We start from the raw sequence: 56350 nt of genomic DNA on the forward strand, positions 1-56350 counted from the left end.
GTGGGCATCGCGGGCGACGACGTGGTGGCACAGCGGGTCGAGCTCGTCCCATTCCAGCGACAGCGGCACGCCCTGTTCCTGCACGAAGACAGTCTCGCGGACGCGGCGCAGGTCGGGCAGGCCGGCCTCGTAGGCGACGCCTTCGACGGTGAAGGCGGGCGCGCTCATTCCTCTTCCCCGTCCCCGGTGTCGAGGCGGTAGTGCCCCGCCTGCAGCAGCTCGAACACGATGTCGCGGCCGGTGTCCGACAACGTCGCGTACATCGCGCCATCGAGCGTCGGGGCATTGGCGATGCGCTTGGCGTCCCGCACCGGCAACGCGTGTTCCTGGCCGTTGACGTACAGCCGCGCGCCGCGACCGGCCTTGCGCCAGGCCATGCGCGAGTACGGATGACGCCACAGGCTCGCGCCTTGCTGCAGGTCCCATTCGATCTCGATCCGCGAGCGCGGGACCTCGCCCGGCGCGATCGCCGCCGGCATGACCTGGCCGGCGCTGCGGTAGACGGTGATGAAACGGCCGAACCAGTCGCCGAGACGCTCCGGGTCGTTCATGCGCAGCAGGTTGAGTGCTTCGACCACGCGTTCCATCGAGGCGGCGTCGATCTCGGCGGGATCGCTTGGCGGTTGCAGCTCGGGATCGTGGTAGCGCAGCGAGTCGTCGGCCTCGGCGGCGAGGGTGTCGACGAAGTCGCCCAGCAATTCGGCGGCCGCGGGCGCGCGCATGCCGACCGAGTAGGTCAGGCAGGCGTCCTCGGCGACGCCGTGGTGCGGTACGCCGGGCGGCAGGTAGAGCATGTCGCCGGGGCCGAGGACCCAGTCGTGGCTGGGGGTGAAGCGCTGCAGCAGCCGGAGGTCGACGTCGTTGCGGAACTCCAGTGGCGGGTCTTTCGAATCGTCGATCTGCCAGCGACGATGGCCCTGCGCCTGCAACAGGAACACGTCGTACTGGTCGACGTGCGCGCCGACCGAGCCGCCCGGCGCGGCGAACGACACCATGATGTCGTCGATCCGCCAGCGCGGCAGGAAGTCGAAGGCGTCGACCAGCGCGGCGACGTCGGCGTCCCACTTGTCCACGTCCTGCACCAGCAGGGTCCAGTCGTGGTCGGGCATGCCGGGGAACATGTCCTCCGGAAACGGCCCGTGTCGCAGCAGCCATTTGTCGTGCTCACGCTCATGGGCGACGATCCGCGACAGCGCGGTGTCCTCGCAGGCGAGGCCGGCGAGGTCTTCGGGCGTGATCGGCGGCATGAAATCCGGCGTGTCGAAAGCGGGGAACGCGTTGCGGATCAGCAGCGGACGCTTCTGCCAGTAATCGCGCAGGAACTCGGCCGGCGGCATGCCCAGCGGCGGCAGGGCGGCGGCATCGATCTCGATCGGCAGCGCCGGCGCGCCGGCCTTGAGCGGCGACTTCCTGGATGGCTTGCGCGGAGGGGAACTCATGACATTCCTCGATGGTTCGTCGCGAAGCGGGTGGCGCCGCGCGGTTGGCGTGGACGCGCGAGGTGTTGCGGGAATCAGATATCGCGGGCGAGCTTTTCGGCGTGGCCGATGTAGCTGCCCGGGGTCATCTCCAGCAGCCGCTGGCGGGCCTCGGCCGGCAGGTCCAGGCCGTTGATGAACTCGCGCATCGAGGCCTCGTTGATGCCGTGGCCGCGGGTCAGCGCCTTCAGCTGCTCGTAGGGATTGGGCAGGCCGTGGCGACGCATCACCGTCTGCACGGCCTCGGCCAGCACTTCCCAACTGGCATCGAGGTCGGCGGCGAGGCGCTCCGGATTGGCGCTCAGCTTGCCAAGGCCGCGCAGCAGCGCGTCGTAACCGATCAGCGCATGGCCGAACGCGGTGCCGAGTGCGCGCAGCACGGTCGAATCGGTCAGGTCGCGCTGCCAGCGGCTGATCGGCAGCTTGGCGGCGAAGTGCTCGAACAGCGCGTTGGCGATGCCGAAGTTGCCCTCGGCGTTCTCGAAGTCGATCGGGTTGACCTTGTGCGGCATGGTCGAGCTGCCGACCTCGCCGGCCTTGACCGACTGCTTGAAGTAACCCAGCGAGATGTAGCCCCAGACATCGCGGCACAGGTCGATAGCCACGGTGTCGATGCGGCGCTGGGCGTCGCAGATCTCGGCGATGCCGTCGTGCGGTTCGATCTGGGTGGTGTAGGGCTGCCAGTTGAGGCCGAGCGAATGCACGAAGCGCTGCGAGAACGCCGGCCAGTCCACGTCCGGGTAGGCGGCGACGTGGGCGTTGTAGTTGCCTACCGCGCCATTGATCTTGCCCGGCATCGGCGCCGCGGCAAGGGTCTCGCCCTGGCGCCGCAGGCGGGCGACGACGTTGGCCAGTTCCTTGCCGACGGTGGTCGGCGACGCGGTCTGGCCGTGGGTGCGCGACAGCATCGGCAGCGCCGCGTGTTCGTGCGCCATCGCCCGCAGCTTCTCGATCAACTGGTCGAGCTTGGGCAGCAGCACGGTCTGTCGCGCCTCGTTGAGCATCAGCGCGTAGCTGAGGTTGTTGATGTCCTCGGAAGTGCAGGCGAAGTGGACGAACTCCAGCGCCGGCCCGAGTTCGCCGTCGTCCTTCAGCCGCTCCTTGATCAGGTACTCGACCGCCTTGACGTCGTGGTTGGTGGTGCGTTCGATTTCCTTGACCCGCGCCGCGTCCTCGACCGACAGCTCGTCGGCGAGCTTGCGCAGGCGTGCGGTGGCGGCCTCGGAGAACGGCTTGAGTTCCTCGATGCCCGGCTCGTTGGCCAGCGCCAGCAACCACTCGACCTCGACCTTGACCCGCGCCTTGATCAGGCCGAACTCGGAAAAGATCGGTCGCAGCGGGTCGACCTTGCCGGCGTAGCGGCCATCGAGCGGGGACAGGGCGAGCAGCTGGGATTCGACGTTGGCGGGCATGGCGGCGCGGTGTTGGGGGCAGTCGCGCATTCTAGCGCGAGGCACGCTCCCGACGAGTGTGGGGGTCTGGTCCGACTGGACTCCCAGCGGTTGTAGGAGCGGCTTTAGCCGCGATCTGGAGTCGGCGCGGGTGGACGATTTCCGATCGCGGCTGAAGCCGCTCCTACAGAAGGCGTCAATGTCGGGCGTATGCTCGGTTCGCACATAGATGGAGGACGCCATGGCCAGCCACGACCACCGCACCGAGCACGACAGCATGGGCGAATTGCAGGTGCCCGCCGCCGCGCTGTGGGGCGCGCAGACCCAGCGCGCGGTTCAGAACTTCCCGATCTCGGGCCGGCCGATGCCGCGTGAGTTCATTCGTGCGCTGGGGCTGGTCAAGGCGGCCGCCGCCGAGGTCAATGGAGGTTTCGGACTGCTGCCGAAGAACCGCGCCGCAGCGATCCGCAGTTCGGCATTGGCCGTGGCCGCCGGCGAGCACGACGCCCAGTTCCCGGTCGACGTGTTCCAGACCGGCTCGGGCACCTCCAGCAACATGAATGCCAACGAGGTCATCGCTACGCTGGCTTCGCGCACCATGCGCGGCAAGGCCGGTGTCCATCCCAACGACGACGTCAACCTCGGCCAGAGTTCCAACGACGTGATCCCGACCGCGTTGCGGGTGTCGGCGCAGCTGGCGACGGTCGAATCGCTGCTGCCGGCGCTCAAGCATTTGCGCCAGACGATCGATCGCCGCGGACGCGCGCTCGGCAAGGTCACCAAGACCGGCCGCACCCATTTGATGGACGCGATGCCGCTGACCTTCGCCCAGGAGTTCGGCGCCTGGTCGGCGCAACTGGCCTCGGCGCAGGCTCGGATCGAGGACAGCCTCAAGCGGCTGCGGCGGCTGCCGATCGGCGGCACCGCGATCGGCACCGGGATCAACGCCGACCCGCGCTTCGGCGCGGCGATGGCACGGACGTTGTCGAAACTGTCGGGCACGAAATTCGAGTCGGCCGACAACAAGTTCGAGGGGCTGGCGTCGCAGGACGATGCCGTCGAGTTGTCCGGCCAACTCAACACGCTGGCGGTGGCGCTGATGAAGATCGCCAACGACCTGCGCTGGATGAACTCGGGACCGCTGGCTGGCTTGGGCGAGGTCGAATTGCCGGCGCTGCAGCCGGGCAGCTCGATCATGCCGGGCAAGGTCAATCCGGTGATTCCCGAGGCGACCTGCATGATCTGCGCGCAGGTGATCGGCCACCACGCCGCGATCACCGTTGCCGGCCAGAGCGGCAACTTCCAGCTCAACGTGATGCTGCCGCTGATCGCGGCCAACCTGCTCGACTCGATCGGCCTGCTGGCCAACACGATGCGGCTGTTGGCCGACGACACCATCGCCGGATTGCAGGTGCGCAGGGACAACATCGCCGCGGCGCTGCAACGCAATCCGATCCTCGTGACCGCGCTGAACCCGGTGATCGGCTACGAGAAAGCCGCGGCCATTGCAAAACAGGCCTACCGCGAGGGCAGGCCCGTGCTGGACGTGGCAGTGGAGGCGACCCGGATGGCCGAGAAGGAACTGCGCCGCTTGCTCGATCCCGCCGCGCTCACGCGGGGCGGGATCGCCGGATAGCGCAACGCGGCGGGCCTGAAAGCGATCAGACCGCAGCTCGACAACCGGTAACCACCACTACCGCCTTCGCGTAGGCGGTGGTTCGTGAACGGCGGACATCAATTGAGAGCAATTCCATGACGTCAAACCACACTTCAAGCATCGTGCAGCCGCAGGCTCTCGTCGAAGCCGGCGTGATCATCCGCGACGAGACAGCAAAGGAAGGCGATGCCATCGGTCTGCTAACCCAGGCGGCATTCATGCGAGACGTATTCGAGCCATACCGAGCAGTTCATCGTCGCGGCATCTCCGCCGTGCAGGTCAGTTGACGGTTTCGCTGGTCGCGGCCAGCGGTCCCGAGCTGATCGGACATGTCGGGGGTCCCCCGTCCTGACCCGCATGATCTTCGTGAACCTCCCCGTTGCCGACCTCGCAGCCCCGATGGCCTTCTACGAGGCGCTGGGCTTCGACAACAATCCGCAGTTCACCGATGACACCGCCGCGTGCATGGTCTGGAGCGAGGCGATCAACGTGATGCTGCTCACCCACGACAAGTGGCGCACGTTCACCACGCGCCCGATCCCGACTTCGACGGCCAGCGAGGTGTTGCTCGCACTCTCGCTGGACAATCGCGAGGCGGTCGATGCGATGAATGCGGCGGCAGCCGCGCACGGTGGCACCGGCGACATCAATCCGAAGCAGGACCTGGGCTTCATGTACAGCCGCGCTTTGACCGATCCCGATGGTCATGTCTGGGAAGCGGTGTGGATGGACCCTTCGGCCATGCCCGAAGGGTAGGGCGCCGCAATCGGCGCCCGTGGCGTGGCTATTGTCCGTTCCCGATGCCGTCGAACAGCGCATTGATCGAGCCGTAGTCCTGCGCCTTGCCCGATGACGGATTGGCGGTGTCGCCGCCTTGCAGAAAGCTGCTGGCAATCCCGGCGACGTGACCCATTGCCGAGATCGAAATCGCGGCGCCGGCGCTCAGTCGGCGCACGCCGAGCGATTCCAGTTCCGCGGCGCTTGGGAGGCCGGGCAAGCTCATCACGTTGAGAGGCAGTCCCGCGCTGGCAACCACTTCGCCGATCTGGTCGACATCGGCCAGGCCCGGCACGAACAGGCCATCGGTCCCGGCGTCGCGATAGCGCTTCGCACGGGCGAGGGTTTCCGCGACACGCTGGTCCTCGCCGACGAGCCCGCGCAGGTAGACATCAGTGCGGGCGTTGACGAACAGGTCGACCCCGCGCTCCGACGCCATGCGCTTGATCCGCTCGATCTTCGCAGCGAGCAGGTCGGGGCTGTCGGCGCCATCCTCGATATTGATGCCGACCGCGCCGGAGTCGATCACGCGGGCGACGTTGTCGGCAACGGTTGCCGCGTCGCTGGCATAGCCGTCTTCGAAATCGACGCTGAGCGGGACGCGGATAACGCGGGCGATGCTGGCGGCGGTATCGATCAGGCGCAGCACCGGCAGCTGGCTGCCGTCCGCGTAGCCGTTCGCCCAGGCCACGCCGGCGCTGGTGGTGGCGATGGCCCTGGCACCGAGGCTTTCGATCAGCCGGGCGCTGCCGGCATCCCAGGCATTGGCGAGCCGTAGCAAGCCGTCCTGGTGGAGGCGGCGGAAGGTGGCGGCGGGGGCGGCTTGGGACATGGGGTGCTCCGGGGCAGGTGGGGATTCCGGAAGGATTTCATGCGCGGCGGGGCGCGGCTCGCCGTTTTCGGACATGTACGCTCGGACATCTACGTCGAAACGGTCCGCCGCTTACCAGATCAGGTCGTCGGGGACTTCGAACTGCTTGTAGAAGTCGTCGTCGTCATCGTTGCTGCCGGACGCCGTCTCGCGGGCGTGGTCGAGCACGATCATGCTCGCGTCGCGGGCGTAGACCTTGTCGGCGGCGGGGCGGGGGATCAGCTCATGGCCGTGGTCGTGGCGGACGATCACCAGCGCGCCCTTGGCCAGTTGCGTGCGTTGCGCGTCGTCGACCAGCAGGCGCTTGATCTTTCCGTCGTCGTTGAAGGCGTAGGCGATCTCGCCGTCGCGCTTGAGCTTGGCGCCCTCGACGATCTGCCGCACCTGTGCGCGGGTCTCGTTGACCCGGGCCTGGGCGTTGCGTTCGGCGGCGAGGGCGCGGTCGCGTTCGGCGCGCTCGGTCTGCAACTGGCGGGCGTCGACCTTCGGTGATTCGGCGGTCGGCGGCGCCTTGCTGTGGCGCTGCCTGGTCTGTTCGCGGACGATCTGCGCAGCCTTGCTCTTCTTGACCAGGCCGGCCTTCAACAACTGGTCTTGTAGCGGGTTGCGCATGGTCAATCGCTGCTGGTCGCTGCGGCGCCCGAACCTCCGGCGTCGGCATCCCACTGCCGCAATGCGGCTTCGATCGCGTCGATGCCGCGGGCGGCGGCGTTGGGATCGAGCTGGGCGAGCGTGTCGCGTTCGCTGTGGATCACGTGCATGACCTTGGGCGTGGCCTCGGGCTTGTTGCCGGCGTAGGCGGCGAGGATCGCGCCGATCTCGTCCTGGCCGACCAGCGAGTACGACACCGCCGGCCAACCGGCCTTGAGGAACGCACGGTGGTCGGTCGGTGGGTATTGCTCGCCAGCGGACAGGTGCAGGCCGGCATCGTTGGCGGAGGTCTGGCTGGCGGCCGCCAGCGGGTGGGCGGGGTCAGGGGTCATCATCCACACGGTGTCGCCCCAGCCGAATACGTCGAAATTGACGTACTGCGCAGGTGCCGGGCCGCCCTTGGCGACGAAGGCGTGGGCGCCGAGCAGGCCGCGCTCCTCCAGGTCCCAGAAGGCGACGCTGACGCGGTGGTTGTCGAGCGGCTCCCGATTGAACCGCTCCGCGAGTTCCAGCACCACGGCGCTGCCGGACGCGTTGTCGGTGGCGCCCTTGCCTTCGCTGACGCGATCGGAATGGGCGCCGAGCAGCAGCAGCGGCGAGTCGGGATTGCCGCTGACATCGGCGATCAGGTTCTCGCCCGGTCCGTGCTCGCTCTCGAACGGCATCGCCTGCCACGCCAAGCCGAGCGACTCCAGTTGCCGCTCGATGACCTGGCGGCGGCCAGCGTTGTCAGCAGCGGTGGCGATCGCGTCGACGTCGGCCAGCCAGGCCTTGGCGGCATCGCTGGCCGGGGCCGGGGCGACGGTTTCGACTGGTGCGTCGCTACCCGACGTCGCCGTGCTGTCCTTGGGCGATTGCGCGCAGGCGGCAAGCAGCCCGAGCGAAACGGCGAGGGCGAGGCAGTGGCTGGGGCGCATGGAAGGTATCCATCGAGGCAATTGCCAAGTGTGCCCCAGCCACCTGGCGCTGTGGAGTGCCGCCTTGCACCCTCCGGGGTGCCCGCTTACCCTCGCGATAGGAGTGTTGGCAAGGGGAATGGAATGACCATCAGAGTTTTCATCGTCGAGGACCACGCGCTGGTCCGTACCGGCATGCGCATGATCCTGTCGGGTGAAACCGACATCGAGGTGGTTGGCGACGCCGAAACCGGCGAACTGGCCCTGCCGCTGATCCGCGCGCTCAAGCCGGCCGTGGTGCTGTGCGACCTGCACCTGCCCGGGATCAGCGGGTTGGAGGTGACCGAGCGGCTGGTCCGCGGTGACTGCGGTACGCGGGTGGTGATAGTGTCGGCGCTGGAGGACGGGCCATTGCCGCGGCGATTGCTTGAGGCGGGTGCCTGCGGCTACGTCGGCAAGGGCGGCGACGCGACGGAACTGCTGCGCGCGGTGCGCGACGTCGCCCGCGGGCGGCGCTACCTGGCCAACAGCATCGCCCAGCACCTGGCGCTGTCCGGGATCGATGGTGACGCTTCGCCATTCGACGGGTTGTCGCCGCGCGAGATGGAGGTGGCGTTGCTGCTGGCGCAAGGTTTACGGCAGGAGCAGATCGCGCGACGGCTGAGCCTGAGCGCGAAGACGGTCAACACGCACAAGTCGCGGATGTTTGAGAAGCTGGAGATCACCGACAGCATCGCGCTGGCGCGGTTGCTGGGACAGTACGGCTTGATCGAGCCGGCGCTGGCGATCTGACAAAAAAACGGGCCGCAAGATGCGGCCCGTTCTTCATGCTCGACCGGGATCGAGCGGGGTGACTTGACGGTCAGGCGTCGTGGCGCTGCCTGGTGTCGGTGTCGCCCTCGTCGGCGTGCTGACCGGTGACCGCGGCATCGGCCGGCGACGAGGTCGATTCGGCGTCGAACAGGCCGGCCGTACGCGGCTCGGCGGCCGGGTGCTTGCCGTTGCCATGGCTCTCGTTGGCGACCGGGGCCTGACTAGCATGCTCTATGTCGTCGCTGCGGTCGGACTTCACCGGCTCGATTTCCTCGGGTTCGCCCTTCGCCGGTTCGATCGCTTCGGGCGCGTTCGACGGCTCGACCACGATGGCGTCCTCGACCGGTTCCGGCTCGGGCACCACGGTGTCCTCGACCACTTCGGCGTCGACGATGGCCGGTTCGACGATGCTGGCCCCGACTTCGCGCGGCGATGTCGCCTGGACGGCCGCTTCGGCCGGGGTAGGCGCGGTGTTCGCCGTATCGACTGGTGTCGCGGGCGTCTCGGGTTCGGCGTCGACGGGCGCGGCCGGGGCCGGGGCCGATGCAGTCGCCACGGTCGCGGCCGGGATGGCCGCCGCCGCGGCGATGGCCGGCGTCATTTCTTTCACGGTCGCAGCGGACTTGGTTGCGTCGGCTTCCGGGGCAGTCGCCTCCGTGCGGTTCGGCTTTGCCGGCTTGGCGGCCGGAGCGCCCTCGTCATCGAAGTCGAACTCCGGCTGCGACCGGCTGGCGACCGGCTGGGCCTCGGCATCGTGGTCGCCTTCATCCAGCAGGGCGGTTTCCGGCGACGCGCCTTCGGCGGCCGCATGTTCGCCACCACCGCCACGACGACGACGACGACCACCACGACGGCCACGACGACGACGGCTGGCGCCTTCGCCGGCTTCGTCCTCGTTGTCGGCGGTCGCGGCCTTGTCGGCGGACTGCTGCGCGTCTTCGGCGACGGCAGCGGCCGCGGTTGCGACCTTCTCCCTGGCCGGGGCGTCAGGAGCGGACGCGGCAGCCGCTACCGCCGCGGCGCCGGCGGTGTCAACGACGGGGCTCTCGGCCTCGCGCGCGGGCCGCTCGCCGCGCGGCGTCCGCGGCGGCTTCGGTGCGCGGGTGGCCTGCTCGGTGTGGCCGGTGTCGGAAGTTTCGATGCGCTCCTCGACCTGCGGCTTGGGCTGCTTCTGCCGGCCCTGATTGCCGCCGCGACCTTTGCCCGACGCCGATGCGTCCTGGGCCTGGGGGGCAGCACCGTTGCCGCGGCGTTGCTCGTCACGGCGCGGCTCGTCACGACGCTGGCTGTCACGTGCCTGCTTGCCGCCACGGCGCTGGCCGCGATCGCCACGCTCGCCACCGCGCTCGCCACGGTCATTGCGATCACGCTCGCCGCGGCCGCGGCCGTCCTGCGAACGCGGGCCCGATGCGGGCTTGGCGGTCGTCGCCGACTCGCTGCCGCGGAAGAACCGCATGATCCGCTCGACCACGCCGATCGAATGGGTCGGCGCGACCACGGTCGGCGTCGGCGCCAGTGCGGCCGGGGCAGCGGCGGCGGCTTCGCGCGGCTCGCGCAACGGCGCCGGCTGGGCCGGCTTGACGTTGGTGACGATCGGCGCCGCCGGGATGTTCAGGTGGGCCTTGGTCAGCGCGTGGGTCGGCAGCTTGCGCGGGGTACCGCGGTGGTAGCTCGGCTTGCTGGTTTCCTCGCCCATCTCGTTGTCGCGGATGCGGGTGACCTCGTAATGCGGGGTCAGCAGCTGCTCGTCGGCGACGATCACGATCGGCGAGTCGTGGCGCTGTTCGATCTCGGCCAGCGCGCGGCGCTTCTCGTTGAGCAGGTAGTTGGCGATCTCGGTCGGCGCCTGTACCAGCACCTGCCCGGTGTTTTCCTTCATCGCGTGCTCTTCGGCCACGCGCAGGATCGACAGCGACAGCGACTCGACGCTGCGCATGCGGCCGTGGCCCTCGCAACGCGGGCAGACCAGCTGGCTGGACTCGCCCAGGCTCGGACGCAGGCGCTGGCGGCTCATTTCGAGCAGGCCGAAGCGCGAGATGCGGCCGACCTGCACGCGCGCGCGGTCCTGCTTGAGCGCGTGCTGCAGGCGGTTTTCGACATCGCGCTGGTGGCGGTTGGACGACATGTCGATGAAGTCGATCACCACCAGGCCTCCGAGGTCGCGCAGGCGCATCTGGCGGGCCACTTCCTCGGCGGCCTCCAGGTTGGTGTTGAACGCGGTTTCCTCGATGTCGCTGCCCTTGGTGGCACGCGCCGAGTTGACGTCGACCGCGGTCAGCGCCTCGGTCTGGTCGATCACCAGCGCGCCGCCGGACGGCAGCCGCACTTCACGCTCGTAGGCGTTCTCGATCTGCGACTCGATCTGGAAGCGGTTGAACAGCGGCACGTCGTCGGTGTAGTGCTTGAGCTTGCGCAGGTTGTGCGGCATCACCTGCTCGACGAAGTCGCGCGCCTCGGCGTACATCTCGTCGGTGTCGACCAGGATCTCGCCAATGTCCGGGCGCATGTAGTCGCGCAGGGCGCGGATGATCAGCCGCGACTCCTGGTAGATCAGGAACGGCGCGGGCTTGGTCAGCGCGGCCTCGGCGACCGCCTTCCATACCTGAAGCAGGTAATCGAGGTCCCACTGCAGCTCTTCGGCATCGCGGCCGACGCCGGCGGTGCGGATGATCACGCCCATGTCGTCGGGGATGGCCAGCGCGTCCATCGCCTTCTTCAGCTCGGCGCGGTCCTCGCCCTCGATCCGGCGCGAGACGCCGCCGGCGGTCGGGGAGTTCGGCATCAGCACCATGTAGCGGCCGGCCAGCGAGATGAACGTGGTCAGGGCGGCGCCCTTGTTGCCACGCTCTTCCTTGTCGACCTGGACCACGACTTCCTGGCCTTCGCGCAGCAGTTCCTTGAGGCCGGCCTTGTTGTGGTCGACCCCGGCGGCGAAGTAATCGCGGGAGATTTCCTTCATCGGCAGGAAGCCGTGACGGTTGCCGCCGTACTCGACGAAGGCGGCTTCGAGCGAGGGCTCGAGGCGGGTGATCTTGCCCTTGTAGATGTTGGACTTGGTCTGTTCTTTCGAGGGTTGCTCGATGTCGATGTCGTACAGGGTCTGGCCATCGACGGTCGCCACGCGCAGTTCTTCTGCCTGCGTCGCGTTGATCAGCATGCGTTTCATTGTTGCGTTCCTCGCGCGCTCGAACCGCGCGGAACGCCTGGCGTCTCGCTTCTGGACAACCGGGTCCCGCCTTCGCGACGGCTGCAGGGTGGCTCCGGGGAGCGGGTTCCTGCGCACGCTGGCGTGACCTGACAATTTTCCAGCGCTACAACACCACGGCGGGCCGCGGGAGCGCTTGCTTGTTGCATTCCTAAACTTTCGGGGCCGGCGACCGCGTTCAGCAAGGATCTGCCTTGGCGTCGCTCGGGGCGTGTTCATCACAGGCGGTTTGACCCGCCGGACGAGGGTCGGTTCCGCCGGACCGTCGCTGCTAACATGGCTGTCCCGAGGACAGTGGTCAGGCGCGGGCCGGAATCGCAGGTCGGGCTTTTGGCCCTGCGTCCCGGCGCTGCAGCGTGTTGGCGCGGCGACGGGAACAACTCCCTGCGAAATCAAAACCTTATCTCGCGTCGCGAGTGTATCAGATAACCCTTTGCGGATGACCCATTCAGCCCCCAATCCCGTCGGTGACAACCGCACCGGCGCCCGTGTCGTGCGGGTGCCGGACGACCGCGCCGGCCAGCGGCTCGACAATTTCCTCCTGGGGCAATTGAAAGGTGTTCCCAAGTCGCTGATTTACAAACTGATTCGCTCCGGACAGGTGCGGATCAACGGCGGTCGGGCCAAGGCCGAGCGAAAGCTGGAGGGCGGCGAGGAGGTTCGTATACCGCCGGTTCGTCTCGCCGAAGCGGGAGACAAGCCGACGCCGCCGACGGGGTTCATGAATGCGCTGGACGCGGCGATCGTCTACGAGGACGCCCGGCTGCTGGCGCTGAACAAGCCCTCGGGCGTGGCCAGCCACGGCGGCAGTGGGATCAGTTTCGGCGCGATCGAGACCTTGCGGTCGCTACGCCCGAACCAGTCGCTGGAACTGGTCCACCGGCTTGACCGCGACACCTCGGGGCTGTTGATCGTCGCCAAGAAGCGCTCGGCGCTGACCGAGATGCAGATGCTGATGCGCGAGGGCAGCAGTGGTGGCACCGGCTTCCGCAAGCGCTACCTCGCTTTGCTGGGTGGGCGGATGCCGGACGGGGCGATGAGCGTGGACGCACCGCTGCATGTCGGCCTGCGCCAAGGTGGCGAGCGCCACGTGCAGGTGGTCCGCACCGGCAGCACGGCGGGCAAGGCGTCGCTGAGCCATTTCCAGCTACTGGAGCGACGTGGCGGGCAGTCGTATTGCGAGGTGCGGATCGAGTCAGGGCGTACCCATCAGATCCGGGTGCATGCGCAGCATATCGGCCATGCGGTGGCCGGCGACGACAAGTACGGCGATCCGGCGGTCAACAAGCGGTTGCGCGAGCAGGTGGGGCTGAAGCGGTTGTTCCTGCATGCCTCGACGCTGGAGTTCGCGCTCGACGGTGGCAAGACCCCGTACCTGCTGAATGCGCCGCTGGCGCCGGAACTGCTCGACGTGCTGGACCGGCTTATGTAGGAGCGACATCAGTCGCGACCTGTACATCACCCCAGCGTTCGGCGGGTCGCGACTTACGTCGCTCCTACACGGTATTCGCCTCGCGAAAGACCGGCCGCTTACCCCTGCTCGTCCAACTGGAAGCACATGTCCGGGCGCATGGTCGGCGGCTCGAAGGTCACCGGCACGCGCAGGTCGGTGGTCACCGGGTTGCCGTTGCGGGTGCCGGGGCGGAATTTCCAGGCCTTGACCGCGTCCATCGCCGACTGGTCGAGCACTGGCTGGCCACTGCTGTTTTCGATCCGGATGTTGACCGGGCTGCCGTCGATGCCGATTTCCATGATCAGGCCGACCGTGCCACCGATGTCGGCGCAGGCCAGTTCCGGCGGATAGACCGGCGGCGGCGTATCGACCGCGGCCGGCTGGGTCGGCGCGATCGCCGGGGTCTGGACTGGCCCTTCGCAACCGGTCAGCAGGGCGAGCGACAGCAGCATGGCGCCGCACGCGGCAGCGCGCGGCCATGTGCGGATCGAAAGGTTCGCGATGGCGGCAGTCGTGCTCGGGTTCATGGCGTCACTCCGTCAGGGCGTCGGCCTTGGCCGCGCAGATGAAATCGTTCTCGCTGAGGCCGCCGACGTCGTGAGTCGAGTAGCGCACCACGCAGCGATCGTAATGCACGCTCAGGTCGGGATGGTGGTCTTCGCGGTTGGCGACGAACGCCAGCGCGTTCACGAAGGCGATGGTGCGGTAATAGTCATCGAACTTGAAGGTCTTGCTCAGCGTATGACCATCCTCGACCAGTTCCCAGCCGGGGATCTCCGGCAGCAGTTCGCGTACGCGGGCCTGGGGAAGCTTGTGTTCGCTGCCACGACGGGCGATGCAGTGGGCGCGGGCGAGGGGGATCAGGTCGGTCATCGGGGTTCCTTGCGGCGGGCGCGACTGAATGGTGTGCGATCGACGGCGGTCGGACGGGGCGGATGCGCACTGGTATAGCGTGCAGACCGTTAGAATAGCGGCATGATCCAGATTTCCGAATCCGCCCAGAGCCATTTCCGCAAACTGATCGAGCGCGAGGCGCTGCCCGGCCTCGGGGTGCGCCTGTCGGCGATGCACCCCGGCACACCGCGCGCGGACGTGCGCCTGGAGTTCAGCGAGCCCGGCGACCTGAAGGGCGACGAATGGGCGATCGACTGCGACGGCTTCACCCTGTGGCTCGACGCGGCCAGCGTCAGCTATCTGGACAGCGCCGAGATCGATTACGAAACCCGGGCTACCGGCGGCCAGCTGCAGATTCGCGCGCCGAAGATCAAGGGCGTGGCGCCGGGCGAGTCCGCCTCGCTGGTCGAACGGGTGAACTACCTGGTCGAGAACGAGATCAACCCGCAGCTGGCCAGCCACGGCGGCCACGTGGCGGTGCAGGAAATCACCGCCGACGGCGTGGTCGTGCTGCGCTTCGGTGGCGGCTGCCACGGTTGCGGGATGGCCGACGTGACCCTCAAGCAGGGCATCGAGAAGACCCTGCTGGAAAAGGTGCCCGGGGTAACCGCCGTGCGCGACGCGACCGACCACGACACCGGCGCGGCCCCGTACATCAGCCGAGACAGCGCGGCCTGATCGCGGTTGCGCGTCGTTGATGATCTCAGCCGACGCCCTGATCCGAGCGGTGCAATTGCGCATGCAGGTTGCGCGGCGTTGGCTGCGGCCGCCAGGAGAGCTCCCGACCGGCTGGCAGCAGTGGTTCGACGCGATGGGCGAGCGCGTCGGCGCGGTGACCGGCGCCAGCGCCGAAGATATCGTCGCGGTGTTGATGCAACGGCCATTGGCGGTGGCGCCGGGCCGGGCGGCCGAGCTCGGTCGCTGGCAGGCGTTCTCCACCTTGTGGCGGCAGGAATGGCATGCACAGGAATCCGCCGACGAGCGTCGTTGGCACTGGCTGGCCGCCAGCCTGACGGGATGCTGGCATCTGTTCCTGGCCGGAATGCTGGCGTGGCTGATGTACCTCGAACTGATCAACGCCGCGCATCCGCCGCCGAAGGGCGAAGAGATGGTGGTGCAGATCGAGTACGTCGGCGACGGCACGCCGGAGGACGTCGGTGGCGGACCCGAGCCGGAAACGACCGAGCCGATGGAGGCGGTCGAGCCCATCGAGCCCATGGAAGCGGCGGAACCGTCGGAAGCGGCATCGCGATCCGAAACGACAATGCCGGCACCGGAGCCGTCTCCGCGGCCGTTTCCGTCGCCGGACGTGCCGGTGCTGCCGCCGACGGTATCGGCGCCAACCTTGCAGTCGCCGCCGCCGGAACTGGTCGAACGCGAGGTGCCGCAGACGACGCCACCCGAGGTCGCGCAACCGTTGACCGTCAGTGAACCGGTGCCGGACCGCAGCGAGACGTTCGTGCTGCCCCCGCCGACGCCGCGGATCGACGCGCCGGCACTGCAGATGCCCGAGTTGAGCGCGCCGAGTCCGGCGCTGGAAATCGTTGAGATACCGCGGCCGCAACCCCGGGTGCCGCGTCCGTCGGTGCAGCCGATCGCGCAACCGCGGATTACGCAGCCGGTCCTGCAGCCGAAACCGGCCGAAGTGATCGTTCGCGACGTGCCGGCCCCCGAAGTGCCAACGCCGCCGCGCGCGGTGGTGCCGGTGCTGGCGCCGACGCGGCCGGACGCGCCGAAACTCGAAGCCGTGGTGCCGCGGGTACGGGTCCGCGAGATTCCCTCGCCACCCCGGCCCGTGGCGACGGCGCCGGCCAAACCTGCACCGACGCCTGCCGCCGAACCTCGCTCGGCACTCGAAGTCGCGCCGACCGAGGTCGAACCGGTCGCGACCGCGGGCCCCGAGGAAACGCCCGCCCCGGGTGCCTGGCCAACCCCGGAGCGCGCCGACGACTGGGGCGCGGCCGCGCGCGAGCGTCCGGGCGCGCAGAAGGGCGAGCCGCCCGGGCTGTACGACAGTGACGGATCCGTGCGCCTGGCGCAGACCCCGGGTTCGGCGTCGCCAGGCTTGCCGCCGGGCACCATCACCGAGGAAATCGACGACCTCGACCGTGCCGGCACCTGGCTGCGGCGTCCGCCCAACGACTACGAGCCGACCGCCTTCGCCGAGTACTGGCGCCCGAACGAGACGTTGCTGGAAGAGTGGGTGCGCAAGAGCGTCACTACCATCCGCATCCCGATCCCGGGTACCACCAAGTACATCGAATGCACCACGGTGATGCTGGTCATGGGCGGGGCGTGCGGCATCGGCGATCCCAACCTCAACGAGCAACCACCGACCGCGCGACCGCCACCGGACATCCCGTTCAAGCCGGAACTGCAGAAAGGCAACGGCAGCGCGCCGCCGCCCGCCGGCTAGGCAAACAAAAAGCCCGCACGAATGCGGGCTTTTTGGTGGGTTCCGCCGGACCTCAATCAGTCATGCGCCCCATGCAGCGTGACCAGCTCGCCTTCGCGGCTGCTGAACCAGACGGACAGGTCGGCGATCTGCTGGTCGGTCAGGGTCTTGGCCTGGCTCGACATCAGCGCGTGTTCGCGGTTGCCGTTGCGGTATTCCTGCAACGCATGGGCGAGGTAGTCGGCGTACTGATTGCCCAGCTTCGGATAGGTCGGGTCGATCGGCGCATTGCCGTTGGCACCGTGGCAGTCGATGCACGACTGGCCGGTGGCCTCGCCCTTGGTATTGGCGAGCTTCTCGCCGGCGGCGATGTTGCCCTCGGGCAGGCCGGCCGACGACGAGGTCGGGGCCGCGTGTTCGGTGGCTTCGGCGTGATCGGCCGGGGCTTCCGAATTGGAGCAGGCCGACAGCGCCAGCGCGGCGGCGAGCAGGGCAGGGGCGATGGCGAAGGTGCGGATCGTCATGGTCGTCTGCTCACTCACTTCAGGCTGGAAAGGAAAGCGGCGATGTCGGCGATGTCCTGCTCCGAGAAACTCTCGGCCTGGGCCTGCATCGTCGGGTGCTGGCGCGTGCCCTGCTGGTAGGCGGTCAGCGCGTTGACCAGGTACTGGGTCGACTGGCCGCCGATCTTCGGTACGTGGTAGTTCGGATAGGCGTTCTTGTAGCCGACGATGCCATGGCAACCCTGGCAGGTGTAGGTCAGCATGCGGCCGCTCTCGACATCGCCGACCACGGCGCTGGAAGCGGCCGGGGCCGCAGCGGGCGCGGCGACGGGCGCCGTGTCCTGCGCTTGGACCCGGGCTGGGAAAGCGAGGGCGAGGGCAGCGGTGGTAAGCGCCAGGGCGGCGATCGTCAGCGGTCGCATCATGTTAGTCCGCAATCTCTTGTTGGCTGGCAAAGGATGTTGCTGGCGGTTCGCGATTCACGATCGCGATGCACAATCCGCGCAGTATAACTTGGGAGCGGTTCGCAACGAAGCCGCGCACCACGCCGGGGGCTGCACCGGCCTCGCAATGCAGCCCCGGCCACCGTCGATCGACGGTCAACCGACCCCGGGTGCCAGCGTTCACCATGACCTTCGGCGCATGGGATCCGGGTGCGTCGGTGATATACCTATATACAACACCGGTATACAGCCGGAACCACCACGCCTGCCACCTGCCCCGGGGTCCATCCGATGCGCCACCAAATCTCCCGCCGCGCCCGCGGCAACGTCCTTTCCGGCGCCTTCGCGCTGTCGTGCCTGCTGGTCGTGTCGGCCTGCGGCGGCGGCTCGCCCGGCGAAGCGGAAGCCAAGGAAAACGGAAAAAAGGAAGTCGCGGCAGTCCCGGTCGAGGTGGCCGCCGCCGTCCATCGTCCGGTCGCCGCCAGCTACACCGGCACCGCCCCGCTGGAGGCGCCGGCCGAATCGCAGGTGGTGGCCAAGACCTCGGGTGTGGCCCTGAGCGTGTTGGTCGAAGAGGGTGACGTGGTGAGCGCCGGGCAGACCCTGGTGCGGCTGGATTCGTCGCGTGCCGAGTTGCAGGCGGCGCAGACCGCGGCGCAGATGAACAAGTTGCAGAACCAGTTCGCCCGCGCCGAGAAGCTGGCCAGCGAGCAATTGATTGCCGCATCGGACCACGACCAGATCCGCTACGACCTGGCCAATGCGCGCGCGGCCAATCGCCTGGCCAACCTCGAACTGTCCTACGCCAACGTCAAGGCGCCGATCAGCGGCGTGGTGGCGTCGGTCACGCCGAAGCCGGGCAACTTCGTGCAGATCAATACCCCGATCGTGCGCATCGTCGATACCTCCGAGCTGGAAGCGGTGCTCAACGTTCCCGAGCGTGAGCTGGCGACGCTGCAGCAGGGCCTGCCGGTCAACCTCAAGGTGGACGCGCTGCCGGGCAAGACCTTCGAAGGCACGGTGGACCGCATCTCGCCGGTGGTCGACGCCGGCAGCGGCACGTTCCGGGTGATTGCCGCGTTCGACAGCGACGGGCTGCTGAAGCCCGGCATGTTCGGCCGCATCAGCATCGACTACGACAAGCGCGCCAACGCCCTGGTGGTGCCGCGTTCGGCGCTGCTCGAAGGCACCGGCGATGCCGCGGTGTTCGCGCTGCGCGATGGCAAGGTCGCGCGTGTGCCGGTCCAGCTCGGCTACCTCGATGGCGAGTGGGCCGAGATCCGCGAGGGCATCAAGCTTGGCGACCGCGTGGTCGTCGCCGGCAAGAGCGCATTGCGCGACGGCAGCGAGGTCACCGTGGTCGGCGAGCCGGACAAGGCACAGGTCGTCGAAGCGAAGGGCGAGACGGCCGCTGCCAAGCAGGCCGCCGGCCAAGCCACCGCTGCCACCAACAACTAAGCCGGGACGCCCCTCGTGAGCGACGCCAAAGACTCCTCCCCGCACGTGCCGGACTCGCACGCGCCGCGCAGCTTCAACCTGGTCGAATTTTCCACCCGCCGCCGGGTCACGGTGGCGATGGTGACGATCACCTTCCTGCTGTTCGGCCTGATCGCGCTGAGCAACCTCAAGGTCAACCTGCTGCCCGACCTGAGCTATCCGACCCTGACCGTGCGTACCGAGTACGCCGGCGCAGCGCCGTCGGAAATCGAGACCCTGATCAGCGAGCCGGTCGAGGAGGCCGTCGGCGTGGTCAAGGGGCTGCGCAAGCTGAAGTCGGTGTCGCGTACCGGCCAGAGCGACGTGGTGCTGGAGTTCGCGTGGGGTACCGACATGGACCAGGCCAGCCTGGAGGTGCGCGACAAGATGGAAGGCGTGCAGTTGCCGCTCGAAGCCGAGCCACCGGTGCTGCTGCGCTTCAATCCATCGACCGCACCGATCCTGCGGATCGCACTGTCGGCCAAGGCCGAAGGCGACGCCGAGCGCCAGCTGACCCTGTTGCGTCGCTACGCCGACGAGGACCTCAAGAAGAAGCTCGAACCGGTCGAGGGCGTTGCCGCGGTCAAGGTCGGCGGCGGCCTGGAAGACGAGATCCAGGTCCTGATCGACCAGCAGAAGCTCGCCCAGCTCAACCTGCCGATCGACACCGTGATCGAGCGCCTCGCGCAGGAGAACGTCAACGTCTCCGGCGGCCGCCTGGAGCAGGGCTCGCAACGTTACCTGGTGCGCACGGTCAACCAGTTCGCCAGCGTCGAGGAAATGCGCGAGATGCTGGTCACCACCAGCAGCGGCGGTGACAGCGCGGCGCAGGACGCGGCGATGCAGATGGCGCGGGTGGCCGCGGCCACCGGTTCGGCCGATGCGATGGCCGCGGCGGCGTCGGTGCAGAGCGCGTCGTCGGGCGATGGCTCGGTGGTCGCCGGTGGCATGCCGGTCCGGCTCAAGGACGTGGCGACCGTCACCCAGGGCCACAAGGAGCGCGAGGCGATCATCCGCCTGGGCGGCCAGGAAGCGGTCGAGCTGGCGATCTACAAGGAGGGTGACGCCAACACCGTCGCCACCGCCAACGCGATCCACGAGCGGCTCGAGCAGATCCGCGAGGAGGTCCCGCCGCAGTTCGAGCTGACCGTCATCGAGGACCAGTCGGTCTTCATCGAGCACGCCATTGCCGACGTCAAGAAGGACGCGGTGATCGGCGGCCTGCTGGCGATCCTGATCATCTTCCTGTTCCTGCGCGATGGGTGGAGCACCTTCGTGGTCGGCCTGTCGTTGCCGGTGTCGATCATCACCACGTTCTTCTTCATGGGCCAGCTCGGCCTGAGCCTCAACGTGATGTCGCTGGGCGGCCTCGCGCTGGCCACCGGTCTCGTCGTCGACGACTCGATCGTGGTGCTCGAATCGATCGCCAAGGCGCGCGAACGCGGCCTCGGGATCCTGCAGGCGGCGATCACCGGCACCCGCGAGGTCAGCATGGCGGTGGTCGCCTCGACCCTGACCACGATCGCGGTGTTCCTGCCGCTGGTCTTCGTCGAGGGCATCGCCGGCGAGCTGTTCCGCGACCAGGCGTTGACCGTGGCGATCGCGATCGGCATCTCGCTGGTGGTGTCGATGACCCTGATCCCGATGCTCAGCGCGCTCAAGGGCCGGCCGCCGATGGCGTTCCCGGAAGAGCCGCCGCATCCGCAGTGGCAGCCGAAGTCGAAGTTGCAGAAACCGTTGGCGCTGGCCGAGCGCGGCGTCAGCGCCGGCACCCGCGGCGGGTTCTTCGGCCTCGCCTGGGTGGTGGTGAAGCTGTGGCGCGGCCTGAGCGCGGTGGTCGGTCCGGTGATGCGCAAGGCCAGCGACCTGGCGATGGCGCCGTACGGTCGCGCCGAGCGTGGCTACCTCAAGTTGCTCCCGGGCGCGCTGCGTCGGCCGTGGCTGGTGCTCGGCTCGGCGGCGACCGCGTTCGTGCTGACCTTGTTGCTGGTGCCGATGCTGGGCGCCGACCTGATCCCGCAATTGGCGCAGGACCGCTTCGAGATGACGGTCAAGCTGCCCCCAGGCACGCCGCTGCACCAGACCGACGCGCTGGTCCGCCGGCTGCAGCAGGAACATGCGGATGCTGCCGGCATCGAGTCGATGTATGGCGTCAGCGGCAGCGGCACGCGGCTGGATGCGAGTCCGGCCGAGAGCGGCGAGAACATCGGCAAGCTGACCGTGGTCATGGCCGACGGCGGTAGCGAGGAGGTCGAGGCAGCCACCACCGAGGCGCTGCGTGACAGCATGCAGTCAAACCCGGAAGCGCAGGTCGACTTCAGCCGGCCGGAGTTGTTCAGCTTCTCGACGCCGCTGGAGATCGAGCTGCGCGGGACCGAACTCGAGGCGATCGAGGCCGCCGGCCAGAAGATGGCGGCGATGCTGCGGGCCAACCCGCACTACGCCGACGTCAGCTCGACGGTGGAACAGGGTTTCCCCGAGATCCAGATCCACTTCGACCAGGAGCGTGCGGCGGCCTTCGGCCTGACCACGCGCGAGGTCGCAGACGCGGTGGTCAAGAAGGTCAAGGGCGAGGTGGCCACGCGCTACAGCTTCCGCGACCGCAAGATCGACGTGCTGGTGCGGGCCCGCCAGGCCGACCGCGCTTCGGTCGACGATATCCGCAACCTCATCATCAACCCCGGCAGCAATCGCGCGGTGCGGCTGTCGTCGGTGGCGGACGTGGTTTCGACCACCGGCCCCAGCGAGATCCACCGCGCCAACCAGGAGCGCGTGGCGATCGTCTCGGCCAACCTGCGTGACATCGACCTGGGCAGCGCGGTGGAGGAGGTGCGGCAGATGGTCGCCGAGAATCCGCTCGCGCCGGAGATCGGCATGCACATCGGTGGCCAGGGCGAGGAGCTTTCGGCCGCGATCACCTCGCTGCTGTTCGCGTTCGGGCTGGCGATCTTCCTGGTCTACCTGGTGATGGCGTCCCAGTTCGAGTCGCTGCTGCACCCGTTCGTGATCCTGTTCACCATCCCGCTGGCGATGGTCGGCGCGGTGCTGGCGTTGCTGCTGACCGGCTCGTCGGTGTCGATCGTGGTGTTCATCGGCCTGATCCTGCTGGTCGGGCTGGTGACCAAGAACGCGATCATCCTGATCGACAAGGTCAACCAGTTGCGCGAGGCCGGCGTGGCCAAGCGCGAGGCGCTGGTCGAGGGTGCGCGTTCGCGCCTGCGGCCGATCATCATGACCACGCTGTGCACGCTATTCGGCTTCCTGCCGCTGGCGTTGGCGTTCGGCGCCGGCGCCGAGGTGCGCTCGCCGATGGCGATCACAGTGATTGGCGGGTTGCTGGTGTCGACCCTGCTGACCCTGGTGGTGATCCCGGTGGTGTACGACCTGCTGGACCGTCGCGCCGACGAGCACTACCGCGAACGCGGCCGGCGCGCGGCGATGCTTGGCCATGGCGCGGGTGAGGGCGACGCGGAGCAGCCGGCATGAGCGTCGCCGAGTTCAGCCTGAAACGGCCGGTCACGACCATCATGCTGTTCGTCTCGATGTTCGTGATCGGGCTGATCGCGGCGGTGCGGCTGCCGCTGGAAGCATTGCCGTCGCTGACGTTCCCCGGCGTGTTCATCGAGTTGCCGTATCCGGGCTCGACCCCGGAGGAAGTCGAGCGCACGATCCTGCGCCCGGCCGAGGAAGCGCTGTCGACGATGAGCGGCCTGGACCGCATCGAGGGTCGGGCCAATTCCAATGGCGCCTCGCTCCAGGTGTTCTACTCGGACTGGGAGACCGACGTGCAGATCGCGGCGTCGGAGGCGCGCGAGCGGCTCGATGCGATTCGCGATGAACTGCCCGACGACCTGCAACGCTATTTCGTCGGCAACTTCTCCACCGATGACCAGGCGATCCTGCAGGTTCGCCTGGCTGGCGACCAGGATCTTACCGGCGCCTATGAAATGCTTGAGCGCGAGTTCCAGCGTCCGCTGGAGCGCGTGGCCGGGGTGGCCAAGGTCGACATCGCCGGCGCGCCGCCGAACGAGGTCGAGATCGCGATCACCCCCGAGCGGTTGACCGCGCACGGACTCAGCCTCAATGAGCTGAGCACGCGGCTGCAGGCCTTGAACTTCTCGTTGTCCGCCGGCGAGATCGAAACCGGCAGCGGGCGCCTGCGGGTACAGCCGGTCGGCGAGCTCACCGACCTGGATGAGCTGCGCAACCTGGTGATCAACGACGCCGGCTTGCGGCTGGGCGACATCGCCGAGATCCGGATGAAGCCGCAGCGAATGGACTATGGCCGCCGCCTAGATGGCCGTGCGGCGATCGGCCTGGACATCTTCAAGGAGCGCAACGCCAACCTGGTCGCGGTGTCCAGCGCCGCGCTGGCCGAGATCGAGCGGATCCGCGCCCAGCCCGAGTTGGCCGGGATCGAGGTCAAGATCATCGAGAATCTCGGCAAGGACGTCACCAGCTCGCTGCTGGAGCTGGCCGAGGCGGGCGGCGTCGGCCTGGTGCTGTCGATCGCGGTGCTGTTCTTCTTCCTGCGCCATTGGCCGTCGACGCTGATGGTGACCCTGGCGATCCCGATCTGTTTCGTGATGACGCTGGGCTTCATGTACTTCGCAGGAGTCACCCTCAACGTGCTGTCGCTGATGGGGCTGCTGCTCGCGGTCGGCATGCTGGTCGACAACGCGGTGGTGGTGGTCGAGAGCATCTACCAGGAACGCGAAAGAATGCCGGGGCAGCCGATGCGCGCCTCGATCGTCGGCACCCGCAACGTCGCCATTGCGTTGTCGGCGGGCACGCTGTGCCACTGCATCGTGTTCGTGCCCAACCTGTTCGGCGAGGCCAATGACATCAGCATCTTCATGTCGCAGATCGCGATCACCATCTCGGTGTCGCTGCTGGCGTCATGGCTGGTCGCGGTCAGCCTGATCCCGATGCTGTCGGCGCGGATGAAGACGCCGCCGGCGGCGCGCGACGAGGGCGGTGCCATCCACCGGCTGCAGGCCCGTTACGCCCGCTTCCTGCGCTGGACCCTCAACCACCGCGGCTGGAGCGTGCTGGGCATCCTGATGATCGTCGCCATCAGCATCGTGCCGATGACCCAGACCAAGTTCGAGATGTTCGGCGGCGGCGAGGAAGCCGGCGAAGCCAACGTGTACTACCAGTGGAACGGCAGCTACACCAAGCAACAGATCTCGGACGAGGTGCTCCGGGTCGAACAATTCCTCGACGCCAACCGCGACCGTTTCAAGATCGAGCAGATCTATTCCTGGTACAGCGAACAGGGCTGGGCCGGGACAGAGGTGACCTTCGACGAGTCGATCGAGGACACCAAGTCGCTGGTCGAACAGATCGGCAAGGAGCTGCCGAAGTCGGCGCGCGCCGAGATCGGCATCGGCGAGCGTGGCGGCGGTGGCGACCAGGGCGGCAACGTGCAGGTGCAACTGGTCGGCGACTCGACCGCGACCCTGGTCGAGCTGGCTGAGTCGATCGTGCCGATCCTCGCCCGCAACGAGGAACTGCGCGACGTGCGGGTGGACAGCGGCGACCAGAACAGCGAGCTGGCGCTGCGGGTCGACCGCGATCGCGCCGCCGCGTTCGGCTTCAGCGCCCAGGACGTCTCGCAGTTCGTGTCGCTGGCCCTGCGTGGCGCGCAGTTGCGTGATTTCCAGCAGGGCGACAACGAGGTGCCGGTGTGGGTGCGGTTCAAGGATGCGGAGGAGTTCGGCATCCAGGACATCGCCGGCTTCACCGTGCGCTCGCCCGACGGCCGCACCGTGCCGCTGATGGCGATGGTCGACGTCAACGTGCAGCCGTCGGCGACCGAGATCCGCCGCACCAACCGCCAGACCACGCTGGCGATCCAGGCCGGGCTGGCCGGCGAGACCACCGTGCCGGAGGCGCGCGAAGTGATGGAGCGTGCGATGGAAAGCGTCGCGTTCCCGGCGGGCTATGGCTACACCTTCGAGGGCAGTGCGTTCGAGCGCGACAACGAAGCGCAACAGCAGATGTTCTTCAACCTGATCATCGCGCTGGTGATGATCTACGTGGTGATGGCGGCGGTGTTCGAGTCGCTGCTGTTCCCGGCTGCGATCATGAGTTGCGTGCTGTTCTCGGTGTTCGGTGTGTTCTGGCTGTTCTGGCTCACCGGCACCACGTTCTCGGTGATGGCCTTCATCGGCATCCTGGTGCTGATGGGCGTGGTGGTGAACAACGGCATCGTGATGATCGAGCACATCAACAATCTCCGGCGGATGGGTAAGTGCCGCACCGATGCGCTGGTCGAGGGCAGCCGCGAACGCTTGCGGCCGATCATGATGACGATGGGCACGGCGATCCTGGCGATGGTGCCGATCGCGTTGAGCGACACCCAGGTGCTGGGCGGGCTGACCTACTTCCCGATGGCCCGTGCGGTGGCCGGCGGGCTGGCGTTCTCGACCGTGGTCAGCCTGCTGTTCCTGCCGACGATCTACGCGATCCTCGACGACATGCGCAACGGCACCGTGCGGATCGTGCGCAAGGCGCGCGGCGGATCCGTCCAGGGGCAAACGCAGCACGCTTGAGCGAACGTCGGACCCTCGTAGGAGCGACGTGAGTCGCGACCTGTACATCGCCTCGAGGGTTCGGCGGGTCGCGACTCACGTCGCTCCTACACGGGGGTGCGGGCTACTCCTCAGAACAACGTATTCAACATCTGCAGCCCACCGGTCCACACCCCGATCGCGGTGCCCAGGCTGGTCAGGAAGAAGTTCAGCAGCACCCGCGCGACCCGGTTTCGCCACCAGCCGCGCACGGTCTGCACGTCGTCGCGCAGGGCCATGAAGTCGGCGTAGGTCGGCTTGCGCAGCCAGGCCTCGGTCAGTGCGCTGAGGGTGCCCGATGCCAGCGCCGGGTGCAGCGGGGTGATCGGCGAGGCGAGGAATGCGACCAGGATGCTCAACGGATGGCCGCCGGCGATCGCGCAACCGATCGCACCCAGCACGCCGGTCGCCAGCACCCACTGCAGCAGCAGGTCGGAACCGACATCGAGCCCGCCCTGCCAGAAGCCCCAGGCAAAGCCGCCGACCACGAAGGTCGCCAGCACGATGGTGAACCACGGGATGCCGCTCTTGGGCGGCAGCGCTTCGAGTTCCGCGCGGACCGCATCCGCCGGTCGAGTTTCCTCGCGCAGGTGTTGGGCGAGACCCTGCAGGTGGCCGGCGCCGACCACCGCCAGCACCTCGCGGGCATCGCCAGCGGTCTCGCGCAGGCGCGCGGCCATGTAGCGGTCGCGTTCGGCGATCACGGTTTCGTAAATTGCCGGACTTTCGCTGGCGAACTCGCTGAAACTCGCTTCCAGCATGTCGCCCTGCTTGAGCTTCTCGATCTCCTCGGCGCCGACATCGTCGGACGCGAGCAGCGAGGCGAGCAGTCCGCCGCCGAGCTTGGCCCGGCCCCAGAAGCCCAGCCGGGCCGAGGCGCGCTTGAAGGTCAGGCCGACCTCGCGATCGATCAGGTGCACCGGCAAGCCACGTCCCCGGCCGTCAAGGACGGCCTGCTTCAACTCTGCGCCGGGTTCGATGCCCAGTTGCTCGGCCAGCCGCCGCTGGTACGCCGACAGCGCGAGGTTGGCGGCGAACATCGCGGTGCGGCCGCTGCGCAGGACCTGGATCAAGTCGAGCTTGGCCAGCGCGTTCGGATCGCTGAGTGCCTGCAGCCGCGCCTCGTCCAGCTCCACCGCAACTGCGTCGTAGTCGCCGCCGGCGATCGCCTCGCGCACCGCTTCGACGCTGGCCCGCGACACGTGGGCGGTGCCCAGCAGCGTGTAGCGGACGCCGTCGCGCTCGACGATTGCGTGCGGCTGGCCCTGCAACACCGCGTCTTCCGACAGCAACTCAGCCACGGCGGACACCCGCGGTGGCGACAATTGGGCGACAGGGAAGGGGGCGGGAAATGGCTGCGGGCATGGGGGATCGATTCGGGGCGCGCGGCGCGTGCGGTGCCGTCTGCGCGGGTGCGGGATGGGCGCGTCGGTGCGCGTGAACAGCGCAGCTTAGGGCTTGGCCGCAGGCCCGGCAAACGCCGCCGGCGCCGGGGTTCAGGCTACGCTGCGGGCCAGGTCCGGCGAAGACACCACCCGCTCGCCCACACTCTGGCCACGCAGGAATCCCAGTGCGGCGGCAATGACGCCCGCGTCGTCCAGGATCCGGTGGTGGCCCAGCCCGCGCGTGCTCAACAGTCGCGCGCGCGGCCAGTGGCAGGCCCAGCGCTCGCCTTCGGACCACGGGACCTCGCGGTCTTCGAGGTCATGCACGACGAGCGCCGGCCGGTCGATGCCGGGTGCGTTGTTCTCGGCCTGCAGGTCGGCGAAGCGCATTGACAGACGCGCCTCGAACATCTCGAACACGCGTTGGCGCAAATGATCGGGCAGGCCGATCTCGCGCGCGAACCGCCGTCCCGCATCGACCGGATCGGCGGCCGGTGCGACCAGCACCGCGCAGTCGGCCTGCAAGCCGCGCGCCAACGCCAGGCCGGCCGCGGCGCCGCCGAGCGAGTGGCCGATGACCGCCGCTGCCGGGCCATGGCGGCGACCGACCTCGAGCAGCCGCGCGGTGAACTCCGGCAGGTTGGTCTGGTTGCCGTCGCTACGGCCGTGGGCGGCCTGGTCGAACGCCACCACGGCATACCCAGCGGCGCGCAAGGAACCAACCCACGGCAGGATGCGCGCGCCGTAGCTGGACCAGCCGTGGGCAAACAGGACGTAGGGCTGGGCGGTTGGGTCACCCCAGACGTATTCGGCGACGGCCGTGCCGGCGCCCTCGCAGCTTGCCAAGCGGGCGTCGTCGATCGGCGCGGCTTGGGCGCGCCGCCGGGATCCGGGGTAGGGCGTGCAGAACATCGACCCAGCACGTTCCACGGTGGTTCGCGGCATCAGCCGACCGCCCAGTTGGAATCGCAGCCGCATCAGTTTCCATGCAATAAAAGTACGAACGATCGTGCTAATTTTGATCGATGGCTTGGACATGGCGGAACCTCGGGCAGGTCTTCAGTGGGGGGAGTAGGTGTCGATCAAGCGGTCATACGCGCGTCGACCACGCGCAACCGTGGACTCGTAGCCGTACAGGCCGGCATCGTGATGGACCAGTAGCGGCAGCGCGTAGATCTCGAACGCGAGCTGTTCGACGTCGGTGTCGGCAAGCAGCTCGCCGTTGTCGACGGCCAGCGACACCGCATGGGCGAGCGCCTGTCGCCATTGCCGGTCCTGTCGCAACAGCAGGTCTCGTTGCGGTCCCGGGCGATCGTCGTATTCGCCGACCGCCGCCAGGAACAGGCAGCCGCCGTCATCGGCGTGGCGCACCCAGTCGAACCACTGCTCGACGATCGCCCGCAAGCGTGCCAGTCCGCGCGGTCGGCTCAGGGCCGGCTGGAAGACGTGGGCGACAAACCGGCGGGCCGCGTCGTCCAGCACCGCCAGTTGCAGGTCTTCGCGCGAGCCGAAATGGGCGAATAGGCCGCTCTTGGACATGCCGACCCCCTGCGCCAGCGCCCCGATCGACAGGCCTTCCAACCCGGCCGAACAGGCGATGGCGTAGGCATGGTCGAGGATCGCTTCGCGGGTGGCGGCACCCTTGGCGGTGGCGGCGGCAGTGGTCATGCCGGAAAAATAGCACGACCGTTCGATCTGGCGCGACCGTTCGTCGTCTTCTGTAGGAGCGGCTTCAGCCGCGATCGGATGCCGGGTCGCTCGTCCGGTTTCCCGATCGCGGCTGAAGCCGCTCCTACAGGGTCTGTCCTAGTCGCGGTATCGCTTCAACAGGTCGCCGTAGGCATCGATCCGGCGGTCGCGCAGGAACGGCCAGATCCGTCGCACGTGTTCACTGCGTTGCAGGTCGACTTCGGCCATCAGGATTTCCGGCTCGCCGCCGGCATCGGCGAGGAACTCGCCCTGCGGCCCGAGCACATGGCTGCTGCCCCAGAAGTCGATGCCCGACGCGTCCAGCGGCGACGGCTCGTGGCCGACCCGGTTGCACGACAGCACCGGCAGGCCGTTGGCGACCGCATGGCCGCGGTGGCTGAGGATCCAGGCATCGCGTTGGCGGCCCTTCTCGGCCTGGTCGTCGTCGGGATCCCAGCCGATCGCGGTCGGGTACAGCAGCAACTCGGCGCCGGCCAGCGCCATCAGCCGTGCGCCCTCCGGATACCACTGGTCCCAGCAGACCAGCACGCCGAGGCGGCCGACCGAGGTGTCGATCGGCTCGAACCCCATGTCGCCCGGGGTGAAGTAGAACTTCTCCTGGAAGCCGGGATCGTCCGGGATGTGCATCTTGCGGTACTTGCCGGCGGTGCTGCCGTCGGCGTCGAACACCACCGCCGTGTTGTGGTACAGCCCGGCCGCGCGGCGCTCGAACAGCGAGCTGACCAGCACCACGCCGTGTTGTTTCGCGAGCTTGCCGAGGCGCTCGGTGCTGGGGCCGGGGATCGGCTCGGCGCGGTCGAACTCGTCCACCGATTCGTGCTGGCAGAAATAGGCGCCGTTGTGCAGCTCCTGCAGCAGCACCAGCTTCGCACCCTGTTTTGCCGCCTCGGCGACGCGCTGCTCGATCACCGTGAGGTTGGCGTCGGCATTGCCTTCGCCGCGGTCGATGACGGCGCGTTCCTGGATCAGGGCGACGGGCAGGGTGCGGGTGGGCTTGGACATCAGACGAGGCCTTCGGGCAATTGCATGGTGATGCAGTGCAGGCTGCCGTTCTGCCAGATCAGCGAACGGCACGGCACGGGAACGATCTCGCGGCCGGGGAAGGCTTTTTCAAGCACGGCGGCGGCCTCGCGGTCGGCCGGGTCGTCGTAGGCCGGCATCAGCACCGCGCCGTTGATGATCAGGAAGTTCGCATAGCTGGCGGCGAGGCGGCGGCCCTGGTCGATCACCGGCTGCGGCCACGGCAGCGGGAACAGCCGGTAGGGCTGGCCCTCGCGGGTGCGCAGGGCGGCCAGTTCGGCGGCCATCGCCTGCAGCTCGGCGTGGTGCGAATCGGTCGGGTCGTCGCAGGCCTGGTAGACGATCGCGTCGGGCGCGGCGAAACGGGCGAGGGTGTCGATATGGGCGTCGGTGTCGTCGCCTTCCAGGTAGCCGTGATCGAGCCAGAGCACGCGGTCCTGGTGCAGCCAGTCGGCCAGTCGGGCGTCGAGCGACGCGCGGCTGGCGTCGGGGTGACGCTCGTTCAGGCACTTCCAGGTGGTCAACAGGGTGCCGGCACCATCGGTTTCGATCGCGCCGCCTTCCAGTGCGAAATCAATGGATTGCCGCGAGCTGTTGGAAAACGTGTCGATGTCGAGCAGACCCTCGACGAGCTGGTCGTCGCGAGTGGCCTCGAACTTGCCGCCCCAGCCGGTGAAGCGGAAGTCGAGCAGCCGGAAGCCGTCGCGGCCGCGCAGGCTGATCGGCCCGGAGTCGCGCAGCCAGGTGTCGTCGTAGGCGATCTCGATGAAACGCACCCGCTCCATGTCGATCCGTGCCGACGACAGCCGCGCCCGCGCGTAGGCCTGGACGTCGTCATCGGCGACGCAGATGAGGATCGGCTGGAAGCGGGTGATCGCCGCGACCAGCGCGATGTAGGTCTCCTCGACCTCGCCAAGCCGCTCGGCCCAGTCGGTATCGGCATGCGGCCACGCGATCAGGACCGCCGACTGGGGTTCCCATTCGGCGGGAAAACGGAGGGACTCACTCATCGGTGGCGGCGGCTCGTATCAGAGGATGGGCGGCTTCGGGCCGATCTCGCTGGCGTCGGCCTTGTTGGCGACGACGTCGATCACCCGGGTGTTCTCGAAGTAGACGGTGAACGCGGGGTAGACCCAGCGGTTGATCGTCGGCCACTGGCTCTTCTGGCCGCCGCGCGGATCCATGCGCTGGGCCGGAGCGCCATAGGCGGCCTCGATCTGCGCCATGCTCTGGCCGCGGGCGGGCAGGGTGGCAGTGTTCTCTTCCTGCACACGCTCGATCAGCAGGGTTTCGGCGGAGGCGGTGCCGGCAAGGGCCAGCGTGGCGAACAGTGGCAGCGCGACGATCAGCGTTTTGGCAGCTTTCATGTAATTCCCCTTTCCCCTTGGCAAGTGCCCGGATTGTAAGCGCCTGCCGCGACTGGCGGCAGCGCATGCGCGTCACGAATCGACGTCGCGGCCGAAAAGCAGGAAAGCCGCCCGGAGGCGGCTTTCTTGGCAATGCGCAGTCACATCCGGTAGGCATGCCTCGGCGCCGGAGCGCCTTGCATACCTACTGTTTCAGCGCTGGCGCGCCTTGAAACGCGGGTTCGACTTGCAGATCACGAAGACCTTGCCACGACGGCGGACGACTTTGCAGTCGCGGTGACGGGTCTTCGCCGACTTCAGGGAGTTCAGGACCTTCATGACAGCCTCGGTAACTAGGGATAAATGAGCAAGCCGCCTATTCTAGCGGCTGTTTGCCAGCCGGATCAAGCGCTTGCGCGCAATTTCGTCCTGCGACGGGTCCCGTCGGCCGGCCGGAGGCGCAAGCAACTGCCTCGGCCCCGCATAATACGGCGATGACAACGACCGACACCACCACCATCCCCGTGCTCACGATCGATGGACCGTCCGGCTCCGGCAAGGGCACCATCAGCCGGCTGGTCGCGCAGCGACTGGGATGGCATTACCTGGATTCGGGCGCGCTGTACCGGGCCGTGGGCGTCGCCGCCGGCTGGGGCGACATCGACCTCTCCGACCCCGCTGCGCTGGTGCGCTGCACCTTCGACACCGAGATCGCGTTCCGCGACGACGGCAAGGAGCTGCGGGTGCTGGTCAACGGCAGCGACGCCACCGACGAGCTGCGTACCGAGACCGCCGGCGCCGCGGCCTCGGCCATCGCCGCGATCCCCGAGGTCCGGTCCGCCCTGAAAGCCCGCCAGCGCGCGTTCCGGCAGCCGCCAGGCCTGGTCACCGATGGCCGTGACATGGGGACGGTGATCTTCCCGGATGCCGCCCACAAGGTGTTCCTCACCGCCAGCGCCGAGGAGCGGGCCGAAAGGCGCTATAAGCAGTTGAATGACAAGGGGGTTTCCGTTACATTGGCTGGTCTGCTACGGGAGATCCTGGCCCGTGACGCCCGCGATGCCAGTCGCGCGGTGGCTCCGTTGCGCCCGGCCGATGACGCCGTCCACATCGACACCACCGGGCTTGGCATCGACGAGGTGGTCGATCGCGTGCTGGCGCTGTTGCCGGCGCGCGAGGCCTGAGTCGCACGTAGCAGAAGAGCCCCGATCGCAATCCTGCGGCGGGAAACCAACCAACACATGGTGCAGTTCCATCGCACCACATAACGGGTGGGTCGACCACGCGCTGCGCTGCAGCCGGTGCGACCCGTGTGTTCAAACGGATAATTTCCAATGACCGAATCATTTGCAGAACTGTTCGAACAGAGCCAGGAATACCTGGCCAAGCTGAAGCCGGGCGCGATCGTCGTCGGTACCGTCGTCGAGGTCCGTGGCGACGTGGTGGTGATCAACGCCGGCCTGAAGTCCGAAGGCATCGTGCCGATCGAACAGTTCCGTAACGACGACGGCGAGATCGACGTCGGCGTGGGCGACCAGGTCAAGGTCGCCCTCGACTCCATCGAGAATGGCTTTGGCGAGACCGTGCTGTCGCGCGAGAAGGCCAAGCGCGCGATGGTGTGGGACGAGCTCGAGGAAGCGCTCGAGAAGAACGAGACCATCACCGGCCGCATCAGCGGCAAGGTCAAGGGTGGTTTCACCGTCGACATCAAGGACGTCCGCGGCTTCCTGCCCGGTTCGCTGGTCGACGTGCGCCCGGTGCGCGACTCGACCTACCTGGAAGGCAAGGAACTCGAGTTCAAGCTGATCAAGCTGGACCGCAAGCGCAACAACATCGTCGTCTCCCGCCGCGCGGTGGTCGAGAGCGAGCATTCGGAAGAGCGCGAGCAACTGCTCGAGAAGCTGGTCGAGGGCGCGGTGCTGAAGGGCGTGGTCAAGAACCTCACCGATTACGGCGCGTTCGTGGACCTCGGCGGCATCGACGGCCTGCTGCACATCACCGACATGGCCTGGAAGCGCGTGCGCCATCCGTCCGAAGTCGTCGAAGTCGGCCAGGAGATGGACGTCCGTGTGCTCAAGTACGACCGCGAGCGCAACCGCGTCAGCCTCGGCCTCAAGCAGCTGGGCGAGGATCCGTGGGACAACATCGCGCGCCGCTACCCGGCCGACACCCGCGTGTTCGGCAAGGTCTCCAACGTCACCGATTACGGCGCGTTCGTCGAGATCGAGCCGGGCGTCGAGGGCCTGGTCCACGTGTCCGAGATGGACTGGACCAACAAGAACGTCAACCCGTCCAAGATCGTGCAGGTCGGTGACGAGGTCCAGGTCATGGTCCTCGACGTCGACGAGGAGCGTCGCCGCATCTCGCTGGGCATGAAGCAGGTCTCGTCCAATCCGTGGGAGACCTTCGCGGTCCTGCACAAGAAGGGCGACAAGGTCGAAGGCCAGATCAAGTCGATCACCGACTTCGGCATCTTCATCGGCCTGGACGGCGGCATCGACGGCCTGGTCCACCTGTCCGACATCAGCTGGAACACCACCGGCGAAGAGCTGGTCCGCAACTTCAAGAAGGGCGACACCCTTGAAGCCGTGGTGCTGGCGGTCGACCCGGAGCGCGAGCGCATCAGCCTCGGCGTGAAGCAGATGGAGCAGGATCCGTTCGGCCAGTACATGGCGTCGAACGCACGCGGATCGGTCGTCACCGGCAAGGTCAAGGAAGTCGACGCCAAGGGCGCGACGATCGAGCTGGCCGACGGCATCGAGGGCTACGTGGCCGCCCGCGACATCTCCAAGGAGCGTGTCGACGACGCCAGCAAGGTGCTTAAGGTTGGCGACGAGATCGAAGCCCGCTTCATCGGCATGGACCGCAAGGGCCGCACGATGCAGCTGTCGATCAAGGGCAAGGACGAGGCGGAGATGCAGGAGGCCGTGGCCGATTACAACCGTTCTTCCGCGGCTTCGGCCGACGCCGCCAGCGGCACCACCAAGCTGGGCGCGTTGCTGCGCGAACAGCTCAACAACAAGTCCGAGTAATTCCCGGATTGGCTGTTTGATGCACGCTGTAATGCGGTAACAAGGGGACGGCCCGGCTTCGGCCAGGCCGTCCTTTTTTCTGCCAGGGGATTTTCGACCTGGCCATATTCGAGCTGTCGTCCTGCCCATGACCAAGTCAGAACTCATCGAGATACTCGCCCAGCGTCAGGCCCACCTGAAGAGCGAGGACGTGGATCTTTCGGTGAAGGCGCTGCTGGAGATGATGGGTGGGTCGCTGGCCAACGGCGAGCGGATCGAGATCCGCGGCTTCGGCAGTTTCTCGCTGCATTACCGGCCACCACGGCTGGGTCGCAACCCCAAGACCGGTGAATCGGTCGCGCTGCCCGGCAAGCACGTTCCGCATTTCAAGCCCGGCAAGGAACTGCGCGAGCGCGTCAGTAACGCGACGCCGCTCGACGAGGCCGACTGAGGCCGGTTGTTGCCACGGGGGTGCCGCCCTGCGCTGCAGGTCGGCTAAGCTATTTGCCGAACAGGGAACCGTCCGGAGACTGACATGCGCTTGATCCGTTTTCTCGTGGCGTTCGCCTGTCTTGCGCTCGGCGCCGTGGTTGGTGCGCTCAATCGCCAACTCATTTCCATCGACCTCGGCGTCGTCCACCTCCCGACCAATCTCGGGGTCGCGCTGATCGTGGCCTTGCTCATCGGCGTACTGATTGGCGGCTTGGCGATCAGCGCCAGCCTGGTGTTGCCGTTGCGTCGCCGCCTCGCGCGCGTCGAACGCCAGCAACGCGTCGCGCCGCTGGACGCAGGGACTGACTGACCGTGGCCTTCATCAGCGAGTGGTTCTGGTTCTTCCTGTTGCTGCCGATCGCGGCGGTCAGCGGCTGGGTGATCGGTCGGCGCGGCGGTGAACGCCACAGCGACAACCAGGTAAGCCGGTTGTCGACCACTTATTTTCGCGGCCTCAACTACCTGCTCAACGAACAGCCCGACAAGGCGATCGAGTTGTTCCTGCACATCGCCGAACTCGACAAGGACACCTTCGAGACCCAGGTCGCGCTCGGCCACCTGTTCCGTCGACGTGGCGAGGTCGACCGCGCGATCCGATTGCACCAGGCGCTGGTGCAGCGCCCGGGCCTGAGCGACCAGCAGAAGGTCCAGGCATTGCTCGCATTGGGCGAGGACTACATGCGCTCGGGCCTGCTCGACCGTGCCGAAACGGTGTTCAGCGACCTGGTCGACCTCGACATGCGCGCGCCGCTGGCGCTGCGCCACCTCATCAACATCTACCAGTCCGAGCGCGACTGGGGCAAGGCGATCGAGAACGCACGGCGCTACGAGGCCGCGACTTCCGAGCCCATGGGCAAGCTGATCGCGCAGTTCGAATGCGAACTGGCCGATCGACACCGCGCCGCGGGCGAAGCCGACGCCGCCCGCGCTGCCGTCGCCCGCGCCTACGAGGCCGACGCCAACTCGGTGCGCGCCGGCATCCTGGAAGGGCGGCTGGAAACCGAGCGCGGCAACGATGCGGGCGCGATCCGTGCGTTCGAGCGGGTGTCCCGCCACGACCCGGACTATCTCCCGGAAGTGTTGCCTGCGCTGCTGGCCAGCTATGAACGGGTCGCCGACACCACGGGTGCCCGTGCATTCCTCGCAGAGATGTGCGAGCACTACCGCGGCATCGCCCCGGTGCTCGCGTTGACCCGCATGGTTGAGGCCGAGGACGGCGTGCCCGCCGCGCGCGCCTACCTCGCGCAGCAACTCAAGGACCGCCCATCGGTTCGCGGCGAAGCGGCGCTGATAGACCTGACCCTGGCCGAAGGCGCCGATCCGGCGGCGACCCTGCACGACCTCAAGCACATCACCGACCAACTGCTTGTGCGCAATCCGAGCTACCGCTGCAACCGTTGCGGTTTCGGTGCGCGCAGCCACCACTGGCAATGCCCGAGCTGCAAGGAATGGGGCTCGGTCAAGCCATTGTTGAACTACGCGGTGGTCTGAGCGGCATGCTGGGCTGGTTGATCCTGCACACGGGAATCGGTGCGGCCGGGACCTGGCTGGCGCGGCGATACGCCTTGCAGCGCAATCTGCTCGACCTTCCCGGCGCGCGCCGCAGCCATGACGTCGCGACGCCTCGCGGAGGCGGCATCGCGATCGTGCTGGCGCTGGTGGTCGCGGCGGTCGCGCTGGCGCTGCGGGCGCCCGGGCAGGCGATATTGATGACGGCCTTCGCCGTCGGAACCCTGCTAGTGGCGACGGTTGGCTGGATCGACGACCACAGACCGCTTTCGCCATGGCTGCGGCTGTCGGTGCACGTGTTGGCAGGAGGGGTATTCGCGGCGGCGATGCAGCATGGATTCGGCAATGTATGGGTATCGCTGTCGGCGTTTGCAGCGACTGTGGTATTGACCAACGTCTGGAACTTCATGGACGGCATCAATGGGATTGCCGCGACCCAGGCATTGCTTGCCGCGGTGGCGGTGGCGGTGGCGCTGGCGGGGGCCGGCGTCTGGATGTTGATTGCGCTGGCGCTGGCCGCGGCCTGCCTGGGCTTCCTTCCATTCAACTTCCCCCAGGCGCGGATATTCATGGGCGATGTGGGCAGTGGCGCAATTGGATTTGCGATCGCCGCGTTGGCCATGGTCGCGGTGGCCCGGCAGGGAAATGGCGCAATATCGTTGATGCTGCCGTTGTCGCCGTTCCTGGTCGATGCCGGTCTGACCCTCTTGCGTCGCCTGGTCCGCGGCGAGCGCTGGTGGACCCCGCACACCCAGCACGCCTACCAGGTGTGGGCCCGACGCAGGGGTCACGCTGTCGTCACGCTGGCCTACGTTGCATGGTCGGCAACGGGTGTGGCCGTCATGATCGTGATGGATGGCCTTCCCGCGATTATCATGTTGCGAATCTGTGTCGCGTGGTATCTGGCTGCGGTCCTGGCATGGTGGTGGGTGCAGCGATTGGAAACCGGTGGCAATGGAACGGAACGAGTGCCGATGAAGAAGAGCAGCGAATGAGTGCCTGGAAGGATTGGTGGTCGAGTGGGTCGCCGCGGCTTGCCGTCGTGCTGCACGACCTCGCGATGGTTTGGGTGGCCTGGCAGGGACTGCATCGTTTGCGCTTCGGGGTGATGTTGCACCCGCCGGCGATGTCGTGGTGGTCGACCGAGGTCGCGGTGGTACTGGTCGCGCAGGGGCTGGTGTTCTGGCAGGTCGGCCTGTACCGGGGGTTGTGGCGATTCGCCAGCGTTCCCGACTTGTGGAACATCTTCAAGGCGAGCGCATTCGGACTGTTCGCGATCGCGCTCGCATTGGGCCTGTACAACCGCTGGGAGATGGTGTCGCGCATCGCGCTGGTGTTGTACCCGCTGGTGCTGATGGGTCTCCTGGGCGCGCCCCGGCTGCTGTATCGCGCCTGGAAGGACAGCCGCATGGATCGTGGCGGGCAGGCGTCCGTACGAATCCTGATCCTCGGTGCCGGCCATGCCGGCGAAGCGCTGGTGCGCGACCTCCGGCGTTTCGGTACCTACCAGCCGGCCGGCTTCCTGGATGACGCCAGTCGACTGCGCGGCTCCAAGGTACAGGGCGTGCCGGTACTCGGCCGAATCGACGAGGTCGCCGAAATCGCGCGCGAGACCGCCGCGAGGCTGCTGGTGATCGCGATGCCGTCGGCCGATGCCGATGCAATGCAACGTGTGGTGGTGGCCTGTGAGCAATCCGGCCTGCCGTTCCGGATGGTGCCGCGACTGCGCGACGTGCTCGAGGGCCGATCGTTGCCGGGCGAACTCAAGGAGGTCGCGATCGAGGACCTCCTTGGCCGCCAGCCGGTGCTGCCGGACTGGAAGGCGATACGCAGCTGGCTGGGGGCGCGCTCGGTACTCGTGACCGGTGCGGGTGGTTCGATCGGTTCCGAGCTGTGCCGCCAATGCGCGCGCCACGGCGCCCGCCGGATCACGCTGGTGGAGCGCGACGAACTGGCGCTGATCAGTGCCGAGACCTCCCTGCGCCGCGACTTCCCCGACCTGGAGTACATCCCGGTACTGGGTGACTGCGGTGATCCGGCGGTGATTGCCTTTGCGTTGCAGACAGCGGAACCCGAAGCCGTGTTCCATGCGGCGGCCTACAAGCATGTGCCGCTGCTGGAAACCCAACTGCGCGAGGCGGTGCGCAACAACGTACTGGCGACCGAAACGCTGGCGCGTGCCTGTCGCGAGACCGGCGTAGGCACTTTCGTGCTGATCTCGACCGACAAGGCCGTGGATCCGGGCAACGTGCTTGGCGCCACCAAGCGCCTGGCCGAGATGACCTGCCAGGCATTGGCCGACCAGTGCGGCACCCGCTTCGTGACCGTGCGGTTCGGCAACGTGCTCGACTCCGCCGGCAGCGTGGTGCCGTTGTTCCGCGAACAGATCCGCAACGGTGGACCGGTCACCGTGACCGATCCGGAAGTGACCCGCTACTTCATGACCATCCCCGAAGCGTGCCAGTTGATCCTGCAGGCATCCGCGATCGGAACCCACGAAGCCATCTATACCCTCGACATGGGCGAGCCCGTGCCGATCCGGGTGCTGGCCGAGCAGATGATCCGCCTCGCCGGCAAGCAGCCCGGTCGCGACATCTCGATCACCTATACCGGTTTGCGTCCTGGCGAAAAGCTCCACGAAACCCTGTTCCACGCCGACGAGCGCTATCGCGCCACCGCGCACCCGAAGATCCTGCTGGCCGAGCCTCGGGCGATTTCGATGCAGGGAATGGAAATCGGCATGCAACAGTTGCGTGAAGCTTCCGATCGTTACGACCGCGATGCCATGGGCCGCGTGCTGCGTGCGCTCGTTCCCGAGTTCCAGCCGATTGGCGACCACGCCGCGTCGCAGCCGCCTGCCACCGTCGTCGCCTTTCCATCCCGCATCGCAAGGAAGACCTGATGGCTGCACGCATCCGCAAGGCCGTGTTTCCCGTTGCCGGCCTGGGTACCCGGTTCCTCCCCGCCACCAAGACCGTTCCCAAGGAGATGCTGCCGATCATCGATCGGCCGCTGATCCAGTACGCGGTGGACGAGGCGATCGAGGCCGGCTGCGACACGTTGGTCTTCGTTACCAACCGCTACAAGCACGCCGTTGCCGACTACTTCGACAAGGCCTATGAGCTCGAGCAGAAGCTCGAGCGGGCCGGCAAGACGGAACAGCTGGAGCTGATCCGCAACGTGCTGCCGCGCGGCGTGCGCGCCGTGTTCGTGACCCAGACTGAGGCATTGGGCCTGGGGCACGCGGTGCTGTGCGCGAAGCCCGTCGTGGGTGATGAGCCGTTCGCGGTGATCCTGCCCGACGACCTAATCTGGAACCGCGGCGCGGGCGCGCTGAAGCAGATGGCCGACGCCGCGGAGGAGAGTGGGGCGAGCATGATCGCGGTGCAGGACGTGCCGCGCGACAAGACCGGCAGTTACGGTATCGTCGCCACCGAAGACTTCGCCGAGCGCCAGGGCCGCATCACCGCGATGGTCGAGAAGCCCCAGCCGGCCGACGCGCCGAGCACGCTGGCGGTGGTCGGCCGCTACGTGCTCAATCCGCGCATCTTCCAGTTGCTCGAAAGCACTCGTCCGGGCGCTGGCGGCGAGATCCAGCTGACCGACGCGATCGCGGCGTTGCTTGCCGAAGAGACGGTGAATGCCTACCGCTTCCGGGGAACCCGTTTTGACTGCGGCACCCATATCGGCCTGATCGAGGCGACCATCCGTTATGCCCTCGACCACGAAAAACTCAGTGATGCCGCGTCCGGACTGATGCAGGACGCGCTTCGGGAAATGGGCGTCACCGAACTGCAGTGAGTTATCCGCCCGGCGCCGGGTGGCAGAGCCTGCGCCGGTGCGTCACCATCAAGGGATGGCTCAGACGCATCGACCGACGGCTTCCTCCTACTATCGATCTACCCTGCAGGGACGCGTTCCTTGCGCGCCGTTGAGCGGGTCGGCCGACGCCAGTGTCTGCATCATCGGCGGCGGCTTCGCCGGCCTCAACACGGCACTGGGCCTCGCCGAACGAGGCGTACCGGACGTGGTTTTGCTGGAGGCCGAGGAGATCGCGCACGGGGCGTCGGGGCGCAATGGCGGGTTCGTCTTCGGCGGTTTCTCCCGTGGCGAGGAGGCCTTGTTGCGCGAACTCGGCCCGCGTCGCGCGAAAGCGCTGTACACCGGCACGCTCGACGCGGTGGAACTGATCCGCCGCCGTATCCGGGAACACGCGATCGATTGCGATGTCACCGAGGCCGGGATGATCTGGGCCAACTGGTTCCGCGACCCCGAGGTCCCGCGTGCGCGGCAACAATTACTTGCCGAACACTACGGCGTCGACTGGGAATGGGTGCCGCAAGCCGCGTTGCGCGAGCTTCTGCACACCGAGCGCTATTCCGATGGGTTGTTCGAGCGCCAGGGCTTCCATTTCCACCCGTTGAAGTACGCGGTCGGCCTGGCCGAACGGGCCTCGGCGTCCGGGGTGGCGGTGCATGAGCACAGCCCGGCGGTGTCACTCCAACGCGTCGGCGCGAAGTGGCGGGTGCGGACGCCCCAAGGCGAACTCGAGGCCGAACAGGTTGTGCTGGCCTGTGGCGGCTATCTCGCCGGCCTGCGAGCGAAGGTCGACGCCGGAGTGATGCCGATTGCCACCTACGTGATGGTCACCGAATCGCTCGGCACGCGCATGGACGAGGTGATGAGTACGCGGGCGGCCGTCTACGACACCCGCTTCGCGTTCGATTACTACCGGCCGTTGCCGGACAACCGGCTGCTGTGGGGCGGGCGGATCTCGGTGCTGGACCGCTCGCCCGATGCGGTCAAACGGCTGTTATATCGCGACCTGCTGAAGGTATTCCCGCAACTCGACGGGATCGGCATCGACCACGCCTGGTCCGGGCTCATGAGCTATGCGCGCCACCAGATGCCGCAGGTTGGCCGGATCGACGACGGCCTATGGCTGGCGCAAGCGTTCGGCGGTCACGGGGTCGCGCCGACCACGTTCGCCGGCGAGGTGGTCGCATCGGCGATCGCGGAAGGGGATACCCGCTGGCAGGAGTTCAGCGACTACGGGCTGGTTTCGGCGTTGAAGCCCGCAGGTTTCATTGGCGCGCAGCTGAGCTACTGGTGGGCGGAAGCGAAGGACGCGTGGAAGGCCGCGACCGAGCGTTGAATCCCGGCGCCCAGCGAATTGTAGGAGCGGCTTCAGCCGCGATCTGAAAACCGGACGAGCGACCAGGCATCCGATCGCGGCTGAAGCCGCTCCTACAAAAAGCCCCGCATCATGGACGGACCGGGCACGCGACGCGCCCGGTCTACATGCGCCTACAGCGCCTCGAACACGCCCGCAGCGCCCATGCCGGTGCCGATGCACATCGTCACCATGCCGTACTTCTGCTGCTGTCGACGCACACCCTGCACGATCGTTGCGGTGCGCCCCGCACCGGTCGCGCCGAGCGGGTGGCCGAGCGCGATCGCGCCACCGAGCGGGTTGATCTTCGCCGGGTCCAACCCACAATCGCGGATCACTGCCAGCGATTGCGCAGCGAAGGCTTCATTGAGTTCGATCCAGTCGAGCTGGTCCTGGGTGATGCCGGCCTGCTTGAGTGCCAGCGGGATCGCCGCGATCGGGCCGATGCCCATCACTTCCGGACGCACGCCGGCGACCGAGAAGCTGACCAGCCGCGCCAGCGGGGTCAGGCCGTAATCCTTGATCGCCTGCTCCGAGGCCAGCAGCATCGCGCCCGCACCATCGCTCATCTGCGAGCTGTTGCCGGCGGTCACGCTGCCACCGAACTGGCCATTACGGAACACCGGCTTGAGCTTCGCCAGGCCCTCGATCGTCGAACCCGGACGCGGGCCTTCGTCGGTGTCGACCAGGGTCTTGCGCAACTGGATGGTATTGCCGGCGAGGTCTGGCACGTGCGATATGACTTCGAGCGGGCTGATCTCGTCCTGGAACGCGCCGGCCTCGATCGCCTTCAGTGCCTTCAGGTGCGACTCCAGCGCGAACGCGTCCTGGTCCTCGCGCGAGATTTTCCACTCCTCGGCGACCTTTTCGGCGGTGATGCCCATGCCATACGCGATCGCGACATGGTCGTCCTTGAACACGCTGGGCGACAGCGCGACCTTGTTGCCCATCATCGGCACCATCGACATCGATTCGGTGCCGCCGGCCAGCATCAGGTCGGCCTGGCCGAGGCGGATCTGGTCGGCCGCCAGCGCGACCGACTGCAGGCCCGACGAGCAGAAGCGGTTGATCGTCTGCGCCGGGATGGTGTGCGGCAGGCCCGCCAGCAGCACGCCGATGCGCGCCACGTTCATGCCTTGCTCGGCCTCGGGCATGGCGCAACCGATGATGGCGTCGCCGATGCGGTTGACGTCGATGCCCGGCGCCTGCGCAAGCACGGCCTTGAGCACGTGGGCCAGCATGTCGTCGGGACGGGTGTTGGCGAACACGCCGCGCGCCTTGCCGACCGGGGTGCGGGTGGCGGCGACGATGTAGGCGTCTTGAACTTGCTTGGTCATGGGTAATGTCCTCGTCGTCGCTTAGTTGCGGAGCGGCTTGCCGGTCTTGAGCATGTGCGCGATGCGCTCCTGGGTCTTGGGCATCTGCGCCAGCTCGACGAAGTGCTGCCGCTCCAGCTTCAGCAGCCAGTCCTCGTCGACCACCGAATGCCGGTCGACCTCGCCGCCGCACAGCACGGTGGCGATCCGGGTCGCGATCTCGTAGTCGTGCTGCGAGATGAAATAGCCCTCCAGCATGTTGACCAGCAGCATCTTGAAGGTGGCGATGCCGACGTCGCCGGCAACCCGGATGCCACGCGCCGGCAGCGGCGGGCGATAACCGGACTCGGCCAGCACGCGGGCTTGGGCCTTGGCCACGTGCAGCAGTTCGAAGGCGTTGAACACCACCACGTCGTCTTGGCGCGCCAGTTGCAGGTTCTTGGCCTCGACCGCCGAGGTGGAGACCTTGGCCATCGCCACGGTCTCGAACACCGTCTTGAGCTCGGCGAAGGCGTCGCCGTTCGCGCCGGCCGCATCGGAGGCGCGTACCGCCAACTCTTTCAGGCCGCCACCGGCCGGCAGCAGGCCGACGCCGGCCTCGACCAGTCCGACATAGCTTTCCAGCCCCAGCACGGTACGCGCCGAATGCATCTGGAACTCGCAACCGCCACCCAGGGCCAGCCCGCGCACCGCGGCGACCACCGGCACCAGCGAGTACTTGATCCGCTGGCTGGTGGCCTGGAAGTTGGCGACCATCGCCTCGAAGCCCTTGACGTCGCCAGCCTGCAGCAGGCCCAGCGCACCGGCCAAGTCGGCACCGGCGGAAAACGGCTCCTTCGGCTGCCAGATCACCAGTCCGGCGAAGTCTTTCTCGGCGCGGGCAACCGCTTCCTGCAGGCCGTCAAGTACCTGGTCGGACACGGTGTGCATCTTGGTCTTGAAGCTGACCACCGCGATGCCGTCGCCCTCGTCGGCCCACATCCGCACGCCGTCGTTCTCGAACACGGTGCGACCCTTCGAGGGCTTCTCGCCGATCAACGCATCCGGGAACCGCTGGCGCGCATACACCGGGTTGTCCGAACGCGGCACCGTGGCATCGCGATTGGGGCTGTAGCTGCCGGCATCGGCATGCACGCCCTCGCGGCCGTCGAACACCCAGTCGGGCAGGGTGGCGTTGCTCATCGCGTCGCCGGACACGATGTCCTCGGCGATCCAGTCGGCGACCTGCTTCCAGCCGGCGGCCTGCCAGCTCTCGAACGGACCGACCGACCAGCCGTAGCCCCAGCGCATCGCGAGGTCGACATCGCGCGCGGTCTCGGCGATGTCCTTGAGGTGGAATGCGCTGTAGTGGAAGGTGTCGCGGAAGCAGGCCCACAGGAACTTCGCCTGCGGGTGCTTGCTGGCGCGCATGGCGGCGAACTTCTTCGCCGGATCCTTCTCCTTCAGCAGCGCGGCGACCTCCGGATCAAGCTCCGGCGCAGACGGCCGGTAGTCCTGCGCCTTCAGGTCGAGGACCAGGATGTCCTTGCCCTTCTTGGTGTAGAAGCCGGCGCCGGTCTTGGCCCCGAGCGCGCTCTTCTCGACCAGCCCGGCCAGCCACTTCGGCGCCTTGAAATACTTGTGCCACGGATCGTCGGGCAGGGTGTCGGCCATGGTCTTGATGACATGGGCCATGGTGTCCAGCCCGACCACGTCGGCGGTGCGGTAGGTCGCAGACTTCGGGCGGCCGATCGCCGGGCCGGTGAGGGCATCGACGGTGTCGAAGCCGAGCTTGAACTGCTCGGTGTGGTGCATCGCCGCCAGCATCGAGAACACGCCGATGCGGTTGCCGATGAAGTTCGGGGTGTCGCGCGCGATCACCACGCCCTTGCCGAGGGTGGTGGTCAGGAAGGTCTCGAGGTTCGCCAGCACCGCCGGGTCGGTGGCCTTGGCCGGGATGAGCTCGGCCAGATGCATGTACCGCGGCGGGTTGAAGAAATGCACGCCGCAGAAACGCGGGCGCAGCGCCTCGGGCAATACGTCGGCGAGCTTGTTGATGCCCAGTCCCGAGGTGTTGCTGGCCAGGACCGCATGGCTGGCGACGTGCGGGGCGACCTTCTTGTAGAGGTCCTGCTTCCATTCCATCTTCTCGGCGATCGCCTCGATGATCAGGTCGCAGCCGTTCAGCAGGTCCAGCCCGGTCTCGTAGTTGGCGGCGACGATCCGCTTGGCCAGTGCCTTGTCGGCAAGCGGGGCGGGGCTGAGCTTGGCCAGTCCGGCAATCGCCTTGTCAACCACGCCATTAGGATTGCCTTCCTTGGCGGGCAGATCGAACAGCACGGTGTCGACGCCGGCGTTGGTCAGGTGGGCGGCGATCTGCGCGCCCATCACGCCGGCGCCGAGAACTGCCGCGCGGCGTACAAGTAGTTTCTCGGACATTTCAGTAACTCCTTGAAAAATCTTAATTATGAGATTGAGACTAGCTATTGAATGCCGCGGCCGCGAACCGGATAAGTTCACGCGCCGCACGTTCCCTATGGGCCTTCTCGGCCGTGCCCGAGGGCCGCTTGATCAGTCCGAAATCGGCCATCGCGTAGGTCAGCGCCCCGGCCAGGAAGTCCAGCCGCCAGTACAACTCCTCCTTGCTCAAGCCCGGCACGCAGGCCGCGATCGCCTTGGCGAAATCACGCAGCACGTGGCCGTAGTGGTCGGACAGGAACTTGCGCAGGCTGTCGTTCTTCTCCGCGTAGGCGCGCGCGACCACGCGGACGAAAGCCGCGCCACCATGGCGGTCCTGGGCGATCGCCAGGGCGGGTTCCACAAACGCGGCCAGGATCGGTTCCAGCTCGCCCGGATGCTTCTCCAGCGCGGCTTTCAGGGCCGACAGACGATGCGCGCTCATCTCGTCCATGCGGCGCCGGAAGACCTCGTTGACGAGGTTCTCCTTGCTGCCGAAGTGGTAGTTGACCGCGGCAATGTTGACGTCGGCGCGGCTGGTAACCTGCCGCAGCGAGGTCCCGCTGAAGCCGAACTGGGCGAACAGTTCCTCGGCGGCGCCGAGGATGCGGTCCTTGGTGGAAAAGTGGGCGGTGGCAGCCATGGTCGTCCGTTGGGGGTAGGGCGCCCGCTGGGGCGGTTAATCAAACGCTTGTTTGATGCTACGACCGGGCGAGGGTTACCGTCAACGCGTGACCGTAAAGAATCGCGAAACAATGCGCCTCGGCACTGCAAAAGCGCATGACGATCCGGTAGTATTACCGCAGCCATATCGGCTAAACCCGCGTCCTGACGCGGGTTTTTCTGTTATCCTCGGGCGCGAACCCACGACAAAAGGGTCGCGCGCCCGCCTACCCGGAGACATCCCATGGCGCTCGAGCGCACCCTGTCCATCATCAAGCCCGATGCCGTCGCCAAGAACGTCATCGGCGAGATCTACACCCGTTTCGAGAAGGCTGGCCTGAAGGTCGTCGCCTCGAAGATGAAGCACCTGTCCAAGGCCGAGGCCGAGGGTTTCTACGCCGTCCACCGTGAGCGCCCGTTCTTCAACGCGCTGGTCGAGTTCATGATCTCCGGCCCGGTGATGATCCAGGCGCTCGAAGGCGACAACGCGGTGTCCAAGCACCGTGACCTGATGGGCGCCACCAACCCGAAGGAAGCCGCCGCCGGCACCATCCGCGCCGACTTCGCCGACAGCATCGACGCCAACGCGGTGCACGGCTCGGACAGCCTGGAGAATGCCGCGAACGAGATCGCGTACTTCTTTCCGGCGACCGACGTCTTCACCCGCTGAACCACACCGAAACACAAGGCCATGACCGGTAACCGCGACAACACCATCGACATCACCCTCGCCAGCGCCCCCGGCGCCGGCGCGACGATGCCGGCGGCGACGGGTCCGGCCGGAGCGGCCGCGGCGGAGTCGAAGAACAATCCGGAACCGGCCCCGGCCGGCGCCAGGACCAACATCTTCGACTTCGACCGCGTCTCGCTCGAGGACTTCTTCGAGAACGTCCTCGGCGAGAAGCGCTACCGCGCGCACCAGGTGATGAAGTGGATCCATCACCGCTACGTCACCGACTTCGATGACATGACCGACCTCGGCAAGGCCCTGCGGGCCAAGCTGCATCAGCATGCCGAGGTCCGCGCGCCGATGGTCATCCACGAGAAGCCCTCCGTCGACGGCACCCACAAGTGGCTGATCGGCATGGACCCGATGAACGCGATCGAGGCGGTCTTCATCCCCGACAAGGGTCGCGGCACCCTGTGCGTGTCCAGCCAGGTCGGTTGCGCGCTCAACTGCCAGTTCTGCTCGACCGCCACCCAGGGTTTCAACCGCAACCTGACCACCGCCGAGATCATCGGCCAGGTCTGGGTCGCCGCGCGCCACCTGGGCAACATCCCGCACCAGCAGCGCAAGCTGACCAACGTGGTGATGATGGGCATGGGCGAGCCGTTGATGAATTTCGACAACGTCGTGCGGGCGATGAGCATCATGCGCGACGACCTCGGCTACGGCCTGGCCAACAAGCGCGTGACCCTGTCGACCGCCGGCATGGTGCCGATGATCGACAAGCTTGGCGAAGTCAGCGACGTCTCGCTGGCTGTTTCGTTGCACGCGCCCAACGACGAGTTGCGCACCGAGCTGGTGCCGCTCAACAAGAAATACCCGATCGAAGAGCTGATGGCCGCCTGCGAGCGCTACGTCAAGCGCAAGCCGCGTTCGTCGATCACCTTCGAATACACCCTGATGAAGGGCGTCAACGACCAGCCGCGGCACGCGCGCGAACTGGCGCGGCTGATGCGCCAGTTCGACAACGCGACCCAGATGAAGGACGCCGGCAAGGTCAACCTGATCCCGTTCAACCCGTTCCCGGGCACCCGTTTCGAGCGGTCGGCCGAGAGCGATATCCGGGCATTCCAGAAGCTGCTGCTGGATGCCCAGGTGCTGACGATGGTGCGGCGCACCCGCGGCGACGATATCGATGCCGCCTGCGGCCAGCTCAAGGGCCAGGTCATGGACCGTACCCGTCGCCAGGCCGAGTTCCGCAAGACACTGGCAGCGCAGGGGGCGGACGATGCGGCCGCTTGACCGGGGAAGGAAGGTTCCGCCGGCATCGGGGCTGGCGTGGTTGGTGGGGTTGATGGTGGTGACCGCATTGGCTGGCTGCAGCCGGCTCAGCTTCATCAAGCCGGACTACACCCGCAACGACTTCCGGCGCACCGCGCCCGAACTCGACATCGCCACCGACCGCCGCGACAAGGATTCGGTTGCCGCACGATTGGCGGTGCAGCAGGGCCAACTGGCGCTCTCGCGTGGCGACCTCGATGCCGCTCGGCGGGCCGCCGAGCTGGCCCTGGACACCAATCCCGATTCCGCCGCCGCCCATACCCTGCGTGGCGTGGTCGCCGCCCGCGAAGGCGAGGTCGACCTCGCCGGCGACCATTACCGTCGGGCGGTCGAACTGGCCCCGCATATCGGCGGCATGCACAACAACTACGCCACCTGGTTGTGCGCGAACGGACGGGCCGATGAGTCGCTGGCCTGGTTCGAGCGTGCCATTGCCGATCGCAACTACCGCACCCCGGCCGTCGCCCTAGGCAACGCCGGCGCATGCGCCGGGCAGGCCGGCCAGGACGAGCGGGCCGGACGTTACCTGCAAGCGGCGCTCGAGTTCGACCCGGAAAATCCGGTGGCGCTGGCGGCCATGGCCGAACACGAGTTCCGCGCGGGCCGGGCCTTCCATGCACGTGCTTTTTCGCAACGACGGCTCGCAGTGGCGCCGCCAAACGCCGCCGTGCTGTTGCTTGCGTCACAGATCGAACAAAAACTCGGCGACAAGGAGGCCGCCGCCGGCTACGTTCAACGACTGCGGGCGGAGTTCCCGGATACATCGGGCTCCGGAACAGGGGATGACGGGAAACGATGATGCAGTCGAATGAAATCGCGCCCGACGGCGTCGATAGCTGCGGCACTCGCCTCAAGCAGGCGAGGGAGCGGGCAGGTCTGTCACAGGAAGAAGTGTCCGCCCGGCTGAAGATGCCGGTCCGGGTGGTTCGCGCGCTTGAATCCGACGACTGGTCGCAAGCCGGCGCCCCGGTGTTCGTGCGTGGACAGTTGCGCAGTTACTCGCGCCTGCTCGGAGTGGAGCTCGACCTGGATTCGGTCCAGCAGGAAGTGGGCAGCATCGCCCCGTCCGAGCTGGTCAGCCACAGCCACACCCCCCGTTACCAGCGGATGTTCGAGCACGCGACCCGTCGCGCGGTCTACATCGCGATTACCGCGGTAATCGCGGTGCCGGTCTGGCTTGCGACCCGGCCACACCTGTCCAACGACGACCTCAACGTGCAGTCGCTCGACGTGCAGACGGTACCGGTTGCGACTGGCAACACCCCACCCCCGGCACGCAAGGCGCCGGAACGCACCCCGCTGATCGCCTCGATGGGCACCATGCGCAGCACCGCGGTGGAAGCACCGGAGTTGGCCATCACCTTCAACGGCGAAAGCTGGGTGCAGGTGTTCGACGCGGATGGCGACAAGCTCGAGCAGGGCCTGCTGGCCAAGGGCGAGCGCCGCAGCTACGACGAAGGCGAAGTCGGGCGCTTGGTGCTCGGCAATGCGTCGGCGGTCGAAGTCCGCCGGGACGGCGAACTGGTCGACCTGGCGCCGTTCAGCCGCGCGAACGTGGCCCGCTTTACGCTATCCTCTGACGGTTCCCTCGCGCCGGTCGTCGACTGACCCGCGCAGCGGGTTCGACACTCTCACCGGCCCGTTTCGCGGGCTTGTCCAAATCACGGGTCCCCGGCCTCAGGTCGGGGCGGGATGGCAGCTACCGCATGGCAATAGACGATCCACTCGACGAACACGAACAAAGCGAACGCGTCCTTGAATGGTTGCGCGCCAACGGCGCCGGCCTGATCGGCGGCATCGTCCTCGGCCTGGCCGCCATCGGCGGCTGGAAGTGGTGGCAGGCCCAACAGCAGCAACAGCAGCTTGCCAAGGCCGACCAGTACCAGGCCGCCGTCGAAGCGATCGAGACGGGCAATGGCGAAGGTGCCGCGAAAGTGCAGGCGTTGGGTGAAGGCGTTTTCGCCAACCTGGCCGCGCTAGAGCTTGCCGCTTCGCAGGCCGAAGCGAACCAGAACACCGCGGCGATCGAGACCCTGCGTGGCATCACGCCCGGCAATCCCGCCATCGCCGACATCGTCAACCAGCGGCTCGCACGACTGTTGATCGACACCGACCAGGCCGACGCCGCGCTGGCGCTGCTTGACAACGCCAGCACCCCGGCGGCGCTGCAGATCCGCGGCGACGCCCAGTACGCGCTCGGCCAGGCCGACGCGGCCCGCGAGTCCTACCAGCAGGCCCTGACCCGGCTCGATGTGGCTTCGCCATTGCGGCGGATGCTCGAACTCAAACTCACGGAAGTCGGCGGCAGCGCCGACCGCACCGAGGCAAAGTCTTGATCAACTCCGCAGCGATTCCCCGCGCCATCGCCAAGTCTGTCGCAACCGATTCCGCCGCAAGCCGGTCCCATTGGGCCCGCATCGGCATGGCCGCATTCTGTGTGGCCACGCTGGCGGGCTGCAGCACGGTCAAGGACTGGTTCCAGGACGACGAAGAGAAGGCCAAGGCGCCGACGGAGTTGACCGAAATCACCCCGGCGGTGACTGTGACCGAGATCTGGACGGCCGATGCCGGCAAGGGCGAGGACCTGCTCGGCGCCCGCCAGGCTCCGGTCGTCGCCGATGGCCGGGTCTACGCCGCGGCCGTCGAGGGTGGCGTGCACGCGTTCGACCTGCAGACCGGCAATTCGGTCTGGACCTATGAGAGCGACCTGCGCCTCAGCGGCGGTCCGGGCGTGGGCGAAGGCCTCGTCGCCATCGGCAGCCTGGAGGGCGATGTGATCGCACTCGACGCCGCCACCGGTGCCGAGAAGTGGACGGCCAAGGTCGACAATGAAGTGATCGCCGCGCCCACGGTCGGCATGGGCATGGTCTTCGTCCGTTCCAACGAGGGCCGGGTCACCGCTTTCGACGCGGCGACCGGCGAGCGCCGTTGGTTCTGGAACCACGACGTGCCGACGTTGTCGGTGCGCGGCAACGATGCGCCGGTGCTTGGCCCGGGCTACCTGTTCGTCGGCAACGACGATGGCACCATCAGCGCGCTCGCCGCGCAGGACGGCCGGCCGTTGTGGGAGCAGGCGGTTGCCCAGCAGGAAGGTCGTACCGAGCTCGACCGCATGGCTGATGTCGACGGTACCCCGGTGCTGGACGGCACCACGTTGTTCGCGACCAGCTTCAAGGGCCAGACCATGGCCATCGATGCGCCCAGCGGGCAGCCGATGTGGCTCAGCGAGAACGGCGGCCCCGGCGAAGTGGCGGTCGCTCCGAGCGTGGTTGTGGTCACCGGCCTCGATGGCGCCGTGTTCGGCCTGGATAAGGCCAGCGGCAGCGCGTTGTGGCAGCAGCCGGGGTTGATCCGCCGCAGCACGACCTCGCCGGCGATCCACGGCGATTACGCCGTGGTCGGCGATTTCGACGGTTACCTGCACTGGCTGGATCTCGCCACCGGCGAGTTCGCCGCCCGTTCGCGCGCCGGCAACGAGGTCCTGCGGGCCGCGCCGGTCGTGGCGGACGGCATCCTGATCGTGCAGGACATCGAAGGCGAACTGAGCGCCTATCGCCTCGGGCAATGACCTCTGCCGGTGACCACGGGCCTGGGCGGGCCGTGTGCCGGGGGACGCATTAGGGAAATGGGGAGCCGGCAGTCGATAATGGGCAATGCGCCCGTTCCGCTGCCGGTTTTGCTTTTCCGGTCCTGCTCCCCGCTCCCCATACTCCGGCTGATCCCATGCTTCCGCTAGTCGCGCTCGTTGGTCGTCCCAACGTAGGTAAATCCACACTGTTCAACGCGCTCACCCGCAGCCGCGACGCCCTGGTCCACGACCAGCCCGGCGTGACCCGCGACCGCCATTACGGCGTGTGCCGGCCGGAAGGGCAGCGGACGTTCGCGGTGGTCGACACCGGCGGCATCGCCGGCGAGAGCGAACACCTGGTCGAAGGCCTGCTCGGCGCGACCGCCCGCCAGGCCCGCGCCGCCGCGGCCGAGGCCGACCTGGTGCTGTTCATCGTCGACGGCCGCGAAGGCGCCTCGGCGCTTGACGACGAGATCCTCGCCTGGCTGCGCAAGACCGCGCGGCCGACCATGCTGGTGATCAACAAGACCGACGGCATCGACACTCAGGCCGCGCTCAACGACTTCGCCCGCTACGGCTTCAGCGAGGTCGTGGCGATCTCCTCGGCGCACCGCCAGGGCATCGACGAACTGATCGACGAGGTCATCGGCCGGCTGCCGGATGAGGGCGCGTCGAACGAGCTCGACGACGATCCGAGCCGCATCCGCATCGCCTTCATCGGCCGCCCCAACGTCGGCAAGTCGACCCTGGTCAACCGGTTGCTCGGCGAGGAGCGGATGATCGCCTCCGAAGTGCCGGGCACCACCCGCGACTCGGTCGCGATCGACATGGAGCGCGATGGCCGGCGCTACCGGCTGATCGACACCGCCGGCCTGCGTCGCAAGTCGCGGGTCGACGAGGCGGTCGAGAAGTTCTCGATCATCAAGACCCTGCAGGCGATCGAGCAGTGCCAGGTCGCGGTGGTGATGCTCGATGCCGGCGAGGGCGTGACCGACCAGGACGCCAGCGTGCTCGGCTACGCGCTCGACGCCGGCCGTGCGCTGGTGGTCGCGGTCAACAAGTGGGACGGCCAGAGCGATTACCAGCGCCAGCAGGCCGAGTCGTTGCTGTCGCGCAAGCTGAGCTTCGTCGAGTGGGCCGAAGCGGTGCGAATCAGCGCCAAGCACGGTTCCGGGCTGGGCGAACTGTTCAAGGCGATCCACCGCGCCCATGCCTCGGCGACCCACGAATTCAGCACCAGCGAGGTCACCAAGGCGATGGAAATCGCCTACGAGACCAACCCGCCGCCGGTGGTCCGCGGCCACGTCGCCAAGCTGCGCTACGCCCACCCGGCGGCCAGCAACCCGCCGACCTTCGTGGTCCACGGCAACCGCCTGCGCACGCTCAGCGAGAGCTACAAACGCTACCTCGAGAACTTCTTCCGCAAGCGCTTCAAGCTGGTCGGCACACCGATCCGCTTCGTCTTCAAGGAAGGGGTGAACCCCTACGAGGGCAAGAAGAACGTCCTCAGCGACAAGCAGATCGCCAAGAAGCGCCGCCTGATCCGGCACGTCAAGCGCGGCAAGTGACGGCGTCGCTCGACCGGGCGCTCGCGGTCGTTCGCGAGGTTGCCGCCAACCATCGTCTGGAATCCGAAACGCTGGCGTTGTCGCGCTGCCATGGACGGGTGATCCTGCAGGACGTGGTCTCCTCCCACGCTGAAGACGCCGCCGGCCCGACCATCCGGCATGGCGTGGTGATGACGCCGGCACGAGTCGCGCTCGCGGCATCGATCGGCGTGCCTTCGTTGTCGGTTGCGCGCCGTCCGACGGTCGCGGTATTCACCACTGGCAACGATCTGGTCGAGCCCGGCATGTCACTCGCCGCCGGACAGGCGTACGACAGCAACCGTGAGTTGCTGATGGGCCTGCTGCGCGCCGAAGGTCTGGAGCCGACCGCCTGGCCGCGTCTGCCGGACGACCGGCGACAGATCGAGATCGCGCTGCGAGATGCGGGGTGCGCGTTCGACCTGGTGGTTATCTGCGGATCGTCGCGGTCAAGCGCCGGCGGGTTTGTCGCCGGGGTGCTGGAGCAGTTCGGCACCGTCCATTTGTGCGACGTCCCGGACGTATTCGGCGCGCCGGTCCAGTTCGCCAGCCTTGATCAGGCCCACGTCCTGGGCTTGCCCGATGATCCGCTTGTGCTGGCGGCGGCTTGGCTGACCCTGGGCCGTGCGTTGGTCGACGGCCTGCAGGGTCGCATCGAACCGCGTCAGGTTTTGCGGGCGCGGCTGGCTCGTCCGGTCGCTTCGGTGCAACTGCAGCGCGCCTTCGTGCCGGGCCGGATCGAAGTGCAAGACGACGGCCTATGGGTCGATCCGCAGGAGTCTGGACTGGCGGACTCAAACGGTTTGATCGTGTTGCGAGAGAATTCGCCGATCCTGCCGGCGGCCGCCATCGTGGACGTGATTTCCCTGTAGGAGCGGCTTTAGCCGCGATCTGGAATCGGCACCAGAAGTAACTCCCGATCGCGGCTGAAGCCGCTCCTACAAAAGCTCCGACGACCCCCCGGGCGTGGCGAAGGCGGATAATCGCGCCATGGACATCGAAACCATCACTCCCGCCGAAGCCCGCCGCCGCCAGCTGACCGGCGCGCTGCTGCTCGACGTACGCGAAATCCACGAACGCGCGCTCGGCATGGCCGAAGGCGCCATCGGCATTGCCCGCGCCGAACTTGAGGCCGACCCACGCTCCACCTTGCCCGACCACGATGCCGAAGTGCTGCTGATCTGCGAGCTGGGCGGGCGCTCCGCAAAAGCTGCGCAGGCCCTGATCGAAGCCGGCTATAAACGCGTGGCGTCGGTCGAGGGTGGCACCCGCCGCTGGCGCGACGACGCGCTGCCGCTGGTCCAGCCGGCCGACATCGACCTCGACTTCCACGAACGCTATTCGCGACACCTGAGCCTGCCCGAGGTCGGCGAGGCCGGGCAGCGCCGATTGCAGGCCGCGCGGGTGGCGATGGTCGGCGCGGGCGGGCTGGGCTCGCCGGCGGCGTACTACCTCGCCGCGGCGGGCGTCGGCACTCTGGTGTTGGCCGATGACGACGTGGTCGATCGCAGCAACCTGCAGCGGCAGATCCTGCACACCGAGGCACGGATCGACCTGCCCAAGGTAGAGTCGGCGCGGATCGCGCTGTCGGCGCTCAACCCCAGGGTGAATATCGAGGGTTTCCAGGAACGGATCACCAGCGACAACGTCGAGCGCCTGATCGGCGATGCCGACGTGGTGCTCGACGGCGCCGACAATTTCGCCGTCCGCTACCTGCTCAACGACGCCTGCGTGAAACTGGGCAAGCCGCTGGTGTACGGCGCCGTGCTGCGGTTCGAGGGCCAGATCAGCGTGTTCGATGCCGGCCGCCACCGCGGCGAGGCGCCGTGCTACCGCTGCCTGTTCCCGGAACCGCCATCCGCGCAGGACGCACCCAACTGCAGCGAAGCCGGCGTGCTCGGCGTCCTGCCCGGAGTGATCGGCATGTTGCAGGCCACCGAGGTGATCAAGCTGATCCTCGGTATCGGCAAGCCGCTGGCGGGGCGTTTGCTGCGTTTCGATGCGCTGGCGATGCGTTTCCGCGAGACTCGGTTCCGTGCCGATCCCGATTGTGTGGTCTGCGCGCCGGGACGCGCGTTCCCGGGCTATATCGACTACGCCGCGTTCTGCTCCGGCGCCTGACCGACGGGCAGGGATGCGATAATGCGCGGCCCGATTCCAGCGCAGGCCTGCACACCCGCATGACGGCATCCTCGTCCGCCTCCACGACCCTCTCGGCCAGCGCGCAGCCGGGCCAGGCCCGCATCCTCGACGGCAAGCGCATCGCCGAGGACCTGCTCGACAACCTCAAGGCCCGGGTCGACGCGCGGACCGCCGCCGGCAAGCCGCGACCGGGGCTGGCGGTGGTGCTGGTGGGGCAGGACCCGGCCTCGGCGGTGTACGTGCGCAACAAGCGCCGCGCGGCCGAGAAGGTCGGCATCCGCGCGATCGATTTCGACCTGCCGGCCGACACCGGCGACGCCGAGTTGCTGGCGCTGATCGACAAGCTCAATGCCGATCCAGAAGTCCACGGCATCCTCGTGCAGTTGCCGCTGCCGGACCGCCGCGACCCGTCGGCGCTGATCCACCGCATTTCCCCGGGCAAGGACGTCGACGGTTTCCATCCGGAGAACGTCGGCCACCTGGCGCTGCGCGAGTTCGGCTTGCGCCCGTGCACCCCGCGTGGCATCACCACCTTGCTGGCCTACACCGATCGCCCGGTGCGCGGTGCCAGCGCGACGATTGTAGGGGTCTCCAACCACGTCGGCCGGCCGATGGCGCTGGAGTTGCTGATTGCCGGTTGCACCACCACCAGTTGCCACAAGTTCACCCCGCCGGACGTGCTCGAAGCCGCCGTGCGCGGCGCCGATATCCTGGTGGTGGCGGTCGGCAGGCCGCAGCTGATCCCCGGCGACTGGGTCAAGCCCGGCGCGGTGGTGATCGACGTCGGCATCAACCGGCTCGACGACGGCCGGCTGGTCGGCGATGTCGGTTTCGAGGCTGCGGCCACCCGGGCCAGCTGGATCACCCCGGTGCCGGGAGGGGTAGGGCCGATGACCGTGGCGACCCTGATGGAAAACACGCTCGAGGCCGCCGAGGCGATGGACCCCGTCACCAGCGCGTGACGCGCCCGAACGCGATACAATGACGCGCTTCATCCTCCCCGGGCCGCCCCATGTTGCGCATCCAGGCTGAAGCGCTGACCTACGACGACGTATCGCTCGTTCCCGCGCATTCCACCGTCCTTCCCAAGGACGTTTCGCTCACCACCCGCGTCACCCGCGACCTCACCATCCGCCTGCCGCTGCTGTCGGCGGCGATGGACACGGTCAGCGAAGCCCGCCTCGCGATCGCGATGGCCCAGCTCGGTGGCATCAGCATCATCCACAAGAACATGAGCGTGGCCCAGCAGGCCGCGCACGTGGCGCAGGTCAAGACCTTCGAGGCCGGGGTGATCAAGTCGCCGTTCACGGTGAGTCCCGACACCAGCATCGCCGACGTGCTCAAGCTGACCCGCACCCGCAACATCTCGGGCGTGCCGGTGGTCGAAGGCGGGCAGCTGGTCGGCATCGTCACCAGCCGTGACATGCGCTTCGAGACCAAGCACGACGATCCGGTCCGTCACATCATGACCAAGAAGGATCGGCTGGTCACGGTCAAGGAGGGCGCC

51 protein-coding genes (2 of these 51 cut by a window edge) are annotated in these 56350 nt (G+C 67.5%); 30 read left to right on the plus strand and 21 right to left on the minus strand.

From position 1 onward, the window contains the following. The 3 genes from SNE34_RS02755 to purB form a co-directional block, all read right to left on the minus strand. On the minus strand, positions 1-168 hold the beginning of the coding sequence (locus SNE34_RS02755) for a GNAT family N-acetyltransferase (protein ID WP_332614459.1). It extends 735 nt beyond the left edge of the window; the window shows 168 of its 903 coding nt (coding positions 1-168); its start codon is at positions 166-168; the stop codon falls past the left edge of the window. Further along, a complete protein-coding gene (locus SNE34_RS02760) occupies positions 165-1439 on the minus strand; it encodes a JmjC domain-containing protein (RefSeq protein WP_425604431.1) in 1275 nt (424 codons plus the stop codon). Before SNE34_RS02760 ends, SNE34_RS02755 begins: the two co-directional genes overlap by 4 nt. Before the next feature lie 74 nt (positions 1440-1513). Then, complete coding sequence (purB, locus tag SNE34_RS02765) at positions 1514-2890, minus strand: adenylosuccinate lyase (RefSeq protein WP_332614461.1); 1377 nt, start codon at positions 2888-2890, stop codon at positions 1514-1516. Positions 2891-3110: 220 nt separating this feature from the next. On the opposite strand from purB, the gene SNE34_RS02770 reads away from it, so the two are divergent. From SNE34_RS02770 to SNE34_RS02780, 3 genes are all read left to right on the plus strand, one after another. Then, the gene (locus SNE34_RS02770) at positions 3111-4505 is read left to right on the plus strand and encodes a class II fumarate hydratase (protein WP_332614463.1); all 1395 of its coding nucleotides are present in this window, start codon (positions 3111-3113) and stop codon (positions 4503-4505) included. A 116-nt stretch (positions 4506-4621) separates the two neighbouring features. Continuing rightward, positions 4622-4813 (plus strand): hypothetical protein, encoded by a 192-nt coding sequence (locus SNE34_RS02775; RefSeq protein ID WP_332614464.1) that lies wholly within the window; start codon positions 4622-4624, stop codon positions 4811-4813. 70 nt (positions 4814-4883) lie between these two features. Beyond that, positions 4884-5282, plus strand: a complete 399-nt coding sequence (locus SNE34_RS02780) for a VOC family protein (protein WP_332614466.1) — start codon at positions 4884-4886, stop codon at positions 5280-5282. Positions 5283-5310: 28 nt separating this feature from the next. Here SNE34_RS02780 and SNE34_RS02785 read toward each other — a convergent pair whose 3' ends face one another. The 3 genes from SNE34_RS02785 to SNE34_RS02795 form a co-directional block, all read right to left on the minus strand. Beyond that, positions 5311-6135: an isocitrate lyase/PEP mutase family protein gene (locus SNE34_RS02785; protein ID WP_332614468.1), complete on the minus strand. Its 825-nt coding sequence runs from the start codon at positions 6133-6135 to the stop codon at positions 5311-5313. A 111-nt stretch (positions 6136-6246) separates the two neighbouring features. Next, the gene (locus tag SNE34_RS02790) at positions 6247-6786 is read right to left on the minus strand and encodes a DUF2058 domain-containing protein (RefSeq protein ID WP_332614470.1); all 540 of its coding nucleotides are present in this window, start codon (positions 6784-6786) and stop codon (positions 6247-6249) included. A gap of 2 nt (positions 6787-6788) precedes the next feature. Further along, positions 6789-7742: a M28 family metallopeptidase gene (locus SNE34_RS02795; protein WP_332614472.1), complete on the minus strand. Its 954-nt coding sequence runs from the start codon at positions 7740-7742 to the stop codon at positions 6789-6791. A gap of 123 nt (positions 7743-7865) precedes the next feature. Between SNE34_RS02795 and SNE34_RS02800 the strand changes: the two genes are divergently transcribed. Further along, positions 7866-8513 carry a response regulator transcription factor gene (locus SNE34_RS02800; RefSeq protein ID WP_332614474.1) on the plus strand — a complete coding sequence of 216 codons (648 nt, stop codon included), beginning with the start codon at positions 7866-7868 and terminating at the stop codon, positions 8511-8513. A 70-nt stretch (positions 8514-8583) separates the two neighbouring features. Here the strand turns inward: SNE34_RS02800 and SNE34_RS02805 are convergent, their stop codons facing one another. Next, positions 8584-11700 carry an Rne/Rng family ribonuclease gene (locus SNE34_RS02805; protein WP_332614476.1) on the minus strand — a complete coding sequence of 1039 codons (3117 nt, stop codon included), beginning with the start codon at positions 11698-11700 and terminating at the stop codon, positions 8584-8586. Positions 11701-12178: 478 nt separating this feature from the next. Here SNE34_RS02805 and SNE34_RS02810 point away from each other — a divergent pair, with 478 nt between their 5' ends. After that, on the plus strand, positions 12179-13171 hold the full coding sequence (locus tag SNE34_RS02810; protein WP_332614477.1) for an RluA family pseudouridine synthase: 993 nt from the start codon (positions 12179-12181) through the stop codon (positions 13169-13171). Between the two features lie 98 nt (positions 13172-13269). Here the strand turns inward: SNE34_RS02810 and SNE34_RS02815 are convergent, their stop codons facing one another. Then, positions 13270-13719 (minus strand): energy transducer TonB, encoded by a 450-nt coding sequence (locus SNE34_RS02815; RefSeq protein WP_332614478.1) that lies wholly within the window; start codon positions 13717-13719, stop codon positions 13270-13272. A gap of 4 nt (positions 13720-13723) precedes the next feature. Then, entirely contained in the window at positions 13724-14065 is a 342-nt protein-coding gene (locus SNE34_RS02820; protein ID WP_332614479.1) for a 4a-hydroxytetrahydrobiopterin dehydratase, read from the minus strand. A gap of 102 nt (positions 14066-14167) precedes the next feature. Here SNE34_RS02820 and SNE34_RS02825 point away from each other — a divergent pair, with 102 nt between their 5' ends. Both SNE34_RS02825 and SNE34_RS02830 read left to right on the plus strand, forming a co-directional pair. After that, positions 14168-14764 carry an NfuA family Fe-S biogenesis protein gene (locus SNE34_RS02825; RefSeq protein ID WP_332614481.1) on the plus strand — a complete coding sequence of 199 codons (597 nt, stop codon included), beginning with the start codon at positions 14168-14170 and terminating at the stop codon, positions 14762-14764. A gap of 19 nt (positions 14765-14783) precedes the next feature. Beyond that, on the plus strand, positions 14784-16502 hold the full coding sequence (locus SNE34_RS02830) for a hypothetical protein (protein ID WP_332614482.1): 1719 nt from the start codon (positions 14784-14786) through the stop codon (positions 16500-16502). Between the two features lie 56 nt (positions 16503-16558). Here SNE34_RS02830 and SNE34_RS02835 read toward each other — a convergent pair whose 3' ends face one another. Both SNE34_RS02835 and SNE34_RS02840 read right to left on the minus strand, forming a co-directional pair. Continuing rightward, positions 16559-17005, minus strand: coding sequence for a c-type cytochrome (locus SNE34_RS02835; protein ID WP_332614483.1), 447 nt, complete (start codon positions 17003-17005; stop codon positions 16559-16561). Positions 17006-17019: 14 nt separating this feature from the next. Continuing rightward, positions 17020-17406 carry a c-type cytochrome gene (locus SNE34_RS02840; protein WP_425604442.1) on the minus strand — a complete coding sequence of 129 codons (387 nt, stop codon included), beginning with the start codon at positions 17404-17406 and terminating at the stop codon, positions 17020-17022. 312 nt (positions 17407-17718) lie between these two features. Here SNE34_RS02840 and SNE34_RS02845 point away from each other — a divergent pair, with 312 nt between their 5' ends. Genes SNE34_RS02845 through SNE34_RS02855 form a run of 3 tightly spaced genes read left to right on the plus strand, consistent with a single transcriptional unit; the run spans position 17719 to position 25460 of the window. Continuing rightward, positions 17719-18885 carry an efflux RND transporter periplasmic adaptor subunit gene (locus SNE34_RS02845; RefSeq protein ID WP_332614487.1) on the plus strand — a complete coding sequence of 389 codons (1167 nt, stop codon included), beginning with the start codon at positions 17719-17721 and terminating at the stop codon, positions 18883-18885. 15 nt (positions 18886-18900) lie between these two features. Continuing rightward, entirely contained in the window at positions 18901-22389 is a 3489-nt protein-coding gene (locus SNE34_RS02850; protein WP_425604432.1) for an efflux RND transporter permease subunit, read from the plus strand. Then, positions 22386-25460: an efflux RND transporter permease subunit gene (locus SNE34_RS02855; protein ID WP_332614488.1), complete on the plus strand. Its 3075-nt coding sequence runs from the start codon at positions 22386-22388 to the stop codon at positions 25458-25460. Before SNE34_RS02850 ends, SNE34_RS02855 begins: the two co-directional genes overlap by 4 nt. A gap of 110 nt (positions 25461-25570) precedes the next feature. Here SNE34_RS02855 and SNE34_RS02860 read toward each other — a convergent pair whose 3' ends face one another. The 7 genes from SNE34_RS02860 to ykgO form a co-directional block, all read right to left on the minus strand. Continuing rightward, positions 25571-26788 carry a TraB/GumN family protein gene (locus SNE34_RS02860; protein ID WP_332614489.1) on the minus strand — a complete coding sequence of 406 codons (1218 nt, stop codon included), beginning with the start codon at positions 26786-26788 and terminating at the stop codon, positions 25571-25573. A 186-nt stretch (positions 26789-26974) separates the two neighbouring features. Next, a complete protein-coding gene (locus SNE34_RS02865; protein ID WP_332614491.1) occupies positions 26975-27841 on the minus strand; it encodes an alpha/beta hydrolase in 867 nt (288 codons plus the stop codon). Between the two features lie 81 nt (positions 27842-27922). Further along, on the minus strand, positions 27923-28531 hold the full coding sequence (locus tag SNE34_RS02870) for a TetR/AcrR family transcriptional regulator (protein WP_332614492.1): 609 nt from the start codon (positions 28529-28531) through the stop codon (positions 27923-27925). A gap of 138 nt (positions 28532-28669) precedes the next feature. Then, positions 28670-29575, minus strand: coding sequence for a carbon-nitrogen hydrolase (locus SNE34_RS02875; RefSeq protein ID WP_332614494.1), 906 nt, complete (start codon positions 29573-29575; stop codon positions 28670-28672). Next, on the minus strand, positions 29575-30603 hold the full coding sequence (locus SNE34_RS02880; RefSeq protein WP_332614496.1) for an agmatine deiminase family protein: 1029 nt from the start codon (positions 30601-30603) through the stop codon (positions 29575-29577). The genes SNE34_RS02875 and SNE34_RS02880 overlap by 1 nt, the downstream gene beginning before the upstream one ends. 18 nt (positions 30604-30621) lie before the next feature. Then, the gene (locus SNE34_RS02885) at positions 30622-30960 is read right to left on the minus strand and encodes a hypothetical protein (RefSeq protein ID WP_332614497.1); all 339 of its coding nucleotides are present in this window, start codon (positions 30958-30960) and stop codon (positions 30622-30624) included. A 192-nt stretch (positions 30961-31152) separates the two neighbouring features. Continuing rightward, positions 31153-31278: a type B 50S ribosomal protein L36 gene (ykgO, locus tag SNE34_RS02890; protein WP_091238229.1), complete on the minus strand. Its 126-nt coding sequence runs from the start codon at positions 31276-31278 to the stop codon at positions 31153-31155. Positions 31279-31433: 155 nt separating this feature from the next. Here ykgO and cmk point away from each other — a divergent pair, with 155 nt between their 5' ends. The 9 genes from cmk (at position 31434) to SNE34_RS02935 (ending at position 41106) form a co-directional block, all read left to right on the plus strand. Continuing rightward, on the plus strand, positions 31434-32123 hold the full coding sequence (cmk, locus tag SNE34_RS02895) for a (d)CMP kinase (protein ID WP_332614504.1): 690 nt from the start codon (positions 31434-31436) through the stop codon (positions 32121-32123). Positions 32124-32273: 150 nt separating this feature from the next. Next, on the plus strand, positions 32274-33971 hold the full coding sequence (gene rpsA / locus SNE34_RS02900) for a 30S ribosomal protein S1 (RefSeq protein ID WP_332614506.1): 1698 nt from the start codon (positions 32274-32276) through the stop codon (positions 33969-33971). 127 nt (positions 33972-34098) lie between these two features. Continuing rightward, positions 34099-34401 (plus strand): integration host factor subunit beta, encoded by a 303-nt coding sequence (locus SNE34_RS02905; RefSeq protein ID WP_332614507.1) that lies wholly within the window; start codon positions 34099-34101, stop codon positions 34399-34401. An 84-nt stretch (positions 34402-34485) separates the two neighbouring features. Further along, positions 34486-34752: a LapA family protein gene (locus SNE34_RS02910; protein ID WP_332614508.1), complete on the plus strand. Its 267-nt coding sequence runs from the start codon at positions 34486-34488 to the stop codon at positions 34750-34752. 2 nt (positions 34753-34754) lie between these two features. Then, positions 34755-35933, plus strand: coding sequence for a lipopolysaccharide assembly protein LapB (gene lapB / locus SNE34_RS02915; protein ID WP_332614510.1), 1179 nt, complete (start codon positions 34755-34757; stop codon positions 35931-35933). Positions 35934-35938: 5 nt separating this feature from the next. Further along, the gene (locus SNE34_RS02920) at positions 35939-36946 is read left to right on the plus strand and encodes an MraY family glycosyltransferase (protein ID WP_425604443.1); all 1008 of its coding nucleotides are present in this window, start codon (positions 35939-35941) and stop codon (positions 36944-36946) included. Continuing rightward, the gene (locus SNE34_RS02925; protein WP_332614514.1) at positions 36943-38853 is read left to right on the plus strand and encodes a polysaccharide biosynthesis protein; all 1911 of its coding nucleotides are present in this window, start codon (positions 36943-36945) and stop codon (positions 38851-38853) included. The genes SNE34_RS02920 and SNE34_RS02925 overlap by 4 nt, the downstream gene beginning before the upstream one ends. Continuing rightward, positions 38853-39752, plus strand: a complete 900-nt coding sequence (gene galU, locus SNE34_RS02930; protein WP_332614515.1) for a UTP--glucose-1-phosphate uridylyltransferase GalU — start codon at positions 38853-38855, stop codon at positions 39750-39752. Before SNE34_RS02925 ends, galU begins: the two co-directional genes overlap by 1 nt. Positions 39753-39882: 130 nt before the next feature. Then, positions 39883-41106, plus strand: coding sequence for an NAD(P)/FAD-dependent oxidoreductase (locus tag SNE34_RS02935; protein WP_332614517.1), 1224 nt, complete (start codon positions 39883-39885; stop codon positions 41104-41106). Between the two features lie 152 nt (positions 41107-41258). Here the strand turns inward: SNE34_RS02935 and SNE34_RS02940 are convergent, their stop codons facing one another. The 3 genes from SNE34_RS02940 to SNE34_RS02950 are packed head-to-tail and all read right to left on the minus strand — an operon-like array spanning position 41259 to position 45519. Continuing rightward, complete coding sequence (locus SNE34_RS02940; RefSeq protein WP_332614520.1) at positions 41259-42461, minus strand: acetyl-CoA C-acyltransferase; 1203 nt, start codon at positions 42459-42461, stop codon at positions 41259-41261. Positions 42462-42482: 21 nt separating this feature from the next. After that, a complete protein-coding gene (locus SNE34_RS02945) occupies positions 42483-44858 on the minus strand; it encodes a 3-hydroxyacyl-CoA dehydrogenase/enoyl-CoA hydratase family protein (RefSeq protein ID WP_332614523.1) in 2376 nt (791 codons plus the stop codon). Positions 44859-44898: 40 nt separating this feature from the next. Further along, positions 44899-45519 carry a TetR/AcrR family transcriptional regulator gene (locus SNE34_RS02950; protein WP_332614525.1) on the minus strand — a complete coding sequence of 207 codons (621 nt, stop codon included), beginning with the start codon at positions 45517-45519 and terminating at the stop codon, positions 44899-44901. A 264-nt stretch (positions 45520-45783) separates the two neighbouring features. Here SNE34_RS02950 and ndk point away from each other — a divergent pair, with 264 nt between their 5' ends. From ndk to guaB, 11 genes are all read left to right on the plus strand, one after another. After that, on the plus strand, positions 45784-46209 hold the full coding sequence (gene ndk, locus SNE34_RS02955; RefSeq protein WP_332614527.1) for a nucleoside-diphosphate kinase: 426 nt from the start codon (positions 45784-45786) through the stop codon (positions 46207-46209). 87 nt (positions 46210-46296) lie between these two features. Continuing rightward, positions 46297-47508 carry a dual-specificity RNA methyltransferase RlmN gene (gene rlmN, locus SNE34_RS02960; RefSeq protein ID WP_332614637.1) on the plus strand — a complete coding sequence of 404 codons (1212 nt, stop codon included), beginning with the start codon at positions 46297-46299 and terminating at the stop codon, positions 47506-47508. Further along, on the plus strand, positions 47495-48346 hold the full coding sequence (pilW, locus tag SNE34_RS02965) for a type IV pilus biogenesis/stability protein PilW (RefSeq protein WP_332614529.1): 852 nt from the start codon (positions 47495-47497) through the stop codon (positions 48344-48346). The genes rlmN and pilW overlap by 14 nt, the downstream gene beginning before the upstream one ends. Then, positions 48343-49155: a RodZ domain-containing protein gene (locus SNE34_RS02970; RefSeq protein ID WP_425604433.1), complete on the plus strand. Its 813-nt coding sequence runs from the start codon at positions 48343-48345 to the stop codon at positions 49153-49155. The genes pilW and SNE34_RS02970 overlap by 4 nt, the downstream gene beginning before the upstream one ends. Positions 49156-49253: 98 nt before the next feature. Next, positions 49254-49883 (plus strand): YfgM family protein, encoded by a 630-nt coding sequence (locus tag SNE34_RS02975; protein WP_332614534.1) that lies wholly within the window; start codon positions 49254-49256, stop codon positions 49881-49883. 86 nt (positions 49884-49969) lie between these two features. Continuing rightward, on the plus strand, positions 49970-51115 hold the full coding sequence (gene bamB / locus SNE34_RS02980) for an outer membrane protein assembly factor BamB (RefSeq protein WP_332614535.1): 1146 nt from the start codon (positions 49970-49972) through the stop codon (positions 51113-51115). Between the two features lie 155 nt (positions 51116-51270). Continuing rightward, positions 51271-52683, plus strand: a complete 1413-nt coding sequence (der, locus tag SNE34_RS02985; protein WP_332614536.1) for a ribosome biogenesis GTPase Der — start codon at positions 51271-51273, stop codon at positions 52681-52683. Then, a complete protein-coding gene (locus SNE34_RS02990) occupies positions 52680-53573 on the plus strand; it encodes a molybdopterin-binding protein (protein ID WP_332614538.1) in 894 nt (297 codons plus the stop codon). Before der ends, SNE34_RS02990 begins: the two co-directional genes overlap by 4 nt. Positions 53574-53691: 118 nt before the next feature. After that, positions 53692-54822 carry a molybdopterin-synthase adenylyltransferase MoeB gene (moeB, locus tag SNE34_RS02995; protein ID WP_332614540.1) on the plus strand — a complete coding sequence of 377 codons (1131 nt, stop codon included), beginning with the start codon at positions 53692-53694 and terminating at the stop codon, positions 54820-54822. A 59-nt stretch (positions 54823-54881) separates the two neighbouring features. Further along, positions 54882-55805, plus strand: a complete 924-nt coding sequence (gene folD / locus SNE34_RS03000) for a bifunctional methylenetetrahydrofolate dehydrogenase/methenyltetrahydrofolate cyclohydrolase FolD (RefSeq protein WP_332614541.1) — start codon at positions 54882-54884, stop codon at positions 55803-55805. Between the two features lie 50 nt (positions 55806-55855). Next, positions 55856-56350 carry the 5' end (the start) of an IMP dehydrogenase gene (guaB, locus tag SNE34_RS03005; protein WP_332614543.1) on the plus strand. It continues 963 nt past the right edge of the window, so 495 of the gene's 1458 nt are visible here — the first part of the coding sequence; it begins with the start codon at positions 55856-55858; its stop codon lies off the right edge, out of view.

Source organism: Novilysobacter erysipheiresistens (genome assembly GCF_036663935.1).
Taxonomy (GTDB): domain Bacteria; phylum Pseudomonadota; class Gammaproteobacteria; order Xanthomonadales; family Xanthomonadaceae; genus Novilysobacter; species Novilysobacter erysipheiresistens.

What these genes read in the sequence shown, in the direction of transcription:
- SNE34_RS02810 (WP_332614477.1), top strand. Translation starts at nt 12,179, where the DNA reads ATGACCCATTCAGCCCCCAATCCCGTCGGTGACAACCGCACCGGCGCC.
- SNE34_RS02805 (WP_332614476.1), bottom strand. Translation starts at nt 11,700, where the DNA reads ATGAAACGCATGCTGATCAACGCGACGCAGGCAGAAGAACTGCGCGTG.
- SNE34_RS02825 (WP_332614481.1), top strand. Translation starts at nt 14,168, where the DNA reads ATGATCCAGATTTCCGAATCCGCCCAGAGCCATTTCCGCAAACTGATC.
- SNE34_RS02845 (WP_332614487.1), top strand. Translation starts at nt 17,719, where the DNA reads ATGCGCCACCAAATCTCCCGCCGCGCCCGCGGCAACGTCCTTTCCGGC.
- SNE34_RS02945 (WP_332614523.1), bottom strand. Translation starts at nt 44,858, where the DNA reads ATGTCCGAGAAACTACTTGTACGCCGCGCGGCAGTTCTCGGCGCCGGC.
- SNE34_RS02950 (WP_332614525.1), bottom strand. Translation starts at nt 45,519, where the DNA reads ATGGCTGCCACCGCCCACTTTTCCACCAAGGACCGCATCCTCGGCGCC.
- purB (WP_332614461.1), bottom strand. Translation starts at nt 2,890, where the DNA reads ATGCCCGCCAACGTCGAATCCCAGCTGCTCGCCCTGTCCCCGCTCGAT.
- rlmN (WP_332614637.1), top strand. Translation starts at nt 46,297, where the DNA reads ATGCCGGCGGCGACGGGTCCGGCCGGAGCGGCCGCGGCGGAGTCGAAG.
- SNE34_RS02775 (WP_332614464.1), top strand. Translation starts at nt 4,622, where the DNA reads ATGACGTCAAACCACACTTCAAGCATCGTGCAGCCGCAGGCTCTCGTC.
- SNE34_RS02800 (WP_332614474.1), top strand. Translation starts at nt 7,866, where the DNA reads ATGACCATCAGAGTTTTCATCGTCGAGGACCACGCGCTGGTCCGTACC.
- ykgO (WP_091238229.1), bottom strand. Translation starts at nt 31,278, where the DNA reads ATGAAGGTCCTGAACTCCCTGAAGTCGGCGAAGACCCGTCACCGCGAC.
- SNE34_RS02820 (WP_332614479.1), bottom strand. Translation starts at nt 14,065, where the DNA reads ATGACCGACCTGATCCCCCTCGCCCGCGCCCACTGCATCGCCCGTCGT.
- galU (WP_332614515.1), top strand. Translation starts at nt 38,853, where the DNA reads ATGGCTGCACGCATCCGCAAGGCCGTGTTTCCCGTTGCCGGCCTGGGT.
- SNE34_RS02970 (WP_425604433.1), top strand. Translation starts at nt 48,343, where the DNA reads ATGATGCAGTCGAATGAAATCGCGCCCGACGGCGTCGATAGCTGCGGC.
- SNE34_RS02795 (WP_332614472.1), bottom strand. Translation starts at nt 7,742, where the DNA reads ATGCGCCCCAGCCACTGCCTCGCCCTCGCCGTTTCGCTCGGGCTGCTT.
- SNE34_RS02910 (WP_332614508.1), top strand. Translation starts at nt 34,486, where the DNA reads ATGCGCTTGATCCGTTTTCTCGTGGCGTTCGCCTGTCTTGCGCTCGGC.
- folD (WP_332614541.1), top strand. Translation starts at nt 54,882, where the DNA reads ATGACGGCATCCTCGTCCGCCTCCACGACCCTCTCGGCCAGCGCGCAG.
- SNE34_RS02975 (WP_332614534.1), top strand. Translation starts at nt 49,254, where the DNA reads ATGGCAATAGACGATCCACTCGACGAACACGAACAAAGCGAACGCGTC.
- moeB (WP_332614540.1), top strand. Translation starts at nt 53,692, where the DNA reads ATGGACATCGAAACCATCACTCCCGCCGAAGCCCGCCGCCGCCAGCTG.
- SNE34_RS02840 (WP_425604442.1), bottom strand. Translation starts at nt 17,406, where the DNA reads ATGCGACCGCTGACGATCGCCGCCCTGGCGCTTACCACCGCTGCCCTC.
- ndk (WP_332614527.1), top strand. Translation starts at nt 45,784, where the DNA reads ATGGCGCTCGAGCGCACCCTGTCCATCATCAAGCCCGATGCCGTCGCC.
- SNE34_RS02785 (WP_332614468.1), bottom strand. Translation starts at nt 6,135, where the DNA reads ATGTCCCAAGCCGCCCCCGCCGCCACCTTCCGCCGCCTCCACCAGGAC.
- SNE34_RS02830 (WP_332614482.1), top strand. Translation starts at nt 14,784, where the DNA reads ATGATCTCAGCCGACGCCCTGATCCGAGCGGTGCAATTGCGCATGCAG.
- SNE34_RS02780 (WP_332614466.1), top strand. Translation starts at nt 4,884, where the DNA reads ATGATCTTCGTGAACCTCCCCGTTGCCGACCTCGCAGCCCCGATGGCC.
- SNE34_RS02870 (WP_332614492.1), bottom strand. Translation starts at nt 28,531, where the DNA reads ATGACCACTGCCGCCGCCACCGCCAAGGGTGCCGCCACCCGCGAAGCG.
- bamB (WP_332614535.1), top strand. Translation starts at nt 49,970, where the DNA reads ATGGCCGCATTCTGTGTGGCCACGCTGGCGGGCTGCAGCACGGTCAAG.
- SNE34_RS02905 (WP_332614507.1), top strand. Translation starts at nt 34,099, where the DNA reads ATGACCAAGTCAGAACTCATCGAGATACTCGCCCAGCGTCAGGCCCAC.
- SNE34_RS02760 (WP_425604431.1), bottom strand. Translation starts at nt 1,439, where the DNA reads ATGAGTTCCCCTCCGCGCAAGCCATCCAGGAAGTCGCCGCTCAAGGCC.
- rpsA (WP_332614506.1), top strand. Translation starts at nt 32,274, where the DNA reads ATGACCGAATCATTTGCAGAACTGTTCGAACAGAGCCAGGAATACCTG.
- der (WP_332614536.1), top strand. Translation starts at nt 51,271, where the DNA reads ATGCTTCCGCTAGTCGCGCTCGTTGGTCGTCCCAACGTAGGTAAATCC.
- SNE34_RS02940 (WP_332614520.1), bottom strand. Translation starts at nt 42,461, where the DNA reads ATGACCAAGCAAGTTCAAGACGCCTACATCGTCGCCGCCACCCGCACC.
- SNE34_RS02865 (WP_332614491.1), bottom strand. Translation starts at nt 27,841, where the DNA reads ATGCGGCTGCGATTCCAACTGGGCGGTCGGCTGATGCCGCGAACCACC.
- SNE34_RS02880 (WP_332614496.1), bottom strand. Translation starts at nt 30,603, where the DNA reads ATGAGTGAGTCCCTCCGTTTTCCCGCCGAATGGGAACCCCAGTCGGCG.
- pilW (WP_332614529.1), top strand. Translation starts at nt 47,495, where the DNA reads ATGCGGCCGCTTGACCGGGGAAGGAAGGTTCCGCCGGCATCGGGGCTG.
- SNE34_RS02835 (WP_332614483.1), bottom strand. Translation starts at nt 17,005, where the DNA reads ATGACGATCCGCACCTTCGCCATCGCCCCTGCCCTGCTCGCCGCCGCG.
- SNE34_RS02815 (WP_332614478.1), bottom strand. Translation starts at nt 13,719, where the DNA reads ATGAACCCGAGCACGACTGCCGCCATCGCGAACCTTTCGATCCGCACA.
- SNE34_RS02790 (WP_332614470.1), bottom strand. Translation starts at nt 6,786, where the DNA reads ATGCGCAACCCGCTACAAGACCAGTTGTTGAAGGCCGGCCTGGTCAAG.
- SNE34_RS02920 (WP_425604443.1), top strand. Translation starts at nt 35,939, where the DNA reads ATGCTGGGCTGGTTGATCCTGCACACGGGAATCGGTGCGGCCGGGACC.
- cmk (WP_332614504.1), top strand. Translation starts at nt 31,434, where the DNA reads ATGACAACGACCGACACCACCACCATCCCCGTGCTCACGATCGATGGA.
- SNE34_RS02885 (WP_332614497.1), bottom strand. Translation starts at nt 30,960, where the DNA reads ATGAAAGCTGCCAAAACGCTGATCGTCGCGCTGCCACTGTTCGCCACG.
- SNE34_RS02770 (WP_332614463.1), top strand. Translation starts at nt 3,111, where the DNA reads ATGGCCAGCCACGACCACCGCACCGAGCACGACAGCATGGGCGAATTG.
- SNE34_RS02855 (WP_332614488.1), top strand. Translation starts at nt 22,386, where the DNA reads ATGAGCGTCGCCGAGTTCAGCCTGAAACGGCCGGTCACGACCATCATG.
- SNE34_RS02875 (WP_332614494.1), bottom strand. Translation starts at nt 29,575, where the DNA reads ATGTCCAAGCCCACCCGCACCCTGCCCGTCGCCCTGATCCAGGAACGC.
- SNE34_RS02925 (WP_332614514.1), top strand. Translation starts at nt 36,943, where the DNA reads ATGAGTGCCTGGAAGGATTGGTGGTCGAGTGGGTCGCCGCGGCTTGCC.